Annotated in this window: 48 protein-coding genes and 3 pseudogenes; 26 read left to right on the forward strand and 25 right to left on the reverse strand. The window is 73.1% G+C overall.

Going from position 1 to position 56231, the window contains the following annotated elements; translation table 11 throughout:
- Positions 1 to 640 precede the first annotated feature (640 nt).
- Complete coding sequence (locus tag QMZ92_RS15820) at positions 641 to 2029, reverse strand: AfsR/SARP family transcriptional regulator (protein WP_283298020.1); 1389 nt, start codon at positions 2027 to 2029, stop codon at positions 641 to 643.
- Positions 2030 to 2201: 172 nt separating this feature from the next.
- Here QMZ92_RS15820 and QMZ92_RS15825 point away from each other — a divergent pair, with 172 nt between their 5' ends.
- The 11 genes and pseudogenes from QMZ92_RS15825 (at position 2202) to QMZ92_RS15875 (ending at position 16169) form a co-directional block, all read left to right on the forward strand.
- Positions 2202 to 2399, forward strand: a complete 198-nt coding sequence (locus tag QMZ92_RS15825) for a hypothetical protein (protein ID WP_283298021.1) — start codon at positions 2202 to 2204, stop codon at positions 2397 to 2399.
- A 68-nt stretch (positions 2400 to 2467) separates the two neighbouring features.
- Positions 2468 to 3316, forward strand: a complete 849-nt coding sequence (locus QMZ92_RS15830; RefSeq protein ID WP_283298022.1) for a hypothetical protein — start codon at positions 2468 to 2470, stop codon at positions 3314 to 3316.
- Positions 3313 to 4452, forward strand: a complete 1140-nt coding sequence (gene grrM / locus QMZ92_RS15835) for a cyclophane-forming radical SAM/SPASM peptide maturase GrrM/OscB (protein ID WP_283298023.1) — start codon at positions 3313 to 3315, stop codon at positions 4450 to 4452. Before QMZ92_RS15830 ends, grrM begins: the two co-directional genes overlap by 4 nt.
- Entirely contained in the window at positions 4449 to 6062 is a 1614-nt protein-coding gene (locus QMZ92_RS15840; RefSeq protein WP_283298024.1) for a hypothetical protein, read from the forward strand. The genes grrM and QMZ92_RS15840 overlap by 4 nt, the downstream gene beginning before the upstream one ends.
- Before the next feature lie 300 nt (positions 6063 to 6362).
- Positions 6363 to 9053 (forward strand): bifunctional acetate--CoA ligase family protein/GNAT family N-acetyltransferase, encoded by a 2691-nt coding sequence (locus QMZ92_RS15845; protein ID WP_283298025.1) that lies wholly within the window; start codon positions 6363 to 6365, stop codon positions 9051 to 9053.
- Positions 9054 to 9710: 657 nt separating this feature from the next.
- Entirely contained in the window at positions 9711 to 10589 is an 879-nt protein-coding gene (locus QMZ92_RS15850) for a universal stress protein (RefSeq protein ID WP_283298026.1), read from the forward strand.
- A 210-nt stretch (positions 10590 to 10799) separates the two neighbouring features.
- Positions 10800 to 11125, forward strand: a pseudogene (locus tag QMZ92_RS15855) (pyruvate formate-lyase-activating protein); the annotation flags it as partial.
- Positions 11126 to 11355: 230 nt separating this feature from the next.
- Positions 11356 to 12579, forward strand: coding sequence for an arginine deiminase (locus tag QMZ92_RS15860; protein WP_283298027.1), 1224 nt, complete (start codon positions 11356 to 11358; stop codon positions 12577 to 12579).
- A 63-nt stretch (positions 12580 to 12642) separates the two neighbouring features.
- Positions 12643 to 13644, forward strand: coding sequence for an ornithine carbamoyltransferase (gene argF / locus QMZ92_RS15865; protein ID WP_283298028.1), 1002 nt, complete (start codon positions 12643 to 12645; stop codon positions 13642 to 13644).
- A gap of 33 nt (positions 13645 to 13677) precedes the next feature.
- Positions 13678 to 14631, forward strand: coding sequence for a carbamate kinase (locus QMZ92_RS15870; protein WP_283298029.1), 954 nt, complete (start codon positions 13678 to 13680; stop codon positions 14629 to 14631).
- Positions 14628 to 16169 carry a YfcC family protein gene (locus QMZ92_RS15875; protein ID WP_283298030.1) on the forward strand — a complete coding sequence of 514 codons (1542 nt, stop codon included), beginning with the start codon at positions 14628 to 14630 and terminating at the stop codon, positions 16167 to 16169. The genes QMZ92_RS15870 and QMZ92_RS15875 overlap by 4 nt, the downstream gene beginning before the upstream one ends.
- A gap of 583 nt (positions 16170 to 16752) precedes the next feature.
- Here the strand turns inward: QMZ92_RS15875 and QMZ92_RS15880 are convergent.
- Positions 16753 to 17547: a ribosome hibernation promotion factor gene (locus QMZ92_RS15880; RefSeq protein ID WP_283298031.1), complete on the reverse strand. Its 795-nt coding sequence runs from the start codon at positions 17545 to 17547 to the stop codon at positions 16753 to 16755.
- Between the two features lie 226 nt (positions 17548 to 17773).
- A complete protein-coding gene (locus tag QMZ92_RS15885; protein ID WP_283298032.1) occupies positions 17774 to 17968 on the reverse strand; it encodes a hypothetical protein in 195 nt (64 codons plus the stop codon).
- A gap of 259 nt (positions 17969 to 18227) precedes the next feature.
- On the opposite strand from QMZ92_RS15885, the pseudogene QMZ92_RS15890 reads away from it, so the two are divergent.
- Positions 18228 to 18519 (forward strand): annotated as a pseudogene (locus QMZ92_RS15890) (bifunctional acetaldehyde-CoA/alcohol dehydrogenase); the annotation flags it as partial.
- A 124-nt stretch (positions 18520 to 18643) separates the two neighbouring features.
- Positions 18644 to 20341: a sensor histidine kinase gene (locus tag QMZ92_RS15895; protein ID WP_502962065.1), complete on the forward strand. Its 1698-nt coding sequence runs from the start codon at positions 18644 to 18646 to the stop codon at positions 20339 to 20341.
- A gap of 33 nt (positions 20342 to 20374) precedes the next feature.
- Here QMZ92_RS15895 and QMZ92_RS15900 read toward each other — a convergent pair whose 3' ends face one another.
- Both QMZ92_RS15900 and QMZ92_RS15905 read right to left on the reverse strand, forming a co-directional pair.
- Entirely contained in the window at positions 20375 to 20836 is a 462-nt protein-coding gene (locus QMZ92_RS15900) for a pyridoxamine 5'-phosphate oxidase family protein (RefSeq protein ID WP_283298033.1), read from the reverse strand.
- Positions 20837 to 20995: 159 nt separating this feature from the next.
- Positions 20996 to 21316, reverse strand: coding sequence for an STAS domain-containing protein (locus QMZ92_RS15905; RefSeq protein WP_283298034.1), 321 nt, complete (start codon positions 21314 to 21316; stop codon positions 20996 to 20998).
- Between the two features lie 394 nt (positions 21317 to 21710).
- Between QMZ92_RS15905 and QMZ92_RS15910 the strand changes: the two genes are divergently transcribed.
- A complete protein-coding gene (locus tag QMZ92_RS15910) occupies positions 21711 to 22442 on the forward strand; it encodes a response regulator (protein ID WP_283298035.1) in 732 nt (243 codons plus the stop codon).
- Between the two features lie 162 nt (positions 22443 to 22604).
- Here QMZ92_RS15910 and QMZ92_RS15915 read toward each other — a convergent pair whose 3' ends face one another.
- Positions 22605 to 23474, reverse strand: a complete 870-nt coding sequence (locus QMZ92_RS15915; protein WP_283298036.1) for a universal stress protein — start codon at positions 23472 to 23474, stop codon at positions 22605 to 22607.
- A 410-nt stretch (positions 23475 to 23884) separates the two neighbouring features.
- On the opposite strand from QMZ92_RS15915, the gene QMZ92_RS15920 reads away from it, so the two are divergent.
- Positions 23885 to 24124: a hypothetical protein gene (locus QMZ92_RS15920; protein WP_283298037.1), complete on the forward strand. Its 240-nt coding sequence runs from the start codon at positions 23885 to 23887 to the stop codon at positions 24122 to 24124.
- 152 nt (positions 24125 to 24276) lie between these two features.
- Here the strand turns inward: QMZ92_RS15920 and QMZ92_RS36365 are convergent.
- A pseudogene (locus QMZ92_RS36365) lies at positions 24277 to 24696 on the reverse strand (SCO2400 family protein); the annotation flags it as partial.
- A gap of 429 nt (positions 24697 to 25125) precedes the next feature.
- Here QMZ92_RS36365 and QMZ92_RS15925 point away from each other — a divergent pair.
- Together QMZ92_RS15925 and QMZ92_RS15930 are read left to right on the forward strand one after the other, a co-directional pair.
- A complete protein-coding gene (locus QMZ92_RS15925) occupies positions 25126 to 26481 on the forward strand; it encodes a flavin monoamine oxidase family protein (RefSeq protein ID WP_283298038.1) in 1356 nt (451 codons plus the stop codon).
- Positions 26482 to 26646: 165 nt separating this feature from the next.
- On the forward strand, positions 26647 to 28431 hold the full coding sequence (locus QMZ92_RS15930; protein WP_283298039.1) for a PP2C family protein-serine/threonine phosphatase: 1785 nt from the start codon (positions 26647 to 26649) through the stop codon (positions 28429 to 28431).
- A 29-nt stretch (positions 28432 to 28460) separates the two neighbouring features.
- Here the strand turns inward: QMZ92_RS15930 and QMZ92_RS15935 are convergent, their stop codons facing one another.
- Complete coding sequence (locus QMZ92_RS15935; protein WP_138055446.1) at positions 28461 to 28640, reverse strand: CsbD family protein; 180 nt, start codon at positions 28638 to 28640, stop codon at positions 28461 to 28463.
- 212 nt (positions 28641 to 28852) lie between these two features.
- Here QMZ92_RS15935 and QMZ92_RS15940 point away from each other — a divergent pair, with 212 nt between their 5' ends.
- Positions 28853 to 29593, forward strand: coding sequence for an SDR family NAD(P)-dependent oxidoreductase (locus QMZ92_RS15940; protein ID WP_283298040.1), 741 nt, complete (start codon positions 28853 to 28855; stop codon positions 29591 to 29593).
- Positions 29594 to 29857: 264 nt separating this feature from the next.
- Positions 29858 to 31117, forward strand: coding sequence for an MFS transporter (locus QMZ92_RS15945; RefSeq protein WP_283298041.1), 1260 nt, complete (start codon positions 29858 to 29860; stop codon positions 31115 to 31117).
- A 347-nt stretch (positions 31118 to 31464) separates the two neighbouring features.
- On the opposite strand, the gene QMZ92_RS15950 is transcribed toward QMZ92_RS15945, so the two are convergent.
- Positions 31465 to 32730: a S8 family serine peptidase gene (locus QMZ92_RS15950; protein ID WP_283298042.1), complete on the reverse strand. Its 1266-nt coding sequence runs from the start codon at positions 32728 to 32730 to the stop codon at positions 31465 to 31467.
- A gap of 381 nt (positions 32731 to 33111) precedes the next feature.
- Here QMZ92_RS15950 and QMZ92_RS15955 point away from each other — a divergent pair, with 381 nt between their 5' ends.
- On the forward strand, positions 33112 to 34074 hold the full coding sequence (locus QMZ92_RS15955) for a site-specific integrase (protein ID WP_283298043.1): 963 nt from the start codon (positions 33112 to 33114) through the stop codon (positions 34072 to 34074).
- A 579-nt stretch (positions 34075 to 34653) separates the two neighbouring features.
- On the opposite strand, the gene QMZ92_RS15960 is transcribed toward QMZ92_RS15955, so the two are convergent.
- The 6 genes from QMZ92_RS15960 to QMZ92_RS15985 form a co-directional block, all read right to left on the reverse strand.
- On the reverse strand, positions 34654 to 34899 hold the full coding sequence (locus tag QMZ92_RS15960; RefSeq protein ID WP_283298044.1) for a hypothetical protein: 246 nt from the start codon (positions 34897 to 34899) through the stop codon (positions 34654 to 34656).
- Positions 34883 to 35134, reverse strand: coding sequence for a DUF6400 family protein (locus tag QMZ92_RS15965; RefSeq protein ID WP_283298045.1), 252 nt, complete (start codon positions 35132 to 35134; stop codon positions 34883 to 34885). Before QMZ92_RS15965 ends, QMZ92_RS15960 begins: the two co-directional genes overlap by 17 nt.
- A gap of 328 nt (positions 35135 to 35462) precedes the next feature.
- Positions 35463 to 36833 carry a carboxyl transferase domain-containing protein gene (locus QMZ92_RS15970; RefSeq protein ID WP_283298046.1) on the reverse strand — a complete coding sequence of 457 codons (1371 nt, stop codon included), beginning with the start codon at positions 36831 to 36833 and terminating at the stop codon, positions 35463 to 35465.
- Complete coding sequence (locus QMZ92_RS15975; protein WP_283298047.1) at positions 36826 to 38310, reverse strand: acyl-CoA synthetase; 1485 nt, start codon at positions 38308 to 38310, stop codon at positions 36826 to 36828. The genes QMZ92_RS15970 and QMZ92_RS15975 overlap by 8 nt, the downstream gene beginning before the upstream one ends.
- A 574-nt stretch (positions 38311 to 38884) precedes the next feature.
- Complete coding sequence (locus QMZ92_RS15980) at positions 38885 to 39922, reverse strand: rod shape-determining protein (protein WP_283298048.1); 1038 nt, start codon at positions 39920 to 39922, stop codon at positions 38885 to 38887.
- 182 nt (positions 39923 to 40104) lie between these two features.
- On the reverse strand, positions 40105 to 40662 hold the full coding sequence (locus QMZ92_RS15985; protein WP_283298049.1) for a hypothetical protein: 558 nt from the start codon (positions 40660 to 40662) through the stop codon (positions 40105 to 40107).
- Positions 40663 to 40800: 138 nt separating this feature from the next.
- On the opposite strand from QMZ92_RS15985, the gene QMZ92_RS15990 reads away from it, so the two are divergent.
- A complete protein-coding gene (locus QMZ92_RS15990; RefSeq protein WP_283298050.1) occupies positions 40801 to 41544 on the forward strand; it encodes an SCO2400 family protein in 744 nt (247 codons plus the stop codon).
- Between the two features lie 296 nt (positions 41545 to 41840).
- Here the strand turns inward: QMZ92_RS15990 and QMZ92_RS15995 are convergent, their stop codons facing one another.
- On the reverse strand, positions 41841 to 42281 hold the full coding sequence (locus tag QMZ92_RS15995) for a MarR family winged helix-turn-helix transcriptional regulator (protein ID WP_283298051.1): 441 nt from the start codon (positions 42279 to 42281) through the stop codon (positions 41841 to 41843).
- Between the two features lie 89 nt (positions 42282 to 42370).
- Between QMZ92_RS15995 and QMZ92_RS16000 the strand changes: the two genes are divergently transcribed.
- The 3 genes from QMZ92_RS16000 to QMZ92_RS16010 all read left to right on the forward strand — a co-directional run bounded on the left by QMZ92_RS16000 (position 42371) and on the right by QMZ92_RS16010 (position 44985).
- The gene (locus QMZ92_RS16000; RefSeq protein ID WP_283298052.1) at positions 42371 to 43390 is read left to right on the forward strand and encodes an NADP-dependent oxidoreductase; all 1020 of its coding nucleotides are present in this window, start codon (positions 42371 to 42373) and stop codon (positions 43388 to 43390) included.
- 64 nt (positions 43391 to 43454) lie between these two features.
- Entirely contained in the window at positions 43455 to 43877 is a 423-nt protein-coding gene (locus QMZ92_RS16005) for an organic hydroperoxide resistance protein (protein ID WP_138055457.1), read from the forward strand.
- Between the two features lie 205 nt (positions 43878 to 44082).
- The gene (locus QMZ92_RS16010) at positions 44083 to 44985 is read left to right on the forward strand and encodes an EI24 domain-containing protein (protein WP_283298053.1); all 903 of its coding nucleotides are present in this window, start codon (positions 44083 to 44085) and stop codon (positions 44983 to 44985) included.
- Between the two features lie 341 nt (positions 44986 to 45326).
- Here QMZ92_RS16010 and QMZ92_RS16015 read toward each other — a convergent pair whose 3' ends face one another.
- From QMZ92_RS16015 to QMZ92_RS16025, 3 genes are all read right to left on the reverse strand, one after another.
- Positions 45327 to 45467: a hypothetical protein gene (locus QMZ92_RS16015; protein ID WP_283298054.1), complete on the reverse strand. Its 141-nt coding sequence runs from the start codon at positions 45465 to 45467 to the stop codon at positions 45327 to 45329.
- A 24-nt stretch (positions 45468 to 45491) separates the two neighbouring features.
- Positions 45492 to 46724: a pyroglutamyl-peptidase I gene (locus tag QMZ92_RS16020; RefSeq protein ID WP_283298154.1), complete on the reverse strand. Its 1233-nt coding sequence runs from the start codon at positions 46722 to 46724 to the stop codon at positions 45492 to 45494.
- Between the two features lie 405 nt (positions 46725 to 47129).
- A complete protein-coding gene (locus QMZ92_RS16025) occupies positions 47130 to 48053 on the reverse strand; it encodes an SGNH/GDSL hydrolase family protein (protein ID WP_283298055.1) in 924 nt (307 codons plus the stop codon).
- A gap of 254 nt (positions 48054 to 48307) precedes the next feature.
- Between QMZ92_RS16025 and QMZ92_RS16030 the strand changes: the two genes are divergently transcribed.
- Positions 48308 to 48802, forward strand: coding sequence for a DUF3145 domain-containing protein (locus QMZ92_RS16030; protein ID WP_283298056.1), 495 nt, complete (start codon positions 48308 to 48310; stop codon positions 48800 to 48802).
- A 443-nt stretch (positions 48803 to 49245) separates the two neighbouring features.
- On the opposite strand, the gene QMZ92_RS16035 is transcribed toward QMZ92_RS16030, so the two are convergent.
- The 5 genes from QMZ92_RS16035 to QMZ92_RS16055 all read right to left on the reverse strand — a co-directional run bounded on the left by QMZ92_RS16035 (position 49246) and on the right by QMZ92_RS16055 (position 54160).
- Positions 49246 to 50508 carry a beta-ketoacyl-[acyl-carrier-protein] synthase family protein gene (locus tag QMZ92_RS16035; RefSeq protein WP_283298057.1) on the reverse strand — a complete coding sequence of 421 codons (1263 nt, stop codon included), beginning with the start codon at positions 50506 to 50508 and terminating at the stop codon, positions 49246 to 49248.
- A 79-nt stretch (positions 50509 to 50587) separates the two neighbouring features.
- Positions 50588 to 50836 carry an acyl carrier protein gene (locus QMZ92_RS16040; RefSeq protein WP_138055468.1) on the reverse strand — a complete coding sequence of 83 codons (249 nt, stop codon included), beginning with the start codon at positions 50834 to 50836 and terminating at the stop codon, positions 50588 to 50590.
- Positions 50837 to 50916: 80 nt separating this feature from the next.
- Positions 50917 to 51918, reverse strand: a complete 1002-nt coding sequence (locus tag QMZ92_RS16045) for a ketoacyl-ACP synthase III (protein WP_283298058.1) — start codon at positions 51916 to 51918, stop codon at positions 50917 to 50919.
- Between the two features lie 17 nt (positions 51919 to 51935).
- A complete protein-coding gene (locus QMZ92_RS16050; protein WP_283298059.1) occupies positions 51936 to 52874 on the reverse strand; it encodes an ACP S-malonyltransferase in 939 nt (312 codons plus the stop codon).
- A gap of 89 nt (positions 52875 to 52963) precedes the next feature.
- Positions 52964 to 54160 (reverse strand): PucR family transcriptional regulator, encoded by a 1197-nt coding sequence (locus tag QMZ92_RS16055; protein ID WP_283298060.1) that lies wholly within the window; start codon positions 54158 to 54160, stop codon positions 52964 to 52966.
- Between the two features lie 253 nt (positions 54161 to 54413).
- Here QMZ92_RS16055 and QMZ92_RS16060 point away from each other — a divergent pair, with 253 nt between their 5' ends.
- Positions 54414 to 55067: a pirin family protein gene (locus QMZ92_RS16060; RefSeq protein WP_283298061.1), complete on the forward strand. Its 654-nt coding sequence runs from the start codon at positions 54414 to 54416 to the stop codon at positions 55065 to 55067.
- Positions 55068 to 55295: 228 nt separating this feature from the next.
- Here the strand turns inward: QMZ92_RS16060 and QMZ92_RS16065 are convergent, their stop codons facing one another.
- Positions 55296 to 56111 carry a serine hydrolase domain-containing protein gene (locus QMZ92_RS16065; protein ID WP_283298155.1) on the reverse strand — a complete coding sequence of 272 codons (816 nt, stop codon included), beginning with the start codon at positions 56109 to 56111 and terminating at the stop codon, positions 55296 to 55298.
- Positions 56112 to 56231 lie beyond the last annotated feature (120 nt).

The raw sequence follows: 56231 nt of genomic DNA on the forward strand, positions 1-56231 counted from the left end.
TCCGCGAGCAGACCTTTGGCGATTTCATCCCAGAACGCTGCTTCGATATGACGCTGAAATTTCGGATGCCCCGGAGACCTCAACTTTGGCCGTATCGCCCGATCGGCTCCCTGCTGACGACGAACCATCCCACACCTCGCTGATCATGAGGTGTTGCGACGACCGATTGAATCCGCCCAGTGATCCCCCGTCCCCCTGCCGCCGGTGCTGGGGCGCGAGACGGATCCGGCGGTCCAGGTCGGGCTCGCCCGGGAACTCCTGGGCCGGGCCGCCGCCGAGGAGAACGGCCGTACACCGCCTCCGCCATGGCGCTGCTGGACGCGGCCGCGTTCCGCGCCGCGGAACCCGAACACCGAGCCGATCTGACGAGCCTGCTCGGTGCCGCGCACCGGCAGCGCGCCCACGCGGTCCCGGTCGTTGACCCCGCGGACCTGGAACGGGCCGTGTCGCTGAGCCGCGCTGCCGTCGCCTCGGACGCGGAGCCGGCCCGGACCACCCGTCGCGGAGCGAGGTCCTCCAAGGCTGTGGCGGCATCGCGCCGTTCCCCGGCGTGGCCGCCGCGGAGGGCGAGCGCCAGGGTGTCCACCGACCGGCACCTCCTGCCACGCCGAGGCGGGCAGGCGCCACGCAGGGACCTCGTTCAGCGCCTCGACGGCGTCGGCGCGGGCAGCGTCGGTTTCGGCCGCCGCCGCTGTTCCCGCGTACCCGGACATGGCGGTGGCTCCTCCTGCTCATGGAGGAATGTCGCGACGGCCGTCGGCTCGACCCCGGCGACGGCTTCGGGGCGTACCACGAGGCGTAGTTCGGGGCACACCGTGCCGATGCGGGACCGGGCCAGGAACGAGCGCACGACCGATGCCAGCGACTCCCGCGCCCCCAGTCCGTCGACACGCGCGAGCCCGGCTCCGACGAGCCCGATGGCCACGGGGCGGCGCCGCCCGTGCCGGGCAGTGTGCTCCCACAGGCGTTCCAGGCCGTGCGCCAGCTCCTGCGAGGAGGACCGGGCGGCCAGGTCGTTGCCCATGCGGCTGTAGGCGACGCCGAGGATCTGCTGGTCGCCGGCCCACAGGGTGACCACCGTGCCCAGGGGGTAGCGGGTGAGCTTGCCGAGCCTCTTGCTCGACCTCGACTCCACGGACACCGGCGGGACGTGCCGCAGTTCCCGCCGCAACTGGCCGTCGAGGCGCCTGCGGTCCCCGTCGAACAAGGTGTGCAGCAACTGGCCCTGGAGACTGTCGCGGTGGATCACCCGGTCGTCCGTGGCGGTGTCGAAGGTATCGGTGAACCCGATCACCAGGTCGGCGTCCGACTGGTCGAGGAGGTTGCCGGAGACCAGCGCCACCGAGGTCCGCAAGGCCGGGAAGTCGTGCCGCGCCAGCACCGCGGCCGTCTCGCGCACACGGCCGCGCAACTGCGACACCGTCCGGTCCAGAGCGCGGTCCCCGGGCAGCGACTCGACCAGCTGTTCCGCGACGACGAGCGCCGCGGCGCTGTCTCCCACCGCGGTGTGGGCGCGCACCAGTTCGCGCTGCGCCGTCTCGCGCAGGGCGCGTAGGCGCGCGACCGGTTCGGCGGCGAACGCGTAGCCCTCCACGTCCCGGAGGGGGCGGTCCCGCCACAGGTCCAGGGCGTGTGCCAGGCTGCCGATGGCCGAGGCGGGCGGGAGCCGCAGGGCGTCGCGGACCAGTTCCTGGAACCGCCACAGGTCCAGCTGGTCGCTCTGCAGTGCCAGCCGGTACGTGCTCACCCGCCCCAGTTCGGTGACGATTGCGCCGGAGTCGTCACCACTGCCCCGGCCGAAGAGCCGACGCAATATCAGGACCCGTTTCTGCACGGCCACCCGGTCGCCGCGTCGCAGCGGAGGCACCGTCCCCCAGACGTCGCGCGCCACCTCGTCCACGGAGACCGGCTCTCCCCCGGCTACGGCGAGCCGGGCCAGGACGGCGGTGGCCAAGGGAGGCGGGGTGACGGCCTCGCCGCCGCAGAACACCCGGGTCCTGCCGAACAGAGTCAGTCGCAGATCGTCCACGTCGCCTCCGCGGTCGCCCGTCACTGCTCAGCGCCGCGCCAGTCTAGCGATGCGTCGGGAGACGGCGGTAGCGCAGCGGAAGCCAATGGGAAGCAGCCCGGCGCTTTCGGCGGAAGCAGCCGCACACGTTGACTCGGAGCACCAACCGGCAAGTCGAAACAAGGAGTTGAAGATGTCCACGATCGAGCGCAACACCGACCTGGCCGTGCGGATGGCGGCCGTCGCCGACACGGCGGGCATCCCTCTGTCGGTGTCCGCGGCCACCGGCGAGGTCAGGAGTGTGACGGACCGCATCGAGAGCCTCCGTGCCACGTACCCGGCCGCCGGTCGCGGCTCCTGCCTCTCCGGGTACTCCACCTGGGGCGACTGATCTCCATCGACCCATGTCCCGGGGCCGCGCACGGAGTGGCCCCGGGACCTCCCACAGCAGGAGTGCCCATGCTGAACACAGGTATCACCCTCTCCGTTCACTGCGAGGCCTTCCACCCGTCGGACGTCATGATCAGTTCGGGTACGCGCCGGCTGGCCGACGTACCCGGGATCGCTGCGGACCCGACGGCCGTCGTTCCCCGAGACGACTGGCGTCACCTCACCCCACCCGAGCGGGAGATGCTCGATCCCGCGCCGGCCACCCCGCTGAACCGGATGCTGACGGTGCTCGATCTGGACGCCGACTCGCTGAAGGCGTGCCGCGACGAACTGCTGCCGATGCTCGCAGCCGCCCGCGACGGCAACGCCGACGAACAGGCGGCGCAACGCGGCGCGGTCCTCGGACGTGTCCGCGAGCGCGTGCTGGACGCCGTCGGCCGCCGCGTCGGCGCACGCAGCACCCGCCAGGGAGCCAGTGACAGCGTGGTCCACCGCCACGGCCTCGTCTCGACCGCCTACAACTACGAGCAGCGCACCTTCATGGGGCTCCACCTCGACAACCATGAGGACTTCCCCCTGACCGAGAGGCACCGCTCTCTTCTCCTCACGGTGGCCAATCTGGGCTTCACCGACCGCTACGTCCACTTCGTCAATCTCCGCACGACCGATCTGATGCTGATGCTCGCCGCAGCCGGTCACACGGTTCCGAAGACCGGTCACGCCTTGAAGAACGCCTTCTTCGCGGCCTTCCCCGCCCACCCAGTGCTGCGGGTGCGGCTCAGCCCCGGCCAGGCGTACCTCGTCAACACCCAGGACGTGCTGCACGACGGCGCCACCAACACCGAGGGACTGCCGGACGTGTCGTTCCTGACGGCCAACCGGCTGACCCCCGCCGCACCGGTACGGGAGGTGCGATGACCTTGCCGCAGCATCCGACCGCACCCGCCCCCGGCCCGATACGGCAGGTGGTGCTGCAGTCCACCGGCTTCTGCAACATCGACTGCGCGTACTGCTACCTGCCCGACCGGCTCACGAGGACCGTGATGCCCCTGGACACCGTGCGTGCCACGGCCCGCGCGCTCTCCACCAGCGGTCTGCTCGCACCGGAGTTGGAGGTCCGCTGGCACGCGGGTGAACCGCTCACCGTGCCCAGGTCGTTCTACGCTCAGGCCCACGCACTGCTGCGGTCGGCTCTGGAGGACCGCACACGTCTGTCCTTCTCGCTCCAGACCAATGGCCTGCTGCTCGACGGCGCGTGGGCGGACTTCCTGCGGCAGGAGGAGATACGCGTGGGCGTCAGCCTCGACGGCCCCGCGCAGGTGCACGACGCGCACCGGCGCACCCGCAGTGGGGCGGGCACCCTGGCACGCGCCCTCAAGGGCGCATCCCACCTGGTGGAGGCGGGGCTGCCCTACGACGTCATCTCCGTCGTCACCCCTGCCACGCTCGCCCGCGCCGGGGCCTACCTGGACTTCATGGCGGAACTCGCCCCCCGCTCGCTGGGACTGAACCCCGAGGAGACCGAAGGGGGCAACGACTCCACCCTGCACCGGGCCGACAGCTTCGAGAGGGAGTACCGGGCCTTCCTGCGCCGCGTCGCCCGGTGGTCGGAGCGGACCGGCATCGAGGTGCGCGAGTTCGCGGCGATGCGGCGGCACGTCCTGCACCACACCCTGCCCGTGCGCAACACGCAGAACGAACCGCTGTCGATCGTCACCGTGGGAGCCGACGGCCGCGTGTCGTCGTTCTCCCCCGAACTGTTCGGCTGGACCAGCGCACGGTACGGGGACTTCGTGGCTGGCCGTGTGACCGACCCCGGGTTCCGCTTCGACCGCTGGCCGGACACCTTCCGGCAGCTGGCATCGGACATCGAGCGGGGACGGGCCGCCTGTGAGCAAACCTGCTCCTACTACGCGGTGTGCGGCGGGGGTGCTCCGGCGAACAAGTGGGCGGAGCGGGCGGACATGTCCGCCACCAGCACGGCGTTCTGCTCGCTCGGCGTCATGGCCGTCGCCGACATCGTGCTGGACGACCTCGAAACGGCGGGACGGTGAGCGTCCCGGCACCTCGGGCACCTCGGATCACCGTCCGCGGCGACTGCCCGCCGGACACCGAGGCCGCCATCCGTCGAGCGTTCTCGGACGGGCAGGTCGACGCCTCCCGCGCCGCTGCCCTCGTCGACCTGCCGGGGCACTTCACCGCCACCGCCACGTTCCCGGACCGGGATGTGATCGTCACCTCCCGGTCGGGGGCCGTGGCCCACTACTACGACACCACCACGAGCGCGGCCCACGGGCCGAGCGTCACGGACGTGCTCGACCTCGCGCGCCGCGCACCGCGCTGGAACGCCGCAGCCCTGGCCGACCACCTGGTACACGGCCATCCACTGGGTGACACCACGCTTGACCGCGACGTCCGCCGGGTTCCGGCAGGGGCCGTACTGACCGCGGCCCTGCCACGCCCCGGCCTGCTGGTCGTGCCGCCGCGAACCCGTGAGCCCGAGCCGCCGCGGGCGGCCGCACGTACAGCCCTCACCGCACTGCGTGCGGCGGTACGGGACGCGGCACGGACGCCGTGCGCCCTCTCGATGTCCGGCGGTCTCGACGCCCGACTGCTGCTCGCCGCCCTGCTGGCCGACGGGATCGCACCGCGTCTGCTGATATCGGGCGTCGCCGGGTCGTTCGACCGTACCGTCGCCCTGGCGATCGCCCGGGACTTCGGCCTGCCCCACGATGTGCACACCGTGTCAGAGCCCACGCTCGTGGCCAGCGCCGACCGGGTCACGGCGGCGACGGACGGACTCCTGCCGATCAGCAATTGGGCGGGGATGGCACACGTCGCCGAAGCGGGCCGCACCGAGCCGGTGCTCTTCGGCTACCACGGTGAGCTGGCCAGGGCCTACCACCTGCCCGCCTTGGGCAGACACGCATGGCCCCGGACCGCGCGCCCCGCCGAAGAGGCCCCCACCTACCTGATCGAACGCGCGGGCGGGGATCCGTTCCTGCCGGGCGAGCGGCACCGGCTCGCGGACGAACTCCGGGAGGCCCTGCGGCCGGAGGCGATGGCGGAGCGGGTCCGGGCGGCGCTGCCGCGGGGAACCCTGCAGGGCACCCTGCTCGGGGCGTCGGAGGCGTTCTTCCGTACCCAGTACGGGCATCGCAAGATCGCCGCGAACCTGGCGGCCATCAGCACCTTCACCCACTGGCGGGTGCCCTTGCTCGCCCCCGGCTGGAGCGACGCCGTGCAGGCCCTGCCCCGCAGCTGGAAGCTGGGCGACCGCTGGCACCGCTGGGCCATCGGCCTGCTGTGCCCGGCGCTGCTGCGCTATCCGGAGGAGCGCTACGGTGCCGTGACCTCCCGCCGTCCCCCGCTCCGCTACTGGTTACGGGGACCCGCCCTACCGGACACGCCGTTCTACGCCGACCAGAAGCCGCTACGCGCCCCGGGCGAGCTTCTGGACGGCCTGGCCGTCGCTGATGCCTCGGCGCTGGCCCCCCTGCTGGATCCGGCCCTGGTGGGCGAGTTCGCGCGTGCGCAGGCGGGCGGGTCGGCGCGCCCTCACCTCTGCTTCGCCCTGAGCGCCCTCGCCGGGTGGGGCCGGACGGTGAGGCTGCCTCTTCGGAGTGGACGCCCTGACAAGGAGCGACGCTGCCAGGGGTCCTGAGTTCCCAGGCGCAGGGGCACGGCTGTGTGGGCGGGGCCGGCCGATGAAGGCGTCCAGGCAGCGACCGCGGTGTGGGCGTCGGAGGTCATCCGCAGGCCCCAGTCGTCGCGCCGGCGGAGTGCGGCACACGCCGTCATCGACGCGCGCTCGGCGGCCGCCATCGCACCACGCGCCCGGGGATGTGCCACCGCGGGTGACCGAAGGCCGGTCGGCCCTCGTCGCTGCCCCCGGTGGCCCCTGGGAGCCGTGCTGCCCGGGCCGGAGGCTGTTCACCAGCATCGGTGACGAGGAGGCACAGCCATGACCGAGTCGCAGCCGCCGCAGGTGCACGCGCTGCTCACCGACGGGTCGACCGTGCGGATACGGCGGGCAGGGCCGGACGACCGGGACGGGATCCTGCGCCTGTACCAGGAGATGTCGCCCGAGAACCTGCGGCTGCGCTTCTTCTCGACGAGCCGGCGTTCGGCCGAGATGGCCGCCGACCGCGTGTCGAAGCAGGACCGGACCGGCTATCGGGCGCTGGTCGCCGAAAGCGCCGACCGGATCGTGGGGCTCGCCGAGTACGAGGTGGTACGGGGCACTGCGACTGCCGAGATCGCGCTGGCGGTCGCCGACGGACACCACCACCAGGGGCTGGGGACTCTGCTGCTGGAACACCTCGTCGACGCCGCGCGTGGGGCGGGCATCACCACGTTCACCGCCGACGTGCTCTCCGACAACAGCGCGGTGCTCAAGGTCTTCACCGACCTGGGGCTTCGTGTCAGTCGGCGGTTCGAGGGGCCCGAGTTCCACTGCACCGTCGAACTCATCCAGAACGAGGAGTACTTGGCGGCCTGCGACGAGCGCGGCCGCCACGCCGACGCCGCGAGCCTGCGGCCGCTGCTGCGTCCCCGTTCCATCGCCGTGGTCGGCGCGGGTACGAAGCCGGGTTCCGTGGGGCGGGCAGTCCTGAGGAACATCCGCCGCGCCGGTTTCGCCGGACCGCTGCACGCCGTCAACCCGCACGCCCAGGCCGTCGAGCGGACCCCCTCCTACCCGTCGGTGACGGCCCTGCCCCAGCCGCCCGAGCTCGCCGTGGTCGCCGTTCCCGCGCGTGCCGTGCCCGAGGTGGCCGAGGAGTGCGGCAAGACCGGGGTGCGGGCGCTGGTGGTGCTGACCTCCGGTCTGGACGCCGAGCAGGCGGCGGCGCTGCTGGCCACCGTACGCCGGTACGGGATGCGTCTGGTCGGCCCGAACTGCCTGGGTGTCTCGAACACGGAGGAGCCCGTGCGCCTGGACGCCGCCTTCGCCGCGCACCGCCCGCTCCCGGGCACCGCCGGAGTGGCCGTCCAGTCCGGCGGCGTCGGCATCGCTCTGCTCGGCGGACTCTCCAGGCTCGGTATCGGGGTGTCCAGTTTCGTGTCTCTGGGCGACAAGTACGACGTCAGTGGCAACGACCTGCTCCAGTGGTGGGAGGGCGACGGCACGACGGAGCTGGCCCTGCTGCACCTGGAGTCGTTCGGCAATCCGCGCGCCTTCTCCCGCACCGCCCGCCGCGTCGCCCGGCGGATGCCCGTCCTCACCGTGGATGCGGGCCGCTCCGACGCCGGGCGCCGCGCCGCCGCCTCCCACACCGCCGCGGCCGCCACGCCGACGATGACCCGCCAGGCGCTGTTCACCCAGGCCGGGGTCATCGCCACGCGCGGCATCGGTGAACTTCTCGACACCGCAGCCCTGCTGCACTCCCAGCCCCTGCCGGCCGGGACCAGGGTGGCAGTGGTGTCGAACGCAGGAGGCGCCGGCGTGCTGGCCGCCGACGCCTGCACCGAGGCGGGCCTGACCGTGCCCGAGCTGCCCACCGAACTGGTCGCCGACGTACTGGAGCTTCTGCCCGACGGCGCCAGCGCCGCCAACCCGGTCGACGCGACCGCCGCCGCCGGGGAGGCGTCACTGCGCGCCTGCGTGGCACGGCTCGCGGCCCATGGCGGTGTCGACGCCGTCCTGGTGGTGCTGGCCCCCACCGCGATCTCCACGGCGACCGGAGACGATCCCGTCCGGGCGCTCACCCACGCCGCCCCGGTCAGTCGGTCGTGCACGGTCGCCGCGGTCCTCCTCGACCAGGCCGAGTCCGTCCGCCTGCTGCACACCGGGGGCGGCGGCGCCCTGCCCGCATACGCCGACCCGCAGGCCGCAGCCCGCGCCCTGGCCCACGCGGCAGCCCGAACCCGCTGGCTCGCCCGGCCTCCGGGCAGGATCGCCGAACTCACCGACGTGCACACGCCCGAAGCCGAGGCCCTTGTCGCCAGGTGCCTGGAGGCCGACCCCGGAGGCGGTTGGCTGGATCCCCGTACCGCCTCGGACCTCCTGGGCCACTACGGCATTCCGCAGCTGCCCTGGGCGTGGGCCGAGGACGAGGAAGCCGCCGTCATCGCAGCCGAACGGCTCGCCGGTCCCGACGGACGTGTGGTGATGAAGGCGTACTGGCCGGGACTGCTGCACAAGACCGAACACGGCGCCGTTCACCTGGACTTGCGGAACACGTCGCAGGTCAGAGCTGCCCACCGCGATCTCGTCACGCGCTTCGGCGATCTGATGACCGGCGTGGTCGTCCAGCCCCTCGCCGACCGCGGAGTCGAGCTGGTCGCCGGAGCCGTCCAGGACGAGGTCTTCGGCCCGCTGGTGCTGTTCGGCCTCGGCGGAACGGCGACCGAGCTCCTCGCCGACCACGCCGCCCGCCTCGCCCCACTGAGCGACCAGGACGTACGGGAACTGATCACCTCGCCGCGCTGCGCGCCGCTGCTCTTCGGCTACCGCGGCTGCGGCCCCGTCGACATCAAGGGGCTGGAGCAGCTCCTGCTGAGGTTGTCCCGCATGGCGTGCGATCTGCCGCAGCTGGCGGAGATCGATCTGAACCCCGTCGTGGCCCGGCCCGGCGGTGTCACCGCCCTCGACGTCCGCGTCCGATTGCTGCCACGGCGGGCCCGCGACCCGTACCTGCGCCGGCTGCGCTGAGTGCTTCGTCCGCCAGGCGGGGCAGCGTGCGGAAGGGCGGTGGTGGAGCGCGCCGGCGAGCAGCCCATCGGGTCGGACCTGACGAGCCGGATCGACGGATGGCCGGGGTGGTCGACAAGCTGACCTGCAGCCTCGACGACTCGCATCCGCAACCCGCCGAGCAGTCCCTGCACGGTGTCGCCCGAGGCCGGATGCGCGGGCCGCAGGGGAGCGGGGCGGTCTCGCGGGCCCGTACGAGCACGACCGGCCGGGCGGACGGGCCGAGTTGCCAGCACCACGGAACCGGCCCGGGACGGAGCGCCCCGACGCTCCGTGTGGGGGCGCGCCCCGTCCATGGCCGCCCGTGTTCCGACGTCCGCGTGCTCGCTGCACGCAGGCCGGACAGGGCGAGGCCGACGGCGTCTTCGGCGGGTGCACCCCGTCGTGGGTCGTGGCCGTCGGCCGAGCGCGGCCCAGGCGCAGCCGTGGTACTGCTCCGGGGAGCGCCCGGCACGGGGCAGGCAGCCGCGGGCCACGCGCCGGTGCGCCGCTACCGCCGTGCTTCGGGCTCGCGCGGGCCCCTCGGGCCCTCTGCGGGGACCTGTGGCCCCTCCTGCCCCGTGTCGGAGCCCGCCACTGTGGCGGCATCACGTCGTTCTCGGACTCGGAGGTCCCCAGATGCCCCGCACCGTAACCGTCGGACTCGACGGCTCGCGAGAGAGCATGGCGGCCGTAGGCTGGGCCGCGCGGGAGGCGCTCGCGCGCGGTCTGCCGTTGCGCATCGTCCATGTCTGGGACTTGGCGCCGGACGTGCACACGCCGCTCATCGGTCCGGACACGCGGCGCCACTGGGCCGAGCGCGCACCGCGCAAGGCCGCCGAGTGGGTGGGCAGGCACCATCCCGGGCTCGAGGTGGAGACGGTGCAGAAGTGCGGGGAGCCTGCCAAGGCCCTCTGCGAGGCCGCCGAGGAGGCCGATCTGCTGGTCCTCGGATCCCGGGGGCTCGGCGCTGTCACCGGCTTCGTCGTCGGGTCGGTGTCCTTGGCCGTCGTCGCCCACACCCCTCGCCCCGTCGTGCTGGTGCGGAGCCAGGGGCAGCAGGTGCCGGCCGCCGAGCTCCCGGCGGACAGCGGTGACGTCGTGCTCGGAGTGGACATCTCCCGTCCGTGCGACGAGCTGTTGGAGTTCGCCTTCGCCCATGCCCACCGGCACGGGGCCGGGTTGCGCGTGGTGCACAGCTGGAACTTCCCGTTGGCCTGGGGTCCGGATGCGGCGGCGGCTGCCGCTCTGCTCGAGGGCGAGGTGGAGGCGGCGAAGGCGGACGCCCTGGCCGCGGTGCTCCTTCCGTGGCGGCACAAGTTCCCCGAGGTGCAGGTCACCGAGGAGTGCCGGCTCGGCCGTCCCGCCTCCGATCTGCTGGCCGCAGCGCGCGACGCCCGCCTCGTCGTGGTCGGACGCCGCAACCGCTCGTCCTCGATCGGTGCGCACACCGGGCCCGTGGCGCATTCCGTCCTGCATCACTGTGCCGCTCCGGTCGCCGTCGTCCCGCACGACTGACGGCATGGCGGACCGGCGCCGCTGCCCGCCGCCCGGGTGGCGGCGCCGCGCGTGACGTCGTGTCACCGGCGGACACGGGCGGGCAGGCCAACGCGAGGGCAGCATCACGCGGCGCCCACAGGCCCCCGGCCACCGGGACCAAGGGCCCGGACGTGCCGGCCCCGCAGAGCCGGTCGGCGGTGTGCCGGGCTCCTGAGGGCCTGTGCCGGGACCTACCGCAGGCTCACCGGAGGCGCGCTGGCACCCACGCTCTCCTTCGCCGCACGCCTGAACCGGCTCGGCGTCCCCAGGTGGATCCGCTCCGTGCTCGCAGCGCGATGGACCGACGACGAAGAGGCCGTCGAGGTGCCGGCCGCCTTCGTCGCCGGGCTCGACAGCGTCGAACGCGTGGACGTCCTGCCCTTCCACGAACTGGGTGTCCCCAAGCACGAAGCCCTCGGCATTCCCTTCCCCCTGCGCGCCACCCCGCGCCGGACGGTCGGCTGGTGGAGCGGGTCCGGGGACGGTTCCGCGCCCACGGTCCGCGAGCGGACTGACGCGCCGGCCGGCCGCGGGCGGCGCAGGGCCGAAGGTCCCGTCCGGCCCGACGACCGGGCCAGGGACGACAGGTCCCGTACGGCCTCTGCGTGGGGACCGTCGCCGCCCCGTTCCGCACGGTCCGGGTGACACGGTCGGGGCATGGCCGAGCGTCGCGTCCGGCGGACGCGGCAGGAGCCCACCCGTCGCCCTGAGCGCAGTCCCGACCCCCACCGTGCCGAGGAGCACCATGTCCTTCCATGTCGATTCCGAGACCGGCCGGCTCAAGCAGGTGATCCTGCACCGGCCCGACCTGGAGCTGAAGCGTCTGACCCCGACGAACAAGGACACGCTGCTCTTCGACGACGTTCTCTGGGTCAAGCGGGCCCGGGCGGAGCACGACGCCTTCGCCGACACGCTGCGGGAGCGCGGTGTCCGCGTCCATCTCCTCTCCGACCTGCTCACCGAGACCCTGGCCCGGCCCGCTGCCCGTGCCCTCGTCGAGGACCGTGTCTTCGACGAGCGGGAGTTCGGCCCGCTCGCGACCGACCGCATGCGCGCGTTCTTCGACTCCCTGGAACCCGCCGAACTGGCCGTGTGCCTCATCGGTGGTGTCACGAAAGGGGAGTTGCTCGGGCGGATGGGCGCCGTGCCGAGCGTGCGGCTGCACGCCTTGGGGCCCGACGATTTCGTACTGGCCCCCTTGCCCAACCACCTGTTCACGCGCGACACCTCGTGCTGGGTGTACGACGGCGTGAGTGTCAACCCGATGAGGAAGCGGGCTCGGCGCCGCGAGACCGTTCACTTCGAAGCGATCTACCGGCACCACCCCCTCTTCGAGAAAGGGGAGTTCCAGCGGTGGACCGACGGGGAGGCTGCCTACCCGTCCACCGTCGAGGGCGGGGACGTCCTGGTCATCGGCAACGGTGCGGTGCTCATGGGAATGAGCGAGCGCACCACCCCGCAGGCGGTGGAGAGCCTGGCGTTGCGCATGTTCGCCGCGGGCTCCGCGCGGCGCGTGGTGGCGCTGGACCTGCCCAAGAGCCGCAGCTTCATGCACCTGGACACGGTGATGACCATGCTCAGCGGCGACACCTTCACCCGTTACGCGGGGCTGGGCATGCTGCCGTCCTCGACGATCGAGCCAGGCCCCGGCGGCCAGGGCCTGAAGATCACCGATCACGTGCCCGAGGAAATGGACCAGGCCATCGCCGACGCCCTCGGCCTCGACTCCATCCAGGTGCTCACGCCCAGCCAGGACGTCCGCTCCGCGGAACGGGAGCAGTGGGACGACGGCTGCAACGTACTGGCCGTGGAGCCCGGCGTCGTCGTGGCGTACGAGCGCAACGTCACGACCAACACCCATCTGCGCAAGAGCGGTATCGAGGTCATCACCATCCGGGGCAGCGAACTCGGCCGGGGCCGCGGCGGCCCGCGGTGCATGAGCTGTCCGATCGAGCGCGAACGGGTCTGACACACAGTCGACCTACCTCCGTACGACCCCTTTCCCCGTCGAGAACCAAGGAGCCGAGCCGGCATGGCCGTCGATCTGCGTCACCGTCCTTTCCTGAAGGAACTCGATCTCACCCCGTCCGAGTTCCGCCACCTCCTCGAACTGTCCGCGCAGCTGAAGGGCGCCCGGTACGCGGGCACCGAGGAGCCCCGCCTGCGCGGCAAGAACATCGCGGTCGTCTTCGAGAAGACCTCCACACGCACGCGCTGCGCCTTCGAAGTGGCCGCGCACCAGGAGGGCGCCCATGTGACCTATCTGGAGCCCTCCAGTTCGCAGCTCGGCCACAAGGAGTCCATCAAGGACACCGCCCGGGTCCTGGGGCGCTACTACGACGGCATCGAGTACCGCGGCAGCGATCAGCGCCTGGTGGAGGAACTGGCCCGGTACGCCGGGGTGCCGGTGTGGAACGGGCTGACGGACCAGTGGCACCCCACGCAGTCGCTCGCGGACGTGCTGACCATGTGGGAGCACACCGACAAACCGCTGTCCCAGGTGTCGTTCGCCTACCTCGGCGACGCCAGGAACAATGTCGCCAACTCCCTCCTGATCACCGCCGCGATGCTCGGCATGGACGTGCGCATGGTCGGTCCCCGGGCCCTGCACGGTGCCCCCGAGCTGGTGGCGCAGGCCCGCGGGGCAGCAGCACCCACGGGCGCGCGGATCACCGTGACCGAGGACGTCGCCGAGGGCGTGGCGGGCGTCGACTTCGTCTACACCGACGTGTGGCTGTCCATGGGGGAGCCCCCGGAGATGTGGGACGAGCGGATCGCCCTGCTCAAGCCGTACCAGGTGACCATGGACGTGCTCACGGCGAGCGGAAACCCGCGGGTGAAGTTCATGCACTGCCTGCCGGCCTTCCACGACAGCGACACCACCGTCGGCGCGAGGATCGCCGCTCGGACCGGGATGACCGCCATGGAAGTCACCGACGAGGTCTTCGAGTCCGCCCACTCCATCGTCTTCGACCAGGCGGAGAACCGTCTGCACACCATCAAAGCCGTCCTGGTCGCCACCCTCGCCGACTGATGCTCCACCTCCGCACCCCGTGAAAGGCATCCCATGCGCGTCGTCGTCGCACTGGGCGGCAACGCCCTGCTCCGCCGGGAGGACCGGCCGGACGCCGCCGTACAACTGGCCAACATCCAGGCGGCGGTAGCCGCCCTGGCGCCACTCGCCCACCGTCACGAGCTGGTGATCACCCATGGCAACGGCCCGCAGGTCGGTGTCCTCGCCCTGCAGAGCGCAGCCGACCACTCCCTGGCCCGTCCGTACCCTCTCGACGTCCTGGGGGCGGAGACCCAGGGCATGATCGGCTACTGGCTGCTGCAGTCCCTGCAGAACGCCCTGCCGGGCCACCAGGTCTGCGCCCTGCTCAACCAGACCCTCGTCTCCGCCGCCGACCCTGCGTTCGCCGACCCCGAAAAGTTCGTCGGTCCCGTCTACGGACGGGCCGAGGCCGAGCGGCTGGCGGCCGAACGCGGCTGGACGGTCAAGCAGGACGGCACGCGATGGCGGCGCGTCGTGCCCTCGCCCCGCCCGCAACGCGTCGTCGAGACGCGCCTGATCCGCCTGCTTCTGAACTCCGGTGCCGTGGCCGTCTGCGCGGGAGGCGGCGGCGTACCCGTCATCCGGGACGAGCGGGGACAACTCGCCGGCGTCGAGGCCGTGGTCGACAAGGACCTCACCGCAGCACTGCTGGCCGAGGCCCTCGACGCCGACGCGCTGCTGCTGCTCACCGACGTACCCCACGTCGAAACCGGCCACGGCACCCCCCAAGCGCAACCCATCGGCCGTACGACCCCGGCCCGGCTGCGCACGCACCACTTCCCCGCCGGGTCGATGGGCCCCAAAGTCGACGCCGCCTGCCGCTTCGTGGAACTGACCGGCGGCATGGCCGCCATCGGCGCCCTCGACGACGCGCAGGCCATCCTCGACGGCGCCACCGGCACCGTCGTCACACCCAGCGGCCGTCGAGGTGACGGCGGCCCCTACGCTCCCCAGGAACCGAGATGACCACCAGCAGCCCCAGCAACGTCTCCCCCGGGCCGGAGCCCGCGGAACAGGACAGCGACCCGCACGGTGCCCCCGCCGTCAAGCGCCGCTTCGCCTTCCCCTCGGCCTTCACCGTCCTGGCAGCGGTGACGGTGGGGGTGTGGGCCCTGACCTTCGTCATACCCGCCGGCCGCTACGACACCGAGGACGGCGGTCCGGTCCCCGGTACCTACCACCCCGTGGAGCTGACGACCGGGTTCTGGGACCGGCTCAGGGACCTCTTCCTCGCACCCGTCAACGGCCTGTACGGAGTCACCGACCCCGAGAGCGCACTCACCGCGCCTGGCGGCAGCGGCGACTTCGCCGGAGCGGCCGGGGTGTTCCTCTTCATCCTGGCGGTCGGCGCCTTCATCACCGTCACCATGCGCACGGGCGCTCTCACCCGCGGCGTCGCTCGTCTCGCGCACCGCCTGCGGGGCCACAGGACGCTGCTCCTCGTGGTGCTCCTGACGGTCTTCTCCCTCGGCGGCACCACCTACGGCATGGCGGAGGAAACCCTCGGCTTCTACGGACTGATGATCCCGCTCATGCTCACCCTGGGATACGACCGCATGGTCGCCGCGACGGTCATCATGGTCGGCGCCGGCGTGGGCACGCTCGCGTCCACCGTCAACCCCTTCGCCACCGGGGTCGCCTCCGACAGCGCGGGCGTCGGTACCGGCGACGGGATCGTCCTGCGGCTGGTGATGTGGGTCTGTCTGACGGCGCTGGCTGCGGCCTACGTGGTGCGCTACGCGCGGCGGGTCCTCGCGGACCCCGCCCGGTCACTCGTTCCCGTCACGGAGGAGGACCGCCTCCTCGGGAGCGACGCTCAGGAGGCCGAGCAGCTCACCGGCCGTCAGCGCACCGTGCTGTGGACCTTCGCGGGCACCTTCCTCTTCATGATTCTCGCCGTGGTCCCGTGGGCCGACCTGCACATCACCTTCCTGCCCACGCTGGGCTGGTACTTCCCCGAGCTCGCCGCCCTGTTCATCGTCGCGGCGATCGCCGTCGGCCTGATCGGCGGCCTGGGGGAGAAGGGCACGGCGACCGCGATCACCAGCGGGGCCGGGGACTTCGTCGGGGCGGCGGTCATCGTCATGCTGGCTCGCGGGGTCACCGTCGTCATGAACAACGCCGCCGTGACCGACACCGTCCTCGACGGCCTGCACAGCGCGGTATCCGGTGCGTCCTCCGGCATCTTCGGGATCCTGATGTTCCTCGTCAACATCCCGCTCGCCTTCTTCGTGCCTTCCTCGTCGGGGCACGCGGCCCTGGCCATGCCGATCCTCGCGCCGCTGGCCGACTTCGCGGGAGTCAGCCGGGCTCTCGTGGTGACCGCCTACCAGTCGGCCTCGGGCTGGGTGAACCTGATCACCCCGACCTCAGCCGTCGTCATGGGCGGACTGTCGCTGGCCGGGGTCCGCTACGACCGGTACCTGAGGTTCATGGCTCCGCTCATGGGGGCGCTGTTGGTGGTCATCGCCGGATTCCTCGCGATCGGGGCGACCCTGGACTGACGCGCGAGCGCGAGACGGCCGTGTCCGTGGCCGGCGACCGGGCCCCCGGTTGCCGGCCGTCCGCGCGTACGCCGGCACGTGCCTCGCGTCCGGCTGCCGCCGGAAGACGGGCGGCGCCCGCCGAGTCAGAGGGACGGGATCGGGGGGTTCGCCCCGACCCCGCACGCGGGGCTCCCTCGCCCCCTCCGGGCCCCGGTACGCGCGCCGGCTGCCGACTCCCTCCACGAACGACCCACCGCCGTTCCGCCCTCAGGGGGCGGCATCGGTGCCGGGCGGCGGCGGACGGGCAACCCGTCCGCCGCCCGCGGGGCAGAGCCCCGGCGTGCGAACGCGGCAGCGGGCGCGGGCCGAACGCAGCAGGGCCCGGAAGCGCCGTGACGGCGCTTCCGGGCCGGGACCCCGCCCTCGCGCGGACCGACGGGAGGCGGGTGCCGCCTCGGGCGGCACAGTCGGACAACGCGGTCGGGAAGGGCCGGTTGTGAGGGACGACGGCCGCGGGGGCGGTCGCGCCGGCGCGGCACAGCTCGTGCGGCGGGGCCGACGCGCGTGCCGGGCGGCGCACGCGGCGTGAGCCGCGGCAGTTCTACCGGGCGGGAGTGATCAACCCGTAGTGGCCGTCGCGCCTGTGGTACAGCACGCGTCCCCGGCCGGTGGCGGAGTCGGCGAAGAAGAGGAACGGAAGTCCGGTGAGACGCATGCGCCGGACGGCGTCGTCGAGGCTGCACTCGGGCACCGGAGCGGAACCCACACCCAGAAGGGGTCCGGCTTCGTGCGCCGGGCTGACCGCGCCCGCCGAGGCCACGCGATGCCGGCCGGTACGGCCGTCGCGGTAGACCACGCTGTCACGTCCCGACGCCATGTCGGTGAACAACCAGAAGTCGTAGCCCATGGACTCCATGTCGATGACGGCGTCCTCGGGTGTCTGCAGGCCCAGACCGAACGACTTGTGCCGCACGACGCGACGCTCCTCGGCCGGCTGCTGCCGGTCGGGGCGGCGCCCGTGACGGCGGTGCCCCCGCGACGCCTCCTCGGCGGCCGGACCCCCGCGGTGCTCCGAACCGACGTGCCGCCGGGTACGGGCCAGTCGTGCGGCCAGCCGGTCCTGCAGGAGGTCGACCGCCTCGAACATCGTGTCCGCGGCAACGTGAGCGCGCACCGGGCGCCCGTTCACGTCCACCACTGCCTGAGCTGTGGCCGGACGGCTCGCCGACGGGTTGGCCGCCTGGGTGAGCTGTGCCCGAACGGCCAGGACGGGCGAACTCACGTGCGCGATCGCCGCGAGCATCTTCTCCCGGGCGTAATCAGACGCGCCCTCGGGTACCGGCCCACGGCTGTTCACCAGGACGTCGACGATCGGACTGGACTTGAGACGGTTCATGGAAAGGCTCCTTCTCGGTCGCCCCCCAGCCTTGCTCCGGCCCGCCGTTCGAGGTCAGTGCCGTTCGGGTGGCCCCCCCGGGCCGACCTGTACCCGGTTGCCCGGCTTTCGCGGGCTGTTCGGCCACTCGGGAGGGCCCTTCGGTCCACAACCCGGGATTGCCGCACGCCTCTTGGCGGCGTTTCCACCGCTCTCCGTGGGTGGTCCGCACTCACGGAGACCATGCTCAGGGCGATTTCCCCGTCCCACCGCCCTGGCGTTCCGCGCTTGTGGCGGCAGCGAGTGCGATGACCCCGACGGCCATCATGATCAGTCCGACGAGCGGCCGGTCGGCGCTGCGCCAGTGCCAGTCCACGGCGAAGGTGAGGATGGCGCCGAAACCGATCGAAGTGATGGCGCCGATGGCAAGCAACCCCGCCATGGCACACCCCCTTAGTCTGTCGTCCACTGGACTCGGTGCCCAGTGCCGCCCTCACTGTTCCGAACGCTCCGGGGCGCTCCCAGGGGCCTGTTGACCCCTGAGCGCGCCATACGGCCCCGCCTGGCGGCGAGGGCGAGCCGCACCGGTCCTTCCCCTGCGCTGTTCCCGGGAGCGGAACTGAGCAGAGCCTTCCCCAGGGACTGTTGGAGGACCGGAGTGGTCCAGTTCGCCCCCATGGCCCGTGCCGCCTCCGCATCGACGGTACGAGAGCTACCGGGCGCCCGAACGCTTCCAGGACATCGCGCGCGCTCCGGGACTGCCGGCCGGCGCACCTGCCGAGGGGCGTGGCCTCCTACGCCACGGCGGTGGAGCGCCTGCGGGACGCCGTCGGTGTCGAGCCGTCGTTCCGAGGGGTCGGCATGGACGAGGAGACGTTCACGGCTGCCCTGCCTCAGCAGGCCCTCAACGCCTACGGGGACCGGTGTGCCCCGGTCAACCCCCGTGTGCCGATGCCCGATGGCATGGGGGACATCATGCGCGCGGCATTTTACGCCGATCCATCCCCCTGCCTCCCGTCTGGGCGCCGTCTTCACCCGCACGGACCTATAGGCTGTCCGCGTTCAGCGGGTGAAGGCGGAGAGGAATCGTGTGAGCGTCGAGGAGTCGTTGTCACGTATGCCTCAGATGCGGCTCGACGAGCTGCTGGACGAGCTGCAGGCGCGCATCAACGCGGCCCGCGGCACGCGCGACCGGGTGCACAGCCTCCTGGAGGTCGTGGTCTCGGTGGGCCGCGAGCTCGATCTCTCCCAGGTGCTGCGGCGCATCGCGGAGGCCGCCGCTCAGCTGGTCGACGCGCAGTACGCGGCTCTGGGCGTGATCGGCCCGGACGGTCGGACGCTGTCGCAGTTCCTCACCGCCGGGCTGACGGAGGAGGAGATCGCCCGGATCGGTCCGCTGCCGGCCGGACACGGCCTGCTCGGTGAGCTGATCCGCAACCCCGAGTCACTCCGCCTCACCGATCTCGGCGCCCACGCGGCGTCGTACGGCTTCCCCGCACACCACCCGCCGATGCGTACGTTCCTCGGTGTGCCGATCCGGGTGCGCGACGAGGTGTTCGGCAACCTCTACCTGACCGACAAGCGCGGCGGCCAGGACTTCGACGCCGAGGACGAGGCGGTGATCTCCACGCTCTCCGTGGCCGCCGGTGTGGCCATCGACAACGCCCGGCTGTACGAGGCGTCGCAGCGCCAGCAGCGGTGGCTGCAGGCGAACGCGGAGATCACCAAGGGCCTGCTCTCCGGCAAGCCCCGGCTCGAGGTACTGGAGCTGATCGCCCGCCGCGCCCGGGAGATCACCGACGCCCTCGTCGCCGACGTGTCCGTGCCCGTCACCGGTACCGACGACCTGCTCGTCGAGCTGGCCATCGGCGGCGACCACGACACGCGCCGGGGCTTGGTGGTGCCGGCCGAAGGTACCCTGTCGGGCGCCGCCTATCGGGCGGGTACGCCGGTGACCACGGCGGGACTGGCCGATGACGCCCGCTGCACCGCAGGATCCCGGCACTTCGAGGGACTGGGGCCGGCCGTGGCCGTACCCCTGGGCACGGCGGCCAAGGACACCCGAGGAGTCCTGCTCCTGGCGCGCGCCGCCGGCGATCCGGCCTTCACCGAGTGGGAGCTGCAGCCCCTGCTGACCTTCGCCGGACAGGCCGCGCTGGCGCTGGAGCTGGCCGAGCGCCGACGCGACGCCGAGCATCTCGCGCTGCTGGAGGACCGCGACCGTATTGCCCGTGACCTGCACGACCTGGCCATCCAACGGCTGTTCGCCACCGGCATGACACTGCAGAGTGCCGCGCGTCTCGTCGAGCACGCCGGGGCCGCGGAGCGTGTGCAGCGCGCGGTCGGGGACCTGGACGAAACCATCAAGATCATCCGTTCCACGATCTTCGGCCTGCGGGCGCGTGAGGACGAGACCGAGCCGAGTCTGCGCGCGCGCGTCGCCCGCGCCGTCGGCGAAGCCGGAGCGGCGCTGGGATTCCCGCCGCGCCTGAGTATGGAGGGCCTGCTGGACACGGACGTCCCCCCTGCGGTGGCCGACCACGTCATGGCAGCTCTCGGTGAAGCACTGAGCAACGCCGCCCGGCACGCGCAGGCGGCGCGTGTGGAGGTCTCCCTGCAGGCCACGGCGGACGAGGTCGTCCTCACCGTGACCGACGACGGGAAGGGGATACCGGCCGACGGCAGGCGCAGCGGACTGCGCAACCTCGCCGAACGCGCGAGCAGCATGGGCGGCACCCTGGACATCCGTACCCCGGCCGAGGGCGGCAGCCGGCTCGTATGGCGGGCCCCGTTCGCCGCCGGCGACGCGGGATGAAGGGACGGGCACCCCGCGGCGTCGGCGCACGGCTCAGGCCGTGAGCCTCGAACCCGTGACCAGGTCGGGCCGGATGCGCAGGGCTGCGTTCATCACGGGATGCGCCACCCACGGGCGGAGCCTTGCCGCGTAGCGGGCGAGTTCCTCATCATCCGTGATCCGGCGGGCGTAGCCGGTGACGACGACGCTCCAGCCGAGATGGGTGTCGGGGTCGATGACGTCGGCCTCGTAGGCCACGACCACACCCACCTCGTCGGTGGGCGCCACGATCGAGGTGAGCGTCGCGCCTTCGTGCAGCTGGACGATGATGTCCTCGCCGTCCATGAGGTGATTGACCGGGCGGACAGCGGGCAGGGCCCGTTCGGTGAAGACGATGCGCCCGAGCGACACGGTGCCGAGCAGGCTCAGAGCCTCGACGCGGTCGAGTCGCGTCATGCGCCGGGGTGCCACCGTGAGGCGGCTCCCCCCTGCCCGCTGCGTTGCTTCGTCGTCCATCATGCCCACCCTTTGCTCCTGCTCCGTGCTCGAAGCAGCTCGCTGCCGTGACAGCCAGCGTTCCCCAGGGGGTGCCGCGACGACAGGGCCGAACGGACCTTTCCGGCGTTCCCGGTCAGCCGGACGACCAGTGACGGCACGCCCCGGGGCGGGCGGTGGTCAGGCAAAGGAGCAGGGGACGGTGTCGTCCACGCCGAGCACGCGAAACACCGTCGCGCAGGGGTGCGGCACAGCGCACAGATGAAGTCGCACGCCCGTCGCCGCACAGTGTCGGTGCACCCGTACGAACAGGTCGGCTCCGGAGCTGTCACAGAACGTGACGCCCGACAGGTCCAGGCGCAGTTCGCGGACCATGCCGACGACCAAGTGAGCCAGATCCAGCTCGACTTGTCCGGCGGTGGCTATGTCGAGCTCGCCGGAGAGGGCGACGGCCGTGGTGCCGTCGTTCGTTGCCGTCGTGGTCAGGGTGATCGAAGCCATGAGTTCGGGGCCTCTCCGCCGGGGCGTCGTCAGGGGGTGCCGGTCTCGCCGGCTCGGCCGACCTCCGGAAGTCCACCAGATGACCGGCCGTGGCCGGCAGGCCCTCAGGCCCCCGACACAGGGCCGCTGGTCCCTCCCGGTCCGCGACGACGGTGTCAGGGGGAGACCCCCGGCGGTGTCCTCAGGCACGATGGGCGACGGTGCCGAAGCCGGAGACGCTTCCGACGCGTTGGCCACCGGGCGGGGTGACGGAACGACAGGGACGCGCAGCGCGGGAGGAGCTTCCTCGGGCAGGGGGAATCAGGGCCGTTCGACCCTGGCCGTTCGGCCCGTACGAGGACACCATGCAGAGGGTCCGCCCCGGCGGACGAACCCAGCCGATACGGAGTGTGTGATGACGGACAGCAGTGGCGGACCCATCGAGAAGGACGCGGTCAGGGTGTTCCTCCTGGACGACCACGAGGTGGTGCGCCGCGGAGTGCACGACCTGCTGGACGCCGAGCCCGGCCTGACCGTGGTCGGCGAAGCGGCCACCGCCGAACAGGCTCTGGTGCGGGTGCCGGCGCTGCGCCCGCAGGTCGCCGTACTGGACGTGCGCCTCCCGGACGGCGACGGCGTGAGCGTGTGCCGCGAACTGCGTTCCCGCATGCCCGACCTGGCCTGCCTGATGCTCACCTCGTTCGACGACGAGGAGGCGCTGCTGGACGCCATCATGGCCGGGGCGTCCGGCTACGTCCTCAAGCAGATCACCGGCACCGACCTCGTCCACGCCGTGCGGACGGTGGCCTCCGGCCAGTCCATGCTGGATCCCGGCGCCACGGCCCGCGTGATGGCACGTCTGCGGGGCGAGGGCGAACAGAACGAACAGCCTCAGGGGCTCCCCGCGCTGACCGACCGAGAGCGGGAGATCCTGGCACTCGTGGGCGAGGGACTGACCAACCGGGAGATAGGCAAGCGCCTCTACCTGGCGGAGAAGACGGTCAAGAACAACATCTCCCGGCTGCTGGCGAAGCTGGGTGTGGAACGGCGGGTCCAGGCCGCCGTCATCGCCACGCAGGCACTGGCGGCTCATGGAGGCCAGGCGGGCCCAGCCTCCCCGGCGCATGAGCCGCGCTCACGGCACTGAGGCCCCGCGTCCGGAACCGGAAGCCCCGAACCGCCCCGCACAGGGGCGGTTCGGGGCTCCGGTTTCTCTCGGAGCCGGGGTACCGACGGGGGACCAGGCCCGGGTCCCGTATCGCAGGACCCGGGCCCGGGAGACCCCGGCCTGGCGTGGACCGATCGGTACTCAGGCGTGCGGCACCAGTGCGACAGGGCAGCGGGCATGATGCAGAGCGGCATGGGCCACCGACCCGATGCGGGTACCGACGGGGGAACGGCGTTCCCGGCGGCCGAGCACGAGCAGCTGCGCCCGGGCGGCGGCCGACAGCAACACCTGCCCCGCGCTTCCGATCTCCACGTGCGCGATCACCGGCACGGTGGGGAACTTCTCCCGCCACGGAGCGAGCGCCTGCTCCAGCGTCTTCCTCTCGAACGGTTCCAGCCCTCCCGCCTCATCGGCGAGGCGCATCGAACCCGGGCTGTAGGCGTAGATGGGCGGCAGGCTCCAGGCCCTCACCGCTCGCACGGTCGCGCCTCGTGCCGCAGCAGCCTCGAAGGCGAACGCCAGTACGGCGTCACTGTCCTCGGCCCCACCCTGCTGGCCCACGACGACCTCCCCGCCTTCCGGCTCGTGCTGCCCGTCGCGGGCCCGGACCGACACCACCGGGCACGTCGCACTCGCGATCACCTGCTGACCGTACGAGCCGAGCAGGAAACCGGCGATCGCCCCGTACCCGCGCGATCCGATGACCAGCATGCCGGCCCGCTCAGCCTCGGAGAGCAGGGCGGAAACCGCCGTATCGGGCACCACTTCGGCTGTGACCGAGAGGTCCGGATACCGGTCGGACACGTGTGTCTCGGCCTCCAGCAGAACGGCGTTGGCGGCGTCGGCCTGTACTTTCCTGTCCTGGACGACGGGGACGTCCAGGGGCTGCCAGAGCCAGGCGTGCACGATGCGCAGGGGCACGCCGCGGAGCGAGGCCTCGCGGGCCGCCCAGTCAGCCGCGGCCAGGCCCTCCCGGGATCCGTCCACTCCTACAGTGACAGGGCGAGTCATGCGATGGCCTCCGTGAACGTCATGGGGCACGGCCTCTTCGGCCGTCCCCGGGTGCCTCGATCCTCACGGGCCCGGGTGCCGTCCGACGAGGGCCGGTCGGCCCGACATGCGGACCCGTTCGGCCGCGATGCCCGCCGGGCATCGCGGCCGAACGGACAGTCCCCGCGCGTCGGTCGCGGGACGTTCCCGGATAGTGGTCACGTCCTTGCCCCCTTCGTCAGTGTGCCTGGACGTGCTGTGTGGTGCCTCGGCCGGCGCTACGTCGGGAGGTGCCGACCGAGGCGCACCCCGCCCGCCCGGGGTCACCCGGCGCGCGAGGCGTCCCGCGCCGGTGTGTCGCCGGTCACCTTCCGGTGAGCGCGGCACCGCCGGCGACGCTCCGGCGCACGCTCGCCGGGAGCGGCACCAGTTTGGGCAGGGCTTCGGTCACCGGCACCTCCGTGGTGCCGGGGGTGGGGCTGCCCGTGGGCGAGGCGCCCGTACTGCCGCTGGGGCTCGGTGAGATGGGGGCCGTCGGCGAGGGCGAAGGGGCCGGGAGGCCGGTGGAGGGGCGGGTGCTCGGCCCGGCGGTCACCGGCGGAGGGGCCGTGTCGGGGGCGGGTTCCGGAGTGGGGACGGCCGGAGGCTCCGGGGTGGCGGGTGTGGTCTGAGGACGACTGGGCGCAGCGCCGTTGCTCTCCCGGGCGGCTCCCCTGGCGGGGTGGGTGGCCGGACGTTCCGGTGCGGCCGAGGCCGTCGGCCCTGCGGTGCCGTGTTCCCGGGGACCGTCGGGGGACGGCAGTTCCGGGCTCGGCGCGGCCCGCGGGAGGACCGTGGAGCCGTCCTCCAGCAGCGAGGACGTGCCCAGGCCGCCCAGTACCGCGAAGGCGGCAGCGGCGAGAGTCCGGCCGGCGTACGTCCTCCACTCCCGTGGCCGGGGACGGTGGGCGTCGGCCACATGTGTCTCGGCCCTACGGTCAGAGGCCGTGGCCACAGGTGTCGTCGCCGCAAGGCCCGGCGGCGTGGCCGTATCGGCCGTGGCCGGGGGAGCCACATGCGCCGGGGCCGGGGCAGCGGCGGGGGGCCCGCCGGGAGCCGGCTCCTCGTCGGGGCGGGTCTCCGCCACCGGCGTGGTGGCCGGCGGAACCCCGTCCGCGTCGGCCATCGCGGAGTCGTACGCACCGCATTCGGGGCACGTCACGGCGCCGTTGAGGGTGCGGTGGCAGGGCGCGCAGTAGTCCATGGGCACGACCGCTCAGTACGCGAGCCGCGGGCGGGAACCGCGGGCCGCCGGACGCGCCGGGCTGCGGACCAGGGACGCCGGGCGGAGCCGGGTGCGGTGCGTAAGGAACCTCGGCATGTGCGGACCTCGCTCACTCACCGGTCTGGACGAATCACCGGTTACCGGGGTCAACGAGGGCCCGCGAGCGGGCGTTCAACCGTCGGCGGAAACGTGGCACGGGTAACTTCGCGTCCGGTGGTGGCCGTTGGCGTCCCGGTCCGGCCGGGTGCCCGGGCCGGGCGAGGGCACGGGCCACCGCGCCCGGTGGGTGCGCGGGACCTTCCCGGGCGGGTGGTGCGTCGCCCGGACGGCCCCAAGTGCCGCACGGGCGGTTCACCCACCGAGCGCCGTCGCCTCCGGCGGGTGAGGCTGCCCCGTGGAGGTGCCCTCATGGAGCGGACGACGGTGGACGTGTGTGTGGTCGGTGCCGGATTCGCGGGTCTGGCGGCCGCGCGGAACCTGGCGCACGCGGGCCGGGAGGTGGTCGTGCTCGAGGCCAGGGACCGCGTGGGCGGTCGGGTGTGGAACCGGGAACTGCCCGACGGCACCGTCGTCTCCGCGGGCGGGACCTGGCTCGGGGACGGCCAGGCGAGGATGTTCCGGCTCGCCCGGGAGTACGGGCTCCGGGCGTATCCGCAGTACGACGACGGCGACCACGTCCTGCGCCTCGACGGCGTCGACCACCGCTACCGGGGGAGCATCCCCAAGGCCGGTCCGGCGACGCTCGCCTCCCTGGGGCTGGCCTTCGCGCGGCTGAACGCGATGGCGCGGCGGCTCCCCGCCGACGCCCCCTGGCTGGCCCCGAACGCTCGGACGCTCGACGCCCGCACGCTCGGGCAGTGGCTCGCCGATCCGCTCAACGTGCCCTCCGGGACGGCGCACACCGTGCTGAAGGCGACGATGAGCCTGCTGTTCTGCACCGACCCCGCCGAGGTCTCCCTGCTGGGCGCACTGGTCCTGGCACGGGGCGGCGGAGGGTTCGACTACTACACCGACAGCGGCAGGACCGAGACGCATCTCCTCGACGGCGGGACGCCGGAGCTGGCCCGGCGGATGGCCGAAGGGCTGGGCGACGCCGTGCGCCTGGACAGTCCGGTCCGGCGGATCGTCCAGAACGGGAACGACGCCGAGGTGGGCACCGACGCGCTGACGGTACGGGCACGCCGGGTCATCGTCGCCGTACCGCCGGTGCTCGCCGGGCACATCCTGTTCGAGCCGGCACTGCCGCCCGCCGCGGTCCATCTGCGGCAGCGGATGACGCCCGGGGCGATCATCCGCGTCCACACCTCGTACCCCGAGGCGTTCTGGCGCGGTCGGCGCCTGTCCGGGCAGACGCTCGCCCCCCTGTCGGCCGTCCCCGTGACCATCGACCAGACCCCACCGAGGGGCAGGCCCGGCGTGCTGAGCAGCTACGCCTTCGGACCCGGGGCCGTACGGCTCGGCCGGCTGGACCCCAAGGAGCGCCGGGACGTGTGGCTGCACGCGCTGGCGGAGCGGTTCGGCCCGGAGGCCCTGCATCCCCTGGGGCACCTGGAGACCGACTGGTCCGCGGAGGCATGGTCCGCGGGCGGGATGATCGGCCACTTCCCGCCCGGGGCACTGACCGGCTACGGCCGTGCGCTGCGCGAGCCGGTCGGCCGGATCCACTGGGCGGGCACGGAGACCGCGACGCAGATGCACGGGCTGATGGAGGGCGCGGTGCGCTCCGGAGAGCGTGCCGCCCGGGAGGTCCTGGCACTGAACTGACTCTCCTCGCGGTCCCCGGGCCCGGCCCGGCAGTGCCGCGCCGGGGGTCCGGCCCCGTCCTGCCCCGGCCCTCCGGGACCTCCCTGCCGGACGGGTGGGGGAAGATGGGGGTACGACCCCGGTGAGCGCCGACCTACCTGGAATCGAGGGAATCAGGGAGGCCTCATGCCGCGCACCGACGACGCGCGTCCGGTCGGTGCCGAGGAACAGGTACCCGTCCCGCGCGAGGACGTGCGGGCGCTCAAGCGCGTCATCGAGCAGGAGATCGCCGGCCTGCGCGCCGACGTGGGCGGCTCCACCCCCGCCCGGGCCACCCGGCCGTCCCCGGTCTCCGTGCCCGCCGGGGACGCCGCCGTGCCGCGGGACGGGGGGCCCATCGAGCGGGCCCATGGGCAGGACCGGGATGCCGGCGCGGGGGCCGCGGACGGCGGCGACCCCTGGGCGTACCTCACCGCGGCGCTCCCGGCCGTCCCGCTGGCCACCGCCCTCCTCGCGCCGGTGTGGGACGACGGCAGGGGAGAGGAGGGGGCGGCCCTGGTCGACTTCGTCATCGCGGCCGGCAACCGCGTCCGGTCCGCCGAATGGCTCGAACCCCTGGGCCTGCTGGTGGGGCAGCGGCTGCTGACCGTACGGCCCGGGGCGGCGTCCGCCGGACTGGTCGAGGCCCTCGCCCGCGTCCTCAGGACCGGGCGGCCGCTGCACGGGTGGGCCCTGGACTACACGGAGCGGCGGGAGGGGCGCCTCAGGAGGGTCCAGTTGCTCTGCGACGCGGCCGCGAGCGGGGACCGGATCCTGGCGACCTGGCGCCCCGCCCTCACCGAGGCCGATCTCCTCACCAGCGACGCCGAGAAGCTGGTCTCCCTGGGGTGGGGCAACTGGGACCTGCTGTCCGGAGCGACCACCTGGTCGGACGGGCTGCACCGCATCTTCCGCACGGCTCCCGGCCGGACGTGGTCGCTGACGGAACTGTGCGACGCGCTGCTCCCCGACGACGTCCCGCGGTTCGCGCAGTGCGTCAGGACCCTCCTCGCCGGGACCGACACGCCCTGGACCCGTATCCGGTTCGTCGTCGGGGACGAGGTCCGCACCCTGGACGTGCTCGGCCGGCCGCTCGCCGGCACCGACGGCCGGCCGTGGGCGATCCATCTCGTCGCGAGGGACCTGACGCCCCAGATGCGCAGCCTCCGGCGCCTGGCGGAGACCCGCAGGGAGACCGAGGTGCTGCGCCAGCAGGCCGCCGTCGAACGCAAGGTGGCGTCCCGGCTGCGCGAGGCGCTGCTGCCGACCCACTCCGCCCGGCTCGCCGAGGCCGGCATCGCCGTCGCCGCGGCCTATCTCCCGTCCGAGCGCGAGGCCGCGGTCGGCGGCGACTGGTACAAATGCCGGCTGCTGGCCGACGGCCGGGTGCTCCTGGCCATCGGGGACGCCAGCGGCCGCGGCCTGGAGGCCGTCGCACGGATGGCCCAGCAGCGTCACGCACTGGCCGGGCTGGCCCAGACCGGGGCGGATCCGGGAGCCATGGCGACGTGGCTGAACCAGATGATGTGCGGCGATCCCAGCGCCCTCACCGCCACCGCCGTGGTCGGGTCCATCGAGCACCGCACCCTGCACTGGGCGTGCGCCGGCCATCCGCCGCCCGTACTGCGCCGGGGCGGCGGGGCCGCGCTCCTTCCGGGCGACCACGCCGGACCCCTGCTCGGGCTGATCCCCGGGTACGTGTACGAGATCGCCACCGTGCCGCTGGAGCCGGACGACCTCCTGCTCCTCTACACCGACGGCCTGATCGAGCGGCGTGGCGAGGACATCGAGGACTCGCTCGGCGGACTCGTCCGCAGCCTCGCGCGCGAAGGGCCGCTGTCACCGGAGGAGACCGTCGACGCCCTGGTCTCCGCCCACACCGCTCCCGGTCTGGAGGACGACGCGTGCCTGCTGGCCCTGCGGATCGACTGACCGCGGGGCCCGGAGGCCGGCCGGACGTCTCAGTGGTGCCTGGTGTGCCTGCGCACCTGGTCGGCCGCCTTCTCCGCCATCTCCTGCGCCTTGCCGCGCAGCATGTCGCTCCGGCCCGAGCGCTGCATGGACTTGTCGCCCATGGTCTTCCCGAGGGTCTCCTTCAGCTTTCCCTTGATCTGCCGCGCCTTGGCGTTGTGCTTGCTCATCAGGATCGGTGTCCTCTCGGGTCCGTGGTGCGTCCACGCACCGGTTAACCCTGCGCCTGTTCACCCTGCGCCTACCCGGGTTGGCCCGCAACCTGCGCGCCTGCACGTCCACGCGCCCGCGCACCGGCGCCGGCCCCCGGCTGTGATGGAGTTGGCCCCGGAACGCCCGCGGAACGTCCGGCGCGGGCAGGAGACGGCTCGGGAGGAGCCCCATGACACGTCCGGTCACCGTCGTCACGGGCGGGAGCCGTGGCATCGGCGCGGCGATCTGCGTCCGGCTGGCCTCCGACGGCCACGACCTCGCTCTCGGGTACGTCAGCAACGCGGCGGCCGCCGAGGAGGTCGCCCGGGCCGTGCGCGCCGCCGGCGCGCGCTGCGTCACCGTACGGGCGGACACCTCCGACGAGACGGCGGTCGAGCGACTGTTCGACATCGCGGCGGCGGAACTCGGCGCCGTGACCGGGCTGGTGAACAACGCCGGTGTCACGGGCCCGCTCGGCCGGCTCGCCGACGCCCGCACCGAGGACCTGCGCCGGGTCATCGACGTGAACCTGCTCGGCTGTCTGCTGTGCTGCCGGCGCGCGGCCCGCGACATGGCCGCGCACGGTTCCGGCGCGATCGTCAACATCTCCTCGGCCGCCGCGACGCTCGGCGCGCCCGGCGAGTACGTCCACTACGCGGCGACGAAGGCGGCGACCGACGCCCTGACCGTCGGCCTGGCCAAGGAACTCGGCCCGCAGGGCATCCGCGTCAACGCCGTCGCCCCCGGCACCGTCAACACCGGCATGCACGCGGCCATGGGCGATCCCGACCGGCCCCGGAAGGTGGCCGCGGTGACCCCGCTCGGCCGGCCGGGAGAGCCGTCCGAGATCGCCGGAGCCGTCTCCTGGCTCCTCTCGGACGACGCCTCCTTCACGACGGGGACCGTCCTGCGGGTCTCCGGCGGCCGCTGAGCGTTCCCCGGTGACCGCCCCCCGTCGGTCCCCGGGGCGCCCGCGCCCCACCGCCCGCCACCGCCGGGGCCGCCGGCACGCGGGCAGCCGCTCCCGCTCCGTCGGGGCTCGGACGGCGGTGAACCTCGTGGGGGGTTCATGCGACCCGGCCCCGCTTCGCGTCGGTTGGTGCGGCCTGACCGCGTGTAAGGGGCTCGCTCAGGTGCGTCAATATACTTTCGCCATGTCGCTCATAGCCGCCCGCCGCCGTGCGACCGTGCACCGGTGACCGCCACCGGCACCCCCGCCCGGGGGCCCCGCATCCTCGCCGACCTCACACCGCTGCGCCTCTCCGCCCACTACCGGCGGTTGTGGTTCGGCAACACGGTCTCCTGGATCGGCCAGGGCATGACCACACTGGCGATCTCGCTCCAGGTGTACGACATCACGCACTCGACGTTCTCCGTCGGGCTCGTCGGCCTCTTCTCCCTCGTGCCGTTGGTCGTCTTCGGCCTGTACGGCGGCGCCGTCGCCGACACCGTGGACCGGCGGGTGCTGGGGCTGTGGAGTGCGGCCGGTTCCGCCGGGCTGTCCGCCGCGCTCGCCGCGGCCGCGTTCGCGGCTCTCCACCACGTGTGGTTCCTGTACGGCGTCGTCGCGCTCCAGGCCGTGTGCGCCGCGCTCAACGCACCGGCCCGCAGCGCGATGATCCCGAGGCTGCTGCCGCCCGAGCAGCTGCCCGCCGCCAACGCCCTCTCCTCCATGACGATGACGTCCGGCATGCTGATCGGCCCGATGCTGGGCGGACTGATCGTCGGCTACGGCGGCTACCAGGCCGCGTACGTCGTCGACTTCGTCGCCTTCGGAGCCGCGCTGTACGCGATGTGGCGGTTGCCGTCGATGCTGCCCGACCGCGACGGCGCGGAGCGCGGCCGCGCGTCCGTGCTCGACGGGCTGCGCTTCCTCGCCACCCGGCCGAACATCCGCATGACGTTCTTCTCCGACTTCTGCGCGATGATCCTCGCCCATCCGCGCGCGCTCTTCCCGGCCGTGGCCGGGCTCTGGTACGGCGGCGACGCCCGTACGACGGGCCTGCTCGTCGCGGCGCCCGCCGTCGGCGCCCTGCTCGGCGGGGTGTTCTCCGGCTGGCAGGGGCGCATCCGGCGGCACGGTGCGGCGATCCTGCTCGCCGTGGCCGCGTGGGGTACCGCGATCGCCGTGTTCGGCCTGACCAGGAACCTCTGGCTCGGGCTGCTGTTCCTCGCGCTCGCCGGATGCGCCGACACGGTCTCCATGGTCTTCCGCAACACCATGCTGCAGGCGGCCGCGCCGGACGAGATGCGCGGCCGCCTGCAGGGGGTCTTCGTCGTCGTCGTGGCGGGCGGCCCCCGCCTCGGCGACTTCCTCGCCGGCTCGGTCGCCGACGTCACCTCGCCCACCGTCGCCGTCACCGGCGGCGGGCTCGCCTGCGTCCTCGCCGTCGCCCTCCTGGCGCTGCGCGGTCGCGGCTTCCTGCGCTACGACGCCCGCCGGCCGACGCCGTGAGTCCCGGGCACCGGTCACGGCGGCGGCGCCCGGAGGTCCGTGCCGCCCGGAGGTCCGTGCCGCCCGGAGGTCCGTGCCGCCCGGAGGTCCGTGCCGCCGGGAGTTCCGTGAACTCCGTGGGGCCCGGGTTCCGTGAGTCCGTGACGTTCCGGGGCCCGTGCCGCCCGCGCCCCGGGGGCCGTGCCGAGGGCCGTCCCCGGCACGGACCTCCGGTCCCGGTCCTGCCCCATCCGTCCCGGTCCCGGGTCCTTCCGCCGTCCCCCCGTCGGGGGCGGGGCCCCGATCCCCGTCCCCGGCAGGGGAGTCCCGGAGGCGGGTTCTCCCTCCCCCGCCGGGATCGCGCGGGGTCAGAACGAACGGAGCCGGAGCAGGGGCTCCTTGATGCCGTCACCGTCCTCCGACGGCCAGGTCCAGTCCATGCCGCCCGCCGTCACCAGGGCCGACTTGACCGCGGCGGGGGAGGCGCCAGGGTGGGTGGCCCGGTAGAGGGCCGCGCCGCCCGCGACGTGCGGGGCTGCCATGGAGGTGCCGGACAGGGTGGAGTAGCCGCCGAACTTGAAGGTGGAGCGGATGCACACGCCGGGGGCGATCAGGTCCACGTCCCGCCCGTAGTTGGAGAAGTCGGCGAAGGTGTCGTCCCGGTCCGTGCGGCACGTGGGGCGGCCGAGGCCGCCCGGCTTGCCGTCGAAGTCGGCCAGCGCGCTGACCGTGATCACCTCGTCGTAGGCGGCCGGGACGAAGCCGGCCGCGTCGGTGTGGTCGTTGCCGGCGGCGACGGCGTAGGTGACGCCCTTCGCCACCGAGTTGCAGATCGCCTGGTGCATGGCGTCGTTGTTGGTCTTGCCGCAGTTGCCGTCGTCCTTGCCCGAGCCGCCCAGGCTCATGTTGACGACGTCGATCTCGTCGGCGTGCTCGGTGACGTAGTCGATGCCGCAGACGACGTTCGAGGTGCTGCCGGAACCCAACGGGCTGAGCACCTGGACCGGCCAGAGCCGTACGCCCGGTGCCGCGCCGACCACTCCCGTGCCGTTGTCGAGGGCGCCGATCGTGCCGGCCACATGCGTGCCGTGACCGTGCAGGTCCATGGGCGGAAGGATCGGCAGCCAGCAGTTCTTGCCCCCGGCCTCGTACACGTTGAGATCCGGGTGGTTCGCGTCGATACCGGTGTCGATGACCGCCACGTCGGCGTCGACCCGGGTGTCCTTGCCGTCGATCGCGGCGGTCGCGCTGAGGTCGGCCTCCACCCGGTCCACCCCGGTCGGCACCGTCTGGGCGGCGATTCGCACCGGACGGTCGGGTTCCACGGACCGGACCCCCGGCTCGTCCGCGAGCGCGGCCGCCGTTGCCGCGGTCATCGACGCCGCGTAGCCCTGCAGGGCGTGCCGGTAGACGTGCACCACGACGGCGCCCATGGACGACGCCCGCCCGACGGCCGCGTTCACGGCGGCGTCGGCGCTTTCGGCCGCGGGGGTGTGCTCGAGCGTCACGATGTACCGGCCGGTGGTCTGACCGGCGGTCTGGCCGGGCTGGGCGGTCGTGCCGGTGACCGCGGTGGCCGACGGGGCGGCCGCGAGTGCGAGGACGAGCAGTGCAGCGCCGAAGATCTTGGGCATCCCAGACCTTTCTTGAGGAAGTCGTCGGAGGCCGACCGGGCTTCACCGGCCTTCTTCCGGAACGTCAACGTGTTCGGCGCTTACAGCTAGCAGCTTCGGGGTGGCACGACGGTCCGACATCCGGTCCGTCACCGGATTGCTGACTGCTCGTCATCCATATAGCTGTGTCATATTCGGGGGTCGACGAACATCGGAACGAAAACCGGCGCTAAGCCTCCGTTGGCCCTGGTGGGCGGCTGACGGAACGTCGGCGGCCGGACCCGTCTGAAGTCGTCCCACGGATAACACCCCAGTATCTGCGGTAGCGTGATCCGTCACCTGCGGTGACGTTCTCCGGTCGCCGCGTGAAGCGCCCCTGTCATCTGTGGCAAGGGGGAAGTGGTGCCCACCGTCGTAGAGCTGCCGACCGGGAAGGCACTGACTGTCCGGGCGGCGGCAGACGTGTTCCTCGACTCGCTCGGCAACGCGAACACGGTCCGGAACTATGGGGTCGGGGTGGGGAAGATCGCCGAACGGCTCGGCGAGGCTCGGCCGCTGGCGTCGGTGGCGGACGATGAGATCGGTGAGGCTCTGGAGCTGCTGTGGGGCACCGCGGCGGTGAACACGTGGAACTCCCGTCGGGCGGGGGTGCTGTCCTGGCTCGGCTGGTGCCGTGAGCGCGGCTACGAGGGGCCGATGGTCCCGGCGTGGGCGAAGCGTCTGGCGGTGCCGGACTCCGAGACCCCGGCCCGCTCGAAGATGGCGATCGACCGCCTGATCGCGCGGCGCGAGGTCCATCTGCGGGAGAAGACGCTGTGGCGGATGCTCTACGAGACCGCTGCGCGGGCGGAGGAGATCCTGGGCGTGAACATTGAGGAGCTGGACTTCGCCGGGCGTCGTTGCCCGGTCAAGGCGGAGGGCGCCCGTGCCAAGGCCCGCCGTCGGGGCCAGGCACGCGAGGACTTCGTACGGGAGACCGTCTACTGGGACGCCGGCACCGCCCGGCTGCTCAAGGGACGAACCCGCGGGCCGGTGTTCGTCACGCATCGCCGTCCGGGGCCGGGCAAGGTTGTCAGCCCCCGCGACGTCTGCCCGGACACCGGGCTGGCCCGGCTTTCCTACGGACAGGCCCGCGCCCTGCTGGACGAGCACACCGCGGTGCGTGGTCCCGGAACGGGCTGGGACCTGCGCGAGTACCGCCACTCCGCCCTGACCCACCTCGGTGAGCAGGGCGCCTCTCTGCTGATGCTCATGGCCAAGTCCCGGCACAGGAAGCCGGAGAACCTCCGCCGCTACTTCAAGCCCTCGGCCCAGGCGATCTCCGAAGTCACCAGCCTGCTCGCACCCGGCGACGCCCGGAGGTGATCCACCCAGTCAGCCGGGACGCCGACCCTCACACGCGGTGCGGTCTGGGCGAGGATCGCCGCCTTCGGCGACCACGCCTCGGCTGCCGATCGGCATCGCGGGCCGCGTTGCGGGAGGGTCTTGTCCGTCCACAGCGGACGGCAACAAGCAAAGGCAAGGAGGTTACCTACTCCTTGCCGCCTTCAACTCATAGCGAAGGCGGGGCCTTGCGGCAAGGCCCGGGCCGTGGCGCAGAATCGTCGGCCGAGGCCAGGACATGGGGAAATCAGGGATTCGCGAAGTACGTGCGCCTTTATCGACTGTGGGTTCTGCGGGCGCGGGGCTTCCGCGGCGTGGGAGGCGTCGTTCACGGTGCCGGAGGACGCCGGGTTCGTCTCGCTGCGGGCCTCAGCGGCGGACGACCGGGGCGGCTCGGTGACGCAGGAGATCATCCGGGCGGTCGGCGTGGCGTGACACGCCCGGCGGCACGGTCGAGGGCAGGCCTGGTACGGCGAAGCGGCGCCGTACCGGGCCGTTCCCCGCCCTGCCGTGTGATCCGAGGCGAGAGGGGGTTTGGGCGGTGGGCCGCTTCCGCTGGGATCAGCAGGGCGGAGGGTCCCCGGCGGGACGCTTCGCACGGCGGCGGGTGTCGACCGACCACATGTGGGTGCAGCCGGGGCACTGCAGATGAACCACCGGGCCCTTGTTGGAGATCAGATAGCGCCAGTGCTCCGCGCAGTTGCGCCGGTCGGCGCAGGGGGCGCAGTCCCGCGCGTCGTCGCAGGCGGGGCAGGGCAGCCAGGCGCGGCGGGCGACGTCGGCCTGCGGATCAATGGGAAGGCGCACGGCCCGGGCCCCCTTCCGGTAGGACGCCGGCGGCGACGAGCATGTCGTACGTCCGCTGCTGTTCGGCGTCGAGACCGGAGTAGAGCAGCGCGTACGCCGCCTCCTCGCCCTCCAGCGCGGCCACGGGATCCCAGTCCGGTCCCAGTGCGGCCACCACCTCGGCCCGGCGCCGGGCCTCCTCGAAGGTCAGGTCGATCTCGAACGGCGTGAGGTCGGGTGAACGGTCCTGCTCCATGGGCGACACTTCCGGTGGTGCTGTGGTGCGGTGGCCCTTCCGGGCGGACTGCCACGTCTACCAGAGGGCCGCCGTGCGAGGGAAGGGTTGCCTAAGTTGCTGTGACGCACCTCATGGCCGCGGGTACCACGGGTCACGCACGGCACAGGGACCGGACGTGCTCGCCCGGACCGCCCGGACCGCTCGCACGGCGGCCGGACGGTCCGCAGTGAGCGCCCGCACGGTGGGGCCGGACGGGCCGCACGGGACACGGGCCGCACGGGACACGGACCGCTGGGAGTCGCCCGGTCCGCACGGGCCGCCCGCACGGCCGTCCGCGTCGCCCGGTTCACTCGGCCCGGGCCACGATCCCCCGTACCAACCCCAGCTCCACGAGATCCCGCGGCCGCAGCCGGAGCTGGTCCGCGGTCGCCGGCGTCTCGGACGGGTCGCGCTTGAGGATCGCCGCGGCGAGTTCGGGCGCGATGACGGAGAAGTAGCTGTCGGGGGTGACCCAGGTGTTCGCCGGGGCAGCCAGCGCCAGCGCCCCGCCGGAACCGCCCTCGCCGATCACCAGGGTCGTCACCGGGACGCGCACCGACGCCACCGCCGCGAAGACGTCGGCGATGGCCGCGCCCGCGCCGGTCCGCTCGGCCTCGGCGTCGTTGGCGGCACCGGGTGTGTCCACGAGGGTGAGCACCGGGATCCCCAGCCGGTCGGCGAGCCGGATCAGCCGGGCGGCCGTGCGGTAGCCGGCGGGACGGGTCGCCGTCCCGGCCTGGGCCGCGTACGCCACGGCCCGTCCTTCCCGCAGCCCGAAGCCGCAGATCATCCCCGGGTCCGTACCGCCGCACCGGTCGCCGTGGAGGTCCGCCCGCTCGTCGAACCAGGCGTCGAGGTACGCCCGCGCGCGGGGCCGGTGCGGAGCCCGCGCCCGCCGCACGGCCTCCCATCCGGTGGCCGCCGCGCCGTACGCGCCGTCCAGCGCGAGGGGCGGCGGGACGGGCACGCCGCCCGGCACCGGCCCCGCGGCGCCGCCCGTGAGCAGCCGCAGCCACAGCGACAGTGCCGGCCGCAGCCGGTCCGGGGAGACGATCGCGTCGATGTGCCCGGCGGCCAGCTGGCCCTCGGCCGTGTACGCCGAGGGGTCCGCGTCCGGCGGCCTGACCCGGGACCCGGCGAATCCGACCTGCGCTCCCGGCAGCGCGAGGACCACGTCCGCGCCCGCCCCGAGCGTGGCCCAGCCGCCACCGGTGGCGGGGTCGCGCAGCACCGCGAGCTGCGGCAGTCCCGCGGCGCGGGTCAGCGCCGACGCCCGCGCCACCCGCTGGAGCTGGCTCAGGGCGACCATGCCCTCCTGCATCCTGCTGCCGCCCGTCGCGACCAGGGACACCAGCGGCAGCCGCTCGGCGCGCGCGTGCGCGTACGCCCCCTCCAGCAGCTCCCCGGTCCGCCGGCCCAGCGACCCGCCGAGGAACCGGAACTCGAACGACACCAGCACGGCGCGCCGGCCCCCGATGTCCGCCGTGCCCCAGACGACGGACTCCCGCTCACCGGTGCGCGCCGCGGCCCGCGCCCGCGCCCGCGCGTATCCGTCCCACCCGAGCGGTCCGTCGCCGAGGGGGCCGTCGGTGAACGGGCCGTCCGCGCTCGCCGGGTGCTCCGCGAAGACGTCGGTGACCAGGGCCGCCGCCTCGCGCGCCGTGAGACCGTCAGCCATGGGCGAGGGCCCGCTTCATGATCTTGCCCATGTCGTTGCGGGGGAGCGTGCCGAGGAAGCGGACCGTGCGCGGCCGCTTGTGCGGGGCGAGCTGGGACGCGACATGGTCCGCCAACTCGTCCTCGGACGGCGGGTCGGCCGGATCGGCGGGCACCACCCACGCCACGACCCGCTCACCCAGGTCGGCGTCCGGTTCGCCGGTCACGGCGGCCTCCCGTACCCGCGGGTGCTCCAGCAGCGCGTTCTCGATCTCACCGGCGCCGATCTTGTAGCCGCCGCTCTTGATCAGGTCCGTCGCCTTGCGGCCCACGATCCGCACCTGCCCGTCCGGGGTCCGGACCGCCATGTCGCCCGTGCGGAACCAGTCGCCGTCGAACGCCGCGGCCGTCGCGTCCGGCCGGTTCAGATAGCCGGTGAACAGGTTCGGCCCCCGCACCTGGATCTCGCCGACCGTCTCCCCGTCCAGGTCCGTGATCTCCGACCCGTCCTCTTCCACCAGCCGCAGTTCCACACCCGGCAGCGGACGGCCGACCGATCCGGGGCACGGCTCGGCGTCCACCCGGACGCTCGTGTTCATCAGCGTCTCGGTCATCCCGTACCGCTCGACGACCCGCCGGCCCGTCGCCGCGAACAGCCGCTCGTGGTCGTGGACGGGCAGTGCCGCCGAACCCGACACCAGCAGGCGCGCGCCCGCGAGGGACTTCGCCAGCTCCGGGTCGCCGTCCACCGACTCCGCCAGCCGGTGGTACATCGTCGGCACCCCGAAGAGCATCGTCCCGTCCGCGCCGAGTTCCCGCCCCACGCCCTCGGCCGAGAACTTCCCGAGGTGCCGCACCGAACCGCCCCGCCGCAGCGGTCCGAGGACGCCGAGGACCAGCCCGTGCACGTGGAACAGCGGCAGCGCCTGGACGAGGACGTCGTCTCCGGTCCATGCCCACGCGTCCGCCAGCGCGTCCAGCGTGGCCGCGATCGCCCGGCGCGGCAGCACCGCGCCCTTCGGCGGGCCGGTGGTCCCGGAGGTGTAGACGATCAGCGCCGGGGCCTCCGGGTCCGGCTCGGCGGGCAGCGCACGGCAGCCGCCCGCCGGCTCGTCCCCGGACCCCGCCACCTGGACGTCGATCCGCTCCGACCCGGCCAGTACGGGAGGCACTTCGTCGCCGGGGCGTGCGAGCACCAGACGCGGCGCGCTGTCCCCGACGATGTGGGCCAGCTCCCGCTCTCCCGTGCGCGGGTTGAGCGGTACGGCGGGCACCCCCGCGAGCAGAGCGGCCACCACGCCGACGGCCGTCTCGATGGTGGGCGTGGCCCAGACCGCGACCCGGCCCGCTCCGGAGATCCGCTCCGCAGTCCTCCCCGCGGCGGAGGCCAGCCCGCCGTACGTCAGCGACCGGTCGCCGAAGCGCAGCGCGGGCCGGTGCCGCACGCCGTCGGACGTGCCGTCCGCGGCGGCCGCCAAGGCCGGGAAGAGAGCACTCACGGGTCGTCCTCCTCAAGTCGCTTCCGCACCGTTTCGCGGGGCAGGCCGTGGGCGCCCGCGGCTCCACCATTCTCCCCGCGATCACCTACTCGTGCGTAACAAACGCTCGGACCGATGGGCGATGTGCCGGCGGCGGGTCGGAGGGACATCTGCCCCCACGACCCTCGTGCCACTCGCGGTGGAGCCCCCGTCCCTGGCCGCACCGTGCGGAGCGGCGGCTTCCGGTGCGTCGGCGTCGGGGCGTGGTCCGGCGCGGTGCCCGCCGGGCGGTGTGCCCGCTTGGGCGCGGCGCCCGCCTGCTCGGCGTCGTCCGGGGCCGGGCCGTCCGTGGCGGTGAGGCGCAGGGCGCGGCGGCCGTCGGGGAGGGCCGCGGTGGCGTCGACCTCGACCTCGACCTCGACCGCAGCGAGCGCCGGCCGCCGATGCGCCGCCGCGAGTGCGGCGCGCGTGCCGCCAGGAGCGGCCGCGCTCATCGTCCACGAACGCGTCCACCGGCCCGGCGAGGAGCGCCGCCGGCCGGACGCAGGGGAGGCCGCCGCGCCGCCGGTCTCCCGCGGCGGGCCCGGCCGCGGACTCAGGCGGTGAGCGGGGAGAGGACCATCGAGCTGATGTTGCCCTCCAGCATCTCCCCGAGTCCCAGCACCGCACACACATCGGGCCGTTCGGCGATGAGCACCGGCATCCCGGTCGCGTCGCGCAGCATCTGGTCGAGCCCGGGCAGCAACGCGTTGCCGCCGACCATCATGATGCCGCGGTCGGCGAGATCGGCGACGAGGTCGGGCGGGCAGTCGCGCAGGATCTTTCCGATGCCGTCCAGCACGGCGGTCAGCGGCGTGTGGATCGCGTCCCGCACCGCCGCGGTGTCGACCTGCACCGAACGCGCCATGCCGGTCGCCACGTCCCGGCCGTGGATCTCGGTGGTCGAGGGGCCCTGGAGGGTGAGGCCGTTCTCGCTGAGAGCGAGCTGGAGGGGGCGCACGGACTGGCTCGGCAGCATCAGTTCGTGCTGGTGGCGCAGGTGCTGGATGACGGCGTGGTCCACGGCCTCGCCACCGACCGGGATACGGGCCGCGGTGACGATCGAACCGAGGGACAGCACGGCGACCTGCGTGGTGGCCGCGCCGCACATCATGATCATCGTGGCGGTCGGCTGCTCCACCGGCAGACCGCAGCCGACGGCCGCGGCGATCAGTGTGTCGACCAGTTCGACCCGCCGGGCGCCGAGTCCGACCAGCGTCTCCACGGTGGCGCGCTGGGCGAGCGGATCGGCCTCGTGCGGTGTACACGCGGCGGCGCGCAGCCGCGGCTTGCGGCGCAGCTGCCTGCGCAGCTTCTCGCCGAGGAGATGGCGCAGCATGCGCTGGGCCATGTCGATGTCGACGACGGTGCCGCCGGAGACGGGGCGCATCACCCGGATGTAGTCGGGGGTACGGCCGGTCATCTGTTCGGCGAACTCGCCGACGGCGATGAGAGCGCCGTTGCGGATGTTGACGGCGGCGACGCTGGGCTGGTCGACGACCAGTCCCGCGCCCTTCACGTAGACCCGGGTCCGCGCGGCCCCCAGGTCCACGGCGACGTGGCAGCGGCGCAACTGCTCAAGACTGACGGTCATGGCAGGTCCTCCCGAGACGGTTCCCTCCTCGCATCCTGCGATCGCCCCGGGCGTGACGCGCGCTGGGCTGAGCCGGTCGGGGGTGGACTCCACCTGAAGCACCTGAAGCACCTGAAGCACCTGAAGCACCTGAAGCACCGGAAGCACCGGGACCGGGCGTACGCCCGGTGCGTGACGTCGGATCAGGAGCCGTACGCGACGCGCTGCAGCAGGCCCCAGGTGAACTCCGCCACGCACGACCGGCCGTCGGGCACGGCGAATGCGAGCCGCCGGCGGGTGGGGGCGGTGCCCTCCATCGGCCGTACCGGGGCGAAGGCCGCGGCGACCTCGTCGACCGTGCAGCACCAGGGGCGCAGGTCGTCCGCCGTACGCAGCTCGGGCCCGGCGGCTCCCGGCGCCCGTACGAGCCATTCGTTCCATACCGTCCCGCCGGGCCCGGCCAGCACCTCGAACCGCAGGTCCGGCCACAGGGGCACCCGCCACCGCAGCGCGTCGCAGTCCAGGTCGCCGATCCTGCGGCCCGCCGTGGCCTCGGGCTCGCCGAGCACGGAGCGGTACCGGGAGAGGGCACCGCGGGAGCGCGGGGAGCGGACGATCGCCTGCCAGCGGCGGTTCGCCTCCCGCATCTCGGCGGCCGACGCGCCCAGCTCACGGCGTGCCTCCTCGACCAGTTCGGGCTGATGGTCGGCCATCCGGCGGAGCAGGACGAGCTGGAACGCGCGGGGCCCGAAGGTGTTCATGCCCTCATCGTGCCCGTATGGACCGGTCCGCGATGCCGCTCCGGCCAGCCGACATGCCGTGGAACTGCGGATCCCACACAGGATCCTCACAGTCACGCCTACCTCAGGTGTCACATCGCTGCATACGCTCCCGGAGCCATGGATTACTGCCACCAGTGCCGCCGACACCTCAACGGGGCCTTGGCGTGCGCGGGGTGCGGTACTCCCGCCGAGGAACTGCGCCACTTCAGCCCCGCCTCCGTCGCGACGGAGAGCGAGGTCGTCGTCGAACTGGGCGGTCCCCACGGTGACGAGGGCCGGCCGCCCGCCGGGCGCCGCCGTGCCGGCGGCCAGGGCCGCCGTACCCGCCCCCGCAAGGCCGCCGGCACCCGCAGGGCGCGCCGCAAGCGCGGGCGAAAGGTGCTCATGGGGACACTGGGGCTGGCGCTCGCCGCGGGCGCGCTGAGCCTGGCGGAACTGGCCCGGGAGTCCCCGGGCGGCGGTGACGACACGGCCGTCGAGGTGCGTGAGCAGGAGTCCCTGGAGGTCGACGACATACCCGAGCCGACCGGCAGCGCGGAGCCGCCGCCGGGGCCGAGCGCGGTGAGCGAGCCGCCCACGACGTCGTCCGCCGCGGTCAGGCCGACGGGGTCGGTCGGGCGCGGCAGCACCAGACCGACGGTGGAGGCGTCCGCGCCGCAGGAGGAGCCGAGCGAGTCGGACCCGGTCGCGCCCGACCCGCGTGACGACGACGGCACTCCGTCCCCGAGCGGCGATCCGTCGCAGCAGCCCTTGCAGTCGGCCTCACCGCCCCCGCCCCCGCCCGCCGCCGAGCCGGCCCCCTCCCCGACGCCGACGCCGACGCCGACGAAGGACTGCTGGCTCATTTTCTGGTGCTCGTGACCCGCGGAGCGTGCTGCGGTACCTGGCCCGCCCCCGTCCCTCCGGACCGCCCCACACGCCCCTCGGGCGCCGTTCCTCCGGGCCCGCCGCGCCCCTGCTAGTGCCGCGTCAGGCAACGTTCGCCCTGTCGCGGCGCCCGGCTCGGCGACTCGCGGCGTTGCCGAATCAACCGAGTAGGCCCACTACGAGGCCGATCCGGCGCCTTGCGATCCTTCCCCTCGGCCCGGAGGGCCGGGGGAGCCCCCGTGCACCGGACGCCGCTCCTTGACGGGCAAAACTTGCCTGACCAAGCACTACTAGGCGCCGGCCCCGGTGTCGCCCAGCATTCGCTTCAGCAGGTCCCGCAGCGTCCCGCGTTCCTCCGCCGACAGTTCCGCGAGCGGCTCGCGCGCGAAGTGCAGGGCGTCGCGGAGCTCGCGCGCCGTCCGGCGGCCCTCCTCCGTGGCCGCGGCTATCTTCACCCGGCGGTCGGCCGGGTCCGGTCGGCGTTCCGCCAGGCCGCGCGCCTCCAGCCGGTCGATGATCCCCGTGACGTTCGACGGCTCACACTTCAGCTTCCGGGCGATCCGGCGCATGGCGGTCGGCTCCATGGACAGCAGCCCGAGCACCCTGGCCTGTGCCCCGGTGAGGTGGTAGCGGGCGGCGGCCTCCTCGTACTCGTCGTGGTAGCGCGCCACGACGGTGCCGATGAGATCGACGACCTCGAGGGTCAGCGGGTCTGTGCGCGTGGTGGCCATGCCGTCAGCATACCCAGATACTTGACAACATGAAATATTTAGTCGCATGGTTGTTTCAGGATATGAAGCATTTCTAGGAGGTCCGCACCATGCCCGCACTTCCCGCGACCAGCCGCGAATGGCACCTCGTCTCCCGCCCCCAGGGCTGGCCCGAGCCGGAGAACTTCGCCCTGCGTGAGGCCCCGGTGAGCGAACCGGGCGAGGGGCGCATCCTCGTCCGCAACCTGCACTTCTCCGTCGACCCGTACATGCGCGGCCGCATGAACGACGTGAAGTCGTACGTACCGCCGTTCCAGCTCGACCAGCCCATGGAGGGCGGCGCGGTGGGCGAGGTCGTCGCGTCGAACGCGGAGGGCTTCGCGGTCGGCGACCACGTCCTGCACGGCCTCGGCTGGCGCGAGTACGCGGACGTGGAGGCCGGGCAGGCCGCCAAGGTCGACGCCTCCGTCGCCCCGCTCTCCGCCTACCTCGGTGTGCTCGGCATGCCGGGGCTCACCGCCTACGCCGGCCTGTTCGAGGTCGCGTCCTTCAAGGAGGGCGACGCGGTCTTCGTCTCCGGCGCCGCCGGTGCGGTCGGCAGCCAGGTCGGCCAGATGGCGAAGCTGAAGGGTGCCTCGCGCGTCATCGGCTCGGCCGGTTCCGACGAGAAGGTCAAGCTCCTGGTCGAGGAGTACGGCTTCGACGCCGCCTTCAACTACAAGAAGGGCCCCGTCGCCGAGCAGCTGAGGAAGGCCGCCCCCGACGGCATCGACGTCTACTTCGACAACGTCGGCGGCGAGCACCTGGAGGCCGCGATCTCCTCGTTCAACGTGCACGGCCGCGCCACCCTCTGCGGGATGATCGCCCAGTACAACGCGACCGAGCCCACCCCCGCACCACGCAACCTCGTCATGGTCATCGGCAAGCGCCTGCGTCTGCAGGGGATGCTCGTCAACGACCACCGCGCGCTCCAGGGCCAGTTCGTCCAGGACGTCGCCGGCTGGCTGAGCTCGGGCGAGCTGAAGTACGACGAGACGGTCGTCGAGGGCATCGAGAACGGCTTCGACGCGTTCCTCGGCCTGCTGCGCGGCGAGAACACCGGGAAGATGATCGTCTCGCTGACCCGCTAGGCTCGGCTCAGCCGTCGCGGTCGTGGGCGCGAGCCGCGGCGAACGACAGAAGGAAACCAGACCCATGCCGATCCAGCAGTCCGACGTCCTCTACACCGCCGTCGCCACGGCGGAGAACGGCCGTGACGGCCGCGTCGCCACCGACGACGGCAAGCTCGACGTCGTCGTCAACCCGCCCAAGGAGATGGGCGGTTCCGGCGCCGGTACGAACCCGGAGCAGCTCTTCGCCGCCGGCTACAGCGCCTGCTTCCAGGGCGCGCTCGGCGTCGTCGCCCGCCAGGAGAACGCCGACGTCTCCGGCTCGACGGTCACCGCCGAGGTCGGCATCGGCAAGAACGACGAGGGCTTCGGCATCATCGTGAGGATCTCCGCGGTCATCCCGAACGTGGACGCCGCCACCGCCCGCGAGCTGGTCGAGAAGGCCCACCAGGTGTGCCCGTACTCCAAGGCCACCCGCGGCGGCATCACGGTCGAGCTCGCGGTCTGAGCCGCACGCGGCCGACGCGCGGGACGAGGGCCGCACCCCCCGGGGGTGCGGCCCTCGTCGCATCACCGGCCGGCGACACCGGGCACCGGACGTGCCCGCGTCACGGGTGGGCGCAATCGCCGCCGATCCGCCCCGCCCACGGGCCTCGGCCGTCGTCCACAGGCCCATGGCCGGGGGTTCCGCGCCCCGTACTAGGGTGTGGCACATGCGTGATCTGGGTGCGGGTTTCGGCTACTTGGTGAAGGGGCAGCGGTGGGTCGGCCGCCACGGCCGGTGGTTCGGCATCGGGCTGCTGCCCGGGCTGATCACCCTCGTGCTGTACACCGGAGCCCTCGTCGGGCTCGCCTACGGCGCCGACGACCTCGTGAGCTGGGCCACCCCGTTCGCGGCGGACTGGTCGTCGCCGTGGCAGGGGCTGTTCCGCGGCTTCCTCACGGCTCTGCTGTGGGTCTTCGGTCTCTTCCTCGCCGTGATCACGTTCACCGCCGTGACGCTGCTGGTGGGCCAGCCGTTCTACGAGTCGCTCTCCGAGGCCGTCGACCACGCCGAGGGCGGTGAGGTCCCGCGGTCCGGGCTGCCGCTCTGGCGCGAGCTGTGGATCTCCGCGCGGGACAGCCTGCGGATCGTGATCCGTGTCGCCCTCTACGGCGTGCTGCTCTTCGCGCTCGGCTTCGTCCCCGTCGTCGGCCAGACCGTCGTCCCCGTGCTCGGCTTCTGCGTCACCGGCTTCTTCCTCGCCGAGGAGCTCACCGCCGTGGCCCTCCAGCGGCGACGTGTCGAGTTCAGGGAGCGTCTCGCGCTGCTGCGCGGCCGGCGCCTGCTCACCCTCGGCTTCGGTGTTCCGCTGGCGCTGGCCTTCCTCGTCCCGTTCGTCGCGGTGCTGCTGATGCCGGGCGCGGTCGCGGGCGCCACCCTGCTGGTGCGCGATCTGGCGCAGGACCGGGAAGAGGAAGCGGAGGAGCCCGGGCACCGGGCGCCTGACCAGCCCCCGTACGCGGCCCCGGACCCCCACGCGCACCCCCGGGCCGGGCAGGACCCGTACACGACCCGCCGCCAGGTCCCGCCCGCCGCCCCGTACCGCACCGGCAAGGACGAGGCCCGCTCCTAGGGCGTGCTTCGAAGGTCTCGTCCGGGCGGGGGCCTCTGGCAGGCACCCTCGCGGCGTTGTCGGTCGTCGGCGCAGCCCGCTGCGCTCTCCTCCCTCCGCCTTGCGACCGCGCGCACCAGAGGCCCCCGCCCCCGCCCTGCGGGCGGACGACGCCAATTTCGAAGAACACGCCCCGGCGCCTGATGCGGCACCGGCTTGCGCCGGCCGGCCGCCGGCCGCGGGCGCCGCGCAGTTGACCACCGCGGCGGTGGCGGAGGCACGGCAGGCCCTCCGGACCGGTGCCGGCCGCGCGTCGCCGGGCGCGGTCCACAGCCGGAGGCCCGCGGCGAGCAGGCCCGGTTCTACCCGGTGACCGCCAGCTCCCCGAACACGGCCGGCCGTGCCCCGCGTGCGGCGGCCGCACGGACCAGCCCGGCCATGGTGCGGACGTCGGCCGGGGCGTCACCCGGTGCCGGAGCGAACCGGGCCGCTGCGACGATCATGCGCCCGATCATCGCCGGTGCGGCTCAGCGCCGCGCCGCCGCCACCGCCACGATGGCCCGGACCTGGGCGATGATGTCCAGCCGGTTCCGTACGAACCCGGGGTCGGTCACGGCGCCCGTCGCAGGGTCCGTGTTGCCGGCTCCGAACTCGAGCACCGGCGTGTGCACATGACCGCCGGGCAGCGTGTCGTGCAGGCCCAGCCGGTCACGCAGCAGCGTGGCCCGGTAGGCGATCTCGTTGGACAGGTAGTTCCCGCCGCCTCCCGCGCGAGCCGTGGAACCGGAGGTGGGGCCGTCGGGGCGGATCACCGGGTCGGTGCCTCCCGCGGGTATCTCGGTGACGGACGTGTTGTCGTACACCGGGAAACGGCCGGTCTCCGCGGCGACGACGGCCGCGTACGGCAGGGTCGTCGAGGTCCACTGCGGCTGTGCGACGGACCCGGCCACCGGTACGGTCCCGGTGCGCGAGACGTTCTCGTTGTCCGGGAAGCCGCCGCGCCAGGCGCCGTTGGTCCGCTCGATGTCGAAGCGCCCGACCCGCCCCTGGCTCACGGTCGTGAACAGATCCGCCTCGGGCAGCCGTTGGCGCAGGGTCCGCTCGACGGTGCCGGCCGCGAAGTCCGTCCAGCGCACCGGGAAGACCGCGGTCTCGATCCGGGCCAGACGGCCGTCGGCGGTACGCAGCCAGGTGCCGTCGAGGGCGAGCGCCGTCGCCCCGCTCGGGTTGCTGATCCTGATGTCGCGGTCCAGCGTGAACGGGTCGAAGCCGGTGAGCACGACGCGCTTGAAGCCCTTTCCGCCGACGGCTTTCCCCGCCCCCGGGAAGTCCATGGTGTCCTGGCCCCGGGAGCTCCGCTCCAGTTCGCCGAGCAGCCGGTCGCGCGCCTCGGCGGACAGGGCGAAGCCCGGCTCCCAGACGCGCAGTTCACGGATCATGCCGAGCCGTGCCCAGTACAGCGGACGGTCGTCGTCGCGGCTGAGGTCCCCGCGTGTGGGGCCCCTGCCCTGCGCCCGGTCGACGGCCCGCCGCCACAGCGCCGACCCCCGCCGGTCGACGACCCGGCGGGCCTCGGCGTACGAGTCCGCCGACCGCAGCGCCCTGGCGAACCCGCCCGCCACGGAGTCGAATCCGCTGCGCCGCAGGATCTCCTGCGGCGCGGCCAGGTCCAGCCGCTGCTCCTCCACCGTCGCCGCGGCCGGGACCCTCTCCGCCCGCGCCGCCGGTCCGTCCGCGCTCGCCGGCGCAGTACCGGCCATCGTGCCCGCCACCGCCGTCACGACCAGCAACCCGAGTGTCCGCCGCACGCCGCATCCCTCCGCCGAAACCGTTCTGCCCGAAGTCGCCAGTATGGGAAAGGAGTTGGTGTCGTGACCAGAGGGGAGGCCGGTGCGGCCCGCAGGGCCGGCGGTCCGGCCGGACCAGGAGGCGCAGGGCGTGTCCAAACGCGACCCACATCACGTGGATCACGATCGGTTCGGCGCGCCTGCACGACTCATGACGGAGAATCAGCATCCTGGAGGTTCCCCCCGGTTCCCACCCGGTCCGGTGCACCTGCCGCCCGAAGGGGCGCACCGCGAACCGCGACTCGCCGGGGCCCCGATCACCCCGGGGCGGTCCCTGACAGCCGCCCCGGGGCCCCCGCCGCGCGCGGGCGCTCGTGATCAGTCCGACTCGGCCGGGGGCCGCTGCGCGGTGATGTTCCGGTACGCGATCTCCGCCAGCCGGCTCTGGCCGTTCCGGCTCGGGTGGAACCAGTCCCAGGGGCTCAGCTGCTCGCCGGTGAACCGGTAGTCGAAGACCGCGTCGCCGTCGTAACGGCAGCGCAGGTCCTTCGCGCACACGTCCCGCAGCGCCCGGTTGTAGGCGACGACACGATCGTGCACGAGGGCCCGGCGCTCCTGGGCGGCCCGGCCCAGGTCGTCCGCGTTCCCGAGCATCGAGGCACAGATGCCCAGCTTCCAGATCTGCCTGCCGAGCGCGTTGCCGCGCCCGGTCGACCACAGCCGCTTCAGGTCCGGCACGCTCGACACGTACACGTGCGCCTTCGGCGCGGTGCGCCGCAGCGAGCGCATCGCGGCCGTGAACGACTCGGTGAACTCCGGGACCGGCGTCATCTGCGCCGGCGTGTCACGGCACGCGTCGTTGGCCCCCACCATCACCGTCACCAACTCCGGCCTGCGGACGGCCGCCTCCGCCATCTGCGCGGGCAGATCGGCCATCCGTGCCCCGGACCGCGCGTGGTTCCAGGCGCGCCGCGTCGCGGCCGTCGTCCCCAGCAGGCGCTGCGCGAGACTGCGCACGGTGGAGTCGGTGCCGGTCGCCCAGGACACCTCGGGACAGTCGGCGAACAGCGAGCAGGCGTCGAAGCCGCGGGTGATGGAGTCGCCGACCGCGGCCAGCGAGCCGGGGGCGCGGTCCCAGACCCGCGTCGGGGAGGGCTTCGGGCGCTCCACCGGCTCGGGCTGCGTTCCGGGAGGTGCGTCACACCCGACCGGCCCGGCGGTGATCACCACGGTCGCCGCGACGGCACAGGCGGCGACGGTACGCCACCGACGCGGCCGCCGGCTCCGCCGGATTTCACGCATCTGCCCTCCCCCGAGGCGTCCTGGCGGGTGAATGCTTGGTGCGTACGGGGCCCGGGAGGGGCGGTACGACACACCTGGGCCCCCGTCGCACGGTAGCTTTGCCCACGTCGAACCAGAGGCACTTGGCTCGCCGGCTCCAGTAAATTACATCACGTCATATGCTGTCCGCTTTTTGGCTTTTGCGTGGATTGGTACTTGATGTTGTTTACTGAGGCCGCTGGGAAGGTGATCCTCGTCCCACACTGGAGGTCCCGGTGACGACACGCGGCGTTCTCTATGTCCACTCCGCACCACGCGCCCTGTGCCCGCACGTCGAATGGGCGGTCGCGGGCGTGCTCGGCGTACGGGTCCAGCTCGACTGGATCCGCCAGCCCGCGTCCCCGGGCACCTGGAGAGCCGAGTTCTCCTGGCAGGGCGAGAGCGGCACGGCTTCCAAGCTGGCGTCCGCGCTGCGCGGCTGGCAGCTGCTCCGCTTCGAGGTGACCTCGGAGCCCAGCGCCACCGCGGAGGGCGAGCGCTACAGTGCCACTCCCGACCTCGGCATCTTCCACGCCGTCACCGGCATCCACGGTGACATCCTCATCCCCGAGGACCGCCTCCGTGCGGCCCTCGGGCGCTCCGCCCAGGGCGAGACGGAGCTCGAGGCGGAGATCTCCAAGCTGCTCGGCAAGCCCTGGGACGACGAGCTCGAGCCGTTCCGGTACGCGGGCGAGGGCGCCCCGGTCCGCTGGCTCCATCAGGTGGTCTGACCCCCGACCCGTCCGACCCGCCGCCACCGGCCGGTCCGACCACCGGATCCGTCCGGGCGGCCAGGCGTCGCCCGGACCCGCGTTTCCGCCCACGCGAGTCGCCGCCCGGCTGCCCGGTTCGGCACCGCGTTCCGCCGGCGCGCTGCCACGCCGGCCGGCGGCCCCATCGGCAGTCGCCCTCCCCGCGACGCCCTCTCCGTGACGCTCGCTCCCGAACAGCGCACCTGCCTGGGCAGGCACGGACCCCGGCGTAGTGGGGGTGCGGCCGCTGACCTGACGGGCGCCGCCGACGCTCCCGGCCCTCCCGCTCCCGTGGCGAACGCCAAAGCGCCGGGCCGTCGAAGCGACGGGCCGGCCGGTGAACCTTCCCCACCGACGAGCGGGCCCCGCCTCCCACGAAGGGAAACGGGGCCCGGTGCTCGTCGTCGCGCGACGGGCGTGCGTCAGACGGTGCGGAAGGCCAGCACCACGTTGTGGCCGCCGAAGCCGAACGAGTTGTTGATCGCGGCGATCGTGCCCTCGGGCAGCGCACGCGGCTCACCGCGGACGATGTCCGCCTCGATCTCGTCGTCCATGTCGTCGACGTTCACGGTCGGCGGGGCCTGCCGGTGGTGCAGAGCCAGGACCGTCGCGACGGTCTCGACACCGCCGGCGCCACCCAGCAGATGGCCCGTCATCGACTTCGTCGCGGAGATCGCGACATGGTCGAGGTCGTCGCCCAGCACCTTGCGCAGCGCCTTGATCTCGGCGATGTCGCCCTGGGGCGTCGACGTGGCGTGGGCGTTGAGGTGGACCACCTCGGACGGCTTCAGGCCCGTGTTGTCCAGCAGGTTCTGCACCGCGGCGGCGACGCCGCGGCCGGTCGGCTCGGGCTGCGCGATGTGGTGGCTGTCCGCGGACAGGCCCTGGCCCAGCGCCTCGCAGTAGACGCGTGCGCCGCGCGCGGCCGCGTGCTCCGCGGACTCCAGGACGACGACACCCGCGCCCTCGCCCAGCACGAAGCCGTCACGGGCCTTGTCGTACGGCCGCGAGGCCCGACCGGGCTCGTCGTTGTTCTTGGACATCGCCATCATGTTGGCGAACGCCGCGATCGGCAGCGGGTGGATCGCGGCCTCGGTGCCGCCCGCGACCACGACGTCGGCGCGGCCGCTGCGGATCATCTCGATGGCGTAGCCGATCGCCTCGGCGCCCGACGCGCAGGCGGAAACCGGAGTGTGCACGCCGGCCTGGGCGTTCACCTCCAGACCGACGTTGGCGGAGGGGCCGTTGGGCATCAGCATCGGCACGGTGTGCGGGGAGACCCGGCGTACGCCCTTCTCCTTCAGCACGTCGTACTGGTCGAGCAGGGTGGTGACACCGCCGATGCCGGAGGCGATGACCGCGCCGAGGCGGTCGGGGAGGACGGTCCCGTCCTCGCCGGCCGGCGCGGTGAAGCCCGCGTCGGCCCACGCCTCACGGGCGGCGATGAGCGCGAACTGGGCCGAGCGGTCCAGCTTGCGCGCCTGCGGCCGGGGCAGGACCTCGCCCGGGTCGACCGCCGCCGGGGCGGCGATACGGACGGGCAGTTCCTCGAAGCGCTCGCCTTCGAGGGGCTTGACGCCGGAACGTCCCGCGATCAGACCTTCCCAGGTCGATGCGGAGTCGCCACCCAGCGGTGTGGTTGCGCCGATACCGGTGACGACCACGGTGCGATTGGTCGAGCTCACAGGAATTCTTTCTCCACGGTCTATGAGGGTTCGTGAATCAGCGGCGCCACCGCTGGGTGGCGTACCTGATCGGCCTGGATCAGGCCTGGTGCTTCAGGATGTACTCGGCTGCGTCGCCGACGGTCTTGAGGTTCTTGACGTCCTCGTCCGGGATCTTGACGTCGAAGCGCTCCTCGGCGGCGACGACGACCTCGACCATGGACAGCGAGTCGACGTCCAGGTCGTCGGTGAAGGACTTGTCCAGCTGGACGTCCTCCGTCGGGATACCGGCGATCTCGTTGACGATCTCGGCGAGACCTTCGACGATCTCTTCCTGAGTGGCGGCCATGTGGCGCTCCTTCGGTGTGTGGCAGAGGGTTGAACTGGCTTGCCCGGAGGACCGGAAATCCGGAAGATCCGGACGCTTGCCTAGGGGAGGGTAACGACCGTCGCGGCGTAGACGAGACCCGCCCCGAAGCCGATGACGAGCGCGGTGTCGCCGCTCTTCGCCTGTCCGGTCGCCAGAAGCCGCTCCATCGCGAGCGGAATCGAGGCGGCCGAGGTGTTGCCGGTGGTCTCCACGTCACGGGCGACCGTGACGTGCTCCGGCAGTTTCAGAGTCTTCACCATCGAGTCGATGATCCGCATGTTGGCCTGGTGCGGGATGAAGACGTCCAGGTCGTCCGCGGTGATCCCGGCCGCGTCCAGCGCCTGCTGGGCGACCTTCGCCATCTCGAACACGGCCCAGCGGAACACCGCCTGGCCCTCCTGGGTGATGGCGGGGAACCGCTCGACGGCGCCGTCGCGGTAGTCCGTCCACGGCACGGTCTGCTTGATGGTCTCCGACTTGTCGCCCTCGGAACCCCACACGGTGGGGCCGATCCGGGGCTCCTGCGCGGGACCGACGACGACGGCGCCTGCTCCGTCACCGAAGAGGAACGCCGTGGCGCGGTCCTCCAGGTCGGTCAGGTCGCTGAGCCGCTCGACGCCGATGACCAGCACGTACTCCGCGGAACCCTCGACGACCATACCCTTGGCGAGGGTCAGGCCGTAGCCGAAGCCCGCGCAGCCCGCGGAGATGTCGAACGCGGCGGGCCTGACCGCGCCGATCTTGTCCGCGATCTCGGTGGCGACGGCCGGGGTCTGCTTGAAGTGCGACACGGTCGAGACGATCACGCCGCCGATCTGCTCCGGGGCGAGCCCGGCGTCGGCGATGGCCTTGCCGGCCGCCTCGACCGACATCGCCGTCACGGTCTCCTCGTCGTTCGCCCAGTGACGGGTGGAGATACCCGAGCGGGAGCGGATCCACTCGTCGGAGGAGTCGATCGTCTCGAGGATCACCTCGTTGGGCACGACCCGGGTCGGACGGTAGCCGCCGACACCCATGATGCGTGCGTACGGGGCGCCCTTGCTGGGCTTGATCTTCGACATGCTGTCTCGGCTCCTTGTCAGGCGCCCGCCGCGTCCGCGGCGGGTGAACCGGTCTCGGCGAGCAGCGTGCGGGCCGCGTCGACGTCGTCGGGGGTCTTCAGCGCGAGCGTCGTGACGCCCGGCAGCGCGCGCTTGGCGAGACCGGTGAGAGTACCGCCCGGGCACACCTCGACGAGGGCGGTCACCCCGAGCTCCTTGAAGGTCTCCATGCACAGGTCCCAGCGGACCGGGTTGGCGACCTGGCCGACCAGCCGGGCCACGACCTCGTCGCCGCCGGCGACGGTGCGCCCGTCCTTGTTGGACACGTACGGCACCTTCGGGTCGGCCGGTGCGAGGGCCTTCGCGGCCTCCTCCAGCTTTGCGACCGCGGGGGCCATGTGGTGTGTGTGGAACGCCCCGGCGACCTTGAGCGCGACGACCTTCCGGACGCCCTCGGGCTTGTCCGCCTCCAGTGCGGCGAGCTGCTCCCTGGTGCCGGCGGCGACGATCTGCCCGGCGCCGTTGACGTTGGCGGCGGTCAGCCCCAGCTTCTCCAGGTGCGCGACGCTCACTTCGGGGTCGCCCCCGAGCAGGGCCGACATCCCGGTCTCCGTGACGGCGGCGGCCTCGGCCATCGCCAGACCGCGGGTCCGTACGAGGCGGAGCGCGGCGGTGTCGTCGAGGACGCCCGCGAAGGCGGCGGCCGTGATCTCGCCGACGCTGTGACCTGCGACTGCGCCCGGCGCGACGTCACCGAGCGCGGAGGCCGACAGCAGACCGGCCGCGACGAGCAGCGGCTGCGCCACGGCCGTGTCGCGGATCTCGTCCGCGTCGGCCTTCGTGCCGTAGTGGGCGAGGTCGAGCCCGATGGCGTCGGACCAGGCCGCGATGCGGTCGGAGGCGCCGGGGAGTTCGAGCCAGGGAGTCAGGAAGCCGGGCGTCTGAGCGCCTTGGCCGGGAGCGACGAGTACGAGCACCCTCACACTCTCTCTTGTGGATGGTCCCGGCCGCCCGTGGGGACAGGGACCAAGAACCGTCAGGGGAATTGTTGGTGTCCGACAAAATCCTAGAGTTGCTGATCTCCGTCTACCAGACGCCCGAGGATGAGCGCGATCCGCAGAGTGAACGCGGAGCGGACATCGGAGGGTGACCAGCCGGTGACGTCAGTCACACGTCGGAGCCGGTAGCGGACGGTGTTGGGGTGCACGAAGAGCATCCGCGCCGCGCCCTCCAGACTGCTTGCCTGCTCCAGATACACACTCAGGGTCTCCAGGAGGGCCGAGCCGGCCTCCTCGAGCGGTCTGTAGATCTCCTCCACCAGTTGTTCTCGCGCGGACGGATCACCCGCGATCGCGCGCTCCGGAAGGAGATCATCCGCCAGTACGGGGCGCGGCGCGTCCTGCCACGCGGAACACGCCTTCAGTCCGGCCGCCGCGGCCTGCGCCGATCTCGTCGCCGCCAGCAGGTCGGGGACGACGGGGCCCGCGACCACCGGGCCGGCCGCGTACGGGCCGATCAACGCCTTCGCGACGTGCAGCGGGTTGTCGCTGCCGCCCGCGATCACGACCAGCCGGTCGCCGAGCACCCCGGTCAGCACCTGGAGCTTGGCGTGCCGGGCGGCGCGCCGGATCGCCTCCACCGTCAGTTCGCTGTCCCCGTCAGGCGCGGTGCCGAGCACGACGCACACGTGCTCCGGGGCGTTCCAGCCGAGCGCCGCGGCGCGGCTGACGGCACCCTCGTCCGCCTCACCCGAGAGCACTGCGTTCACCACCAGCGACTCCAGCCGGGCGTCCCAGGCGCCGCGGGCCTCGGCGGCCTGCGCGTACACCTGGGCGGTCGCGAAGGCGATCTCCCGCGCGTAGACCAGCAGCGCCTCGCGCAGCACGGCCTCGTCGCCCGGGGCGGCGACCTCCTCGATCGCGGACTCCATCACCTCGATGGTCGTCCGCACCATCTCCACGGTCTGCCGCAGGGTGATCGCCCGGGTCAGCTCGCGCGGGGCCGTGCCGAAGACGTCCGTCGAGATCGCCTGCGGGGTTTCGGGGTGCCGGAACCACTCGGTGAACGCGGCGATACCGGCCTGGGCGACCAGGCCGATCCACGACCGGTTCTCCGGGGGCATCGCCCGGTACCACGGCAGAGTCTCGTCCATGCGGGCGATCGCGTTCGCCGCGAGGCGTCCGGACGACTGCTCCAGGCGCTTCAGGGTCGCGGAGTGCGGATGGGCGGCGTTCGGGGGCAGAGCCGGTTCGGGATGGGGCACGGGGACAAGAGTGCCTTATCCGGACGCCGCGGCGGAGACGCGGGGTCCGGCACGGGGCCCGGTGCCCCGCCGGGCGGTCCGCGGGTATCCGGTTCGGCGGGGGCGGGCGGAGCCGGGGACGGGCCCCGGTGCGGGGCCGCCGCCCAGCGGACGCAGCGGTGGCGGCGCGGGCCGCCGGTGGGACGGAACCCGAGTGCCGGTGGCGGTGCGCGGGGCCACCCCGGCCGGTCCTTGCGTCTACGGTGGAGGCGTGATGTCCATACGGCGCGCCGGTGAGCGCTACCGCGGTGGGGACGCGTCCGCCGGCATCGAGTCCCTGCACTCCTTCTCGTTCGGTCGTTTCTACGACCCGGACAACCTCCGCTTCGGCGCGGTCATCGCCTGCAACGAGGAGCGCCTCGCCCCCGGTGCCGGGTTCGACGAGCACCCGCACAGCCACACGGAGATCGTGACGTGGGTGGTGGACGGCGAGTTGACCCACCGGGACTCCGCGGGCCACGCCACCGTCGTACGGCACGGCGACGTCCAACGGCTCGGCTCCGCCGGCGGGGTCCGGCACGTCGAACGCAACGACGCCGACGTACCGCTCACGTTCGTGCAGATGTGGCTCGCCCCGAAGGATCCGGGCGGCGAGCCGTCGTACGAGATCGTCCGCGGCATCGCCGACTCGACGCCCTACGCACTCCCGGAGGCCGGGGCGATGCTGCACGTGCGCCGTCTCTCCGGCGGCGAGCGGACCGCCGTCCCGGACGCCCCCTTCGTGTACGTCCACGTCGTCCGCGGGGTCGCACGGATCGACGGCGAGGCCCTCGGTCCCGGGGACGCCGGGAGGATCACCGACGCCCACGGCCTCGAACTCACCGCGGCCGCGCCCGCGGAGGTGCTGATGTGGGAGCTGTCCGGCTGACCGGGACGGCCGGCGGACCCGGGCGTGACACCCGGCGCCCGGCCCGCGGTGGGAGTGACGCCCCCGTACCGGACAGCCGTCCCGTCCTCGGCTTCCCGGTTCCTCGGCGCGGAGGCGGCTCCCGTGCGGCGGGATCCGGGGCGAACGGTGCCGCGGGCCGTCAGGCCGGACCCGCTCGGGACCTGTCCCGGACTCGTTGTACCCGTTCCGGACTCGTCGGCGGTACGTCTACCGGCCGAGTTCGGCGAGCACCGCGTCGGTGAAGGGCGGCCAGGACTCGACCGCCCAGGGCCCGAAGGCACGGTCGGTCAGCGCCACGCACGCGGCACCGGCGTCCGGGTCGATCCACAGGAACGTGCCGGACTGGCCGAAGTGGCCGAAGGTGCGGGGCGAGGACGACGCGCCGGTCCAGTGCGGGGACTTGCCGTCGCGGATCTCGAAGCCGAGCCCCCAGTCGTTCGGCCTCTGGTGGCCGTAGCCGGGCAGGATGCCCGCCAGGCCGGGATGCACCACCGACATCGCCTCCAGGACGGTCCTGGGGTCGAGCAGCCGGGGGGCCTGCACCTCGGCCGCGAAGCGCACGAGGTCGTCGACCGTCGAGACACCGTCCTTCGCGGGCGAGCCGTCGAGCGTCGTCGACGCCATGCCCAGCGGCTCCAGCACCGCCTGGCGCAGATACTCGGCGAACGGGATGTCCGTGGCCTTCGCGATGTGGTCGCCGAGCACCTCGAAACCGGCGTTGGAGTACAGCCGGCGGGTCCCGGGAGGTGCGGTGACCCGGTGCTCGTCGAACGCGAGGCCGCTGGTGTGCGCGAGCAGGTGCCGCACGGTGGAGCCGTCGGGTCCGGCCGGCTCGTCCAGTTCCACCGCGCCCTCCTCGTACGCGACGAGTGCGGCGTACGCCGCGAGCGGCTTGGTGACCGAGGCCAGCGGGAAGCGGTGTCCAGTGGGGCCGTGGGCACCGGCGACGCTGCCGTTCGCGCGCACGACGGCGGCGGCCGCGGTGGGGACGGGCCAGTTCTCGATCAGCTCCAGGCTCTGCATGGCTACGAGCCTAGAGGGTGAGCCGCACGGCGGGATCCGGGGTCCGTACGAAGCCGAGGGAGGCGTACAGGGGCTCGCCCGCGGGTCGATCCTGCGGACTCCGCGCTCCCGGAACCAGCC

This window comes from Streptomyces sp. HNM0645 (assembly GCF_030056615.1).
In the GTDB taxonomy this organism is placed as follows: Bacteria; Actinomycetota; Actinomycetes; order Streptomycetales; family Streptomycetaceae; genus Streptomyces; species Streptomyces marianii.

Excerpts from the sequence above, each read along its gene's own strand:
- QMZ92_RS15825 (WP_283298021.1), top strand. The coding sequence starts at position 2,202 with ATGTCCACGATCGAGCGCAACACCGACCTGGCCGTGCGGATGGCGGCC.
- QMZ92_RS15830 (WP_283298022.1), top strand. The coding sequence starts at position 2,468 with ATGCTGAACACAGGTATCACCCTCTCCGTTCACTGCGAGGCCTTCCAC.
- grrM (WP_283298023.1), top strand. The coding sequence starts at position 3,313 with ATGACCTTGCCGCAGCATCCGACCGCACCCGCCCCCGGCCCGATACGG.
- QMZ92_RS15845 (WP_283298025.1), top strand. The coding sequence starts at position 6,363 with ATGACCGAGTCGCAGCCGCCGCAGGTGCACGCGCTGCTCACCGACGGG.
- QMZ92_RS15850 (WP_283298026.1), top strand. The coding sequence starts at position 9,711 with ATGCCCCGCACCGTAACCGTCGGACTCGACGGCTCGCGAGAGAGCATG.
- QMZ92_RS15860 (WP_283298027.1), top strand. The coding sequence starts at position 11,356 with ATGTCCTTCCATGTCGATTCCGAGACCGGCCGGCTCAAGCAGGTGATC.
- argF (WP_283298028.1), top strand. The coding sequence starts at position 12,643 with ATGGCCGTCGATCTGCGTCACCGTCCTTTCCTGAAGGAACTCGATCTC.
- QMZ92_RS15870 (WP_283298029.1), top strand. The coding sequence starts at position 13,678 with ATGCGCGTCGTCGTCGCACTGGGCGGCAACGCCCTGCTCCGCCGGGAG.
- QMZ92_RS15875 (WP_283298030.1), top strand. The coding sequence starts at position 14,628 with ATGACCACCAGCAGCCCCAGCAACGTCTCCCCCGGGCCGGAGCCCGCG.
- QMZ92_RS15880 (WP_283298031.1), bottom strand. The coding sequence starts at position 17,547 with ATGAACCGTCTCAAGTCCAGTCCGATCGTCGACGTCCTGGTGAACAGC.
- QMZ92_RS15885 (WP_283298032.1), bottom strand. The coding sequence starts at position 17,968 with ATGGCGGGGTTGCTTGCCATCGGCGCCATCACTTCGATCGGTTTCGGC.
- QMZ92_RS15895 (WP_502962065.1), top strand. The coding sequence starts at position 18,644 with ATGCCTCAGATGCGGCTCGACGAGCTGCTGGACGAGCTGCAGGCGCGC.
- QMZ92_RS15900 (WP_283298033.1), bottom strand. The coding sequence starts at position 20,836 with ATGGACGACGAAGCAACGCAGCGGGCAGGGGGGAGCCGCCTCACGGTG.
- QMZ92_RS15905 (WP_283298034.1), bottom strand. The coding sequence starts at position 21,316 with ATGGCTTCGATCACCCTGACCACGACGGCAACGAACGACGGCACCACG.
- QMZ92_RS15910 (WP_283298035.1), top strand. The coding sequence starts at position 21,711 with ATGACGGACAGCAGTGGCGGACCCATCGAGAAGGACGCGGTCAGGGTG.
- QMZ92_RS15915 (WP_283298036.1), bottom strand. The coding sequence starts at position 23,474 with ATGACTCGCCCTGTCACTGTAGGAGTGGACGGATCCCGGGAGGGCCTG.
- QMZ92_RS15925 (WP_283298038.1), top strand. The coding sequence starts at position 25,126 with ATGGAGCGGACGACGGTGGACGTGTGTGTGGTCGGTGCCGGATTCGCG.
- QMZ92_RS15930 (WP_283298039.1), top strand. The coding sequence starts at position 26,647 with ATGCCGCGCACCGACGACGCGCGTCCGGTCGGTGCCGAGGAACAGGTA.
- QMZ92_RS15935 (WP_138055446.1), bottom strand. The coding sequence starts at position 28,640 with ATGAGCAAGCACAACGCCAAGGCGCGGCAGATCAAGGGAAAGCTGAAG.
- QMZ92_RS15940 (WP_283298040.1), top strand. The coding sequence starts at position 28,853 with ATGACACGTCCGGTCACCGTCGTCACGGGCGGGAGCCGTGGCATCGGC.
- QMZ92_RS15950 (WP_283298042.1), bottom strand. The coding sequence starts at position 32,730 with ATGCCCAAGATCTTCGGCGCTGCACTGCTCGTCCTCGCACTCGCGGCC.
- QMZ92_RS15965 (WP_283298045.1), bottom strand. The coding sequence starts at position 35,134 with ATGGAGCAGGACCGTTCACCCGACCTCACGCCGTTCGAGATCGACCTG.
- QMZ92_RS15970 (WP_283298046.1), bottom strand. The coding sequence starts at position 36,833 with ATGGCTGACGGTCTCACGGCGCGCGAGGCGGCGGCCCTGGTCACCGAC.
- QMZ92_RS15980 (WP_283298048.1), bottom strand. The coding sequence starts at position 39,922 with ATGACCGTCAGTCTTGAGCAGTTGCGCCGCTGCCACGTCGCCGTGGAC.
- QMZ92_RS15985 (WP_283298049.1), bottom strand. The coding sequence starts at position 40,662 with ATGAACACCTTCGGGCCCCGCGCGTTCCAGCTCGTCCTGCTCCGCCGG.
- QMZ92_RS15990 (WP_283298050.1), top strand. The coding sequence starts at position 40,801 with ATGGATTACTGCCACCAGTGCCGCCGACACCTCAACGGGGCCTTGGCG.
- QMZ92_RS15995 (WP_283298051.1), bottom strand. The coding sequence starts at position 42,281 with ATGGCCACCACGCGCACAGACCCGCTGACCCTCGAGGTCGTCGATCTC.
- QMZ92_RS16000 (WP_283298052.1), top strand. The coding sequence starts at position 42,371 with ATGCCCGCACTTCCCGCGACCAGCCGCGAATGGCACCTCGTCTCCCGC.
- QMZ92_RS16005 (WP_138055457.1), top strand. The coding sequence starts at position 43,455 with ATGCCGATCCAGCAGTCCGACGTCCTCTACACCGCCGTCGCCACGGCG.
- QMZ92_RS16010 (WP_283298053.1), top strand. The coding sequence starts at position 44,083 with ATGCGTGATCTGGGTGCGGGTTTCGGCTACTTGGTGAAGGGGCAGCGG.
- QMZ92_RS16015 (WP_283298054.1), bottom strand. The coding sequence starts at position 45,467 with ATGATCGTCGCAGCGGCCCGGTTCGCTCCGGCACCGGGTGACGCCCCG.
- QMZ92_RS16020 (WP_283298154.1), bottom strand. The coding sequence starts at position 46,724 with ATGGCCGGTACTGCGCCGGCGAGCGCGGACGGACCGGCGGCGCGGGCG.
- QMZ92_RS16025 (WP_283298055.1), bottom strand. The coding sequence starts at position 48,053 with ATGCGTGAAATCCGGCGGAGCCGGCGGCCGCGTCGGTGGCGTACCGTC.
- QMZ92_RS16040 (WP_138055468.1), bottom strand. The coding sequence starts at position 50,836 with ATGGCCGCCACTCAGGAAGAGATCGTCGAAGGTCTCGCCGAGATCGTC.
- QMZ92_RS16045 (WP_283298058.1), bottom strand. The coding sequence starts at position 51,918 with ATGTCGAAGATCAAGCCCAGCAAGGGCGCCCCGTACGCACGCATCATG.
- QMZ92_RS16060 (WP_283298061.1), top strand. The coding sequence starts at position 54,414 with ATGTCCATACGGCGCGCCGGTGAGCGCTACCGCGGTGGGGACGCGTCC.
- QMZ92_RS16065 (WP_283298155.1), bottom strand. The coding sequence starts at position 56,111 with ATGCAGAGCCTGGAGCTGATCGAGAACTGGCCCGTCCCCACCGCGGCC.